The following is a 54497-nucleotide window of genomic DNA, read 5'->3' on the forward strand; positions in this document are numbered from 1 at the left end:
CACCGCCAAGGTCGGCGCCGAGTCGAAGGACCTCGTGGTCCGCGTCGGCGGTCGGGACGTCCCGGAGAAGGGCAGCACGCTGCACGTCGTCCCGCGCGCGGGCGAGACCCACGTGTTCTCGACGTCGACGGGCGCGCGTCTGTCGGACTGACGCACAGGATTGAACCCGGGGGTTTCACCCGGATTGATGAAGAGGGCCCCGCAGCCTGCTGCGGGGCCCTCTTCCGCGTCCGCGGAATCCCCGGCACGGCGGACATTTCGACGGGCCCTCGTCAACCCAATACCCAATGCGGGGCACGACATCATCCCCCGTCCGGGTGACTAAATGTCGCCGAATCATTACTGCACGCTACCCTCTCACGCGTGAAGCACTCCGCGAACCACTCCACCACCCAGCGCACGCGCCGCGGCCGGGGCGGCCCAGCCCGCCGGATCGGCCGCTCGCTCGCCCTCGTCCTGCCCGTCGTCATGGTGCTCTCCGGGACCCTCGCGGTCACCCGGGTCAACTGGTCGGGGAACCCCTCGGATTCGGTGCTCACCGCCTCCGACGTCTCCGCCGCGCACCAGTCCTCGCGTCAGGCCGCCAAGGCCCCGCAGGACGTCCTGCGCGACCAGCTGCTGGCCGAGCTCCAGGAGAAGGATCCGGGCGCCGCCCTGACCCATCTCCAGGCCGCCGTGAACGGCAGGCCGTCGCTGGCCAGGCACTGCTCCTCCATCGCCCGCGCCCTCGGTCGCGCCGCGGTCCGCATGTACGGCCCCTCGCGCGCCCAGTCGTACGCCCGCCCGGTGTGCGACACGGCCTTCGCCTCGGGCGTGCTGGCGGCGCGGGGCTGAGACACGGCGCTGTGACACGGCGCCGAGGCACTCGGCCGGAGCCCGGCGGGCGGTCCGGGCGCGGGGCGGCAGCACCGGCCCGGACAGTGAGCCCAGGCAGTGATCAAGGCAGTGATCCAGGCAGCGGGCCCGGTCGCCGGGCCCGCGCATCCGTACCGGGGCGTGGGGGGGGGGCCGGGCCCGGGGGGGGGGGGGGGGGCGGCCCCCGCCCCCCCCCCCCCCCCCCACGCCCCGCTTCATGCGGCACGTACAGTGCGGGCATGACCGATCCGCATGCCGCGTCCCGCCCCACGCAAGCCGTCATCCTGGCCGGTGGCCAGGGGTCCCGGCTGCGTCCGTACACCGACGACCGGCCGAAGCCGATGGTCGAGATCCCCGGGACGGGGACGCCGATCATCGGTCATCAGCTGAGCTGGCTCGCCGAGGAGGGCGTGACCGACGTCGTCGTGTCCTGCGGCCATCTCGCCGAGGTCCTTCAGGACTGGCTGAGGTCCGCCGACCTGCCGGTGGCGGTGACGACCGTCGTGGAGACGGAGCCGCTGGGCCGCGGCGGCGGTCTGAAGTACGCGGCCGCGCGCCTCCCGCACCCGGACCGGTCCTGGTACGCCACCAACGGCGACATCTGGACGCGTTTCTCGCTGCGCGAGATGGCCGACTTCCACACCGAGCGGGACGCCATAGCGACGCTGGCGCTCGCCCGTCCGCGGATTCCGTGGGGCGCGGTGCAGACCGACGGGTTCGGTCACATCACCGACTTCATCGAGGCGCCGCCCACGACGAACGAGATCAACGCGGGCGTGTACGTCTTCTCGCCGGAGTTCGCGGGGCTGCTGCCCGAGCGCGGCGATCACGAGCGGACGACGTTCCCGCATCTGGCCCGGGAGCGGCGGCTGGCCGGGTTCCCCATCCCGCAGGGGGCGTACTGGCGGGCCATCGACACGGCCAAGGACCTCACCGAAGCGGCCAAGGAACTGGCCGCGGCCCGCCGCTGAGCACGGCCGGACATCCCCCCGCGGAGCGCCCGCCGGGCGTCTCCGGAGACAGGTGCCACGGAAACGAAACGACCTGGGTGCCGTGCGCTGTGAAGCGCACGGCACCCAGGTCGTTTCCGTCGGGGGCCGTTCCGGCCGGGCCGGCCGTCCTATCCGAGCAGGCCGCCCACGAGTCCGGGCTGGCCCGAGGACGACGAGCCGCCGTCGGAGCCGCTGCCGTTGCCGCCGCCGCTCGTGGAGCCGCCGGAGGAGGCCGAGCCGCCGGAGGAGGGGCCCGAGCTGGTGGCGGGGGTGTGCTCTCGGGGGGTGGAGCGCTGCGGCGGGGCCTGTCCCGCGGTGCCCTGGGTCTGGCTGGGGGCGCCCGCGCCGGAGCCGCCGGTGGCGCCGGGGTCGTGGGCCTTGGAGGGCTCGCTGTCGGTGCCGGCGGTGGGGGACGCCGAGGCGGCGCCGTGGGGGGGCGAGGCGGGCGCGGAGGGCTTCCGGGTGGCCTTGTGGGAGCCGGACCGCTCGGGGAGCGGCGAGCCGGGCAGCTCGTTGCGCGGGGGTTCGCCGGGACCGGGTACGACCACGCGGTCGGCGTCGCGGACGGCGCCGCCCAGGAGGGAGCCGACGAGCAGGGTGAGGCCGACGGCGATGGCGGTGACGAGGGCGCCGCGGCGCAGGACGTAGCGGCGCAGGTCCCACAGATCGGCGCGCGGACCGAGACGGCGCCAGGCGCCGGCGGCGAGGCGGCCGTCGACGGAGTAGACGGGGGCGCCGGCGATGATCAGCGGCGACCAGGCGGCGAGAAGGATGATGTCGGGGGTGTCGTAGACCGGGGTGGTCTTCCAGCTGACGGTGACGATGAGCGCGGCGGAGAGCCCGGCGCCGACCGCGGCGGCGACGCGCTGCCAGCAGCCCAGGACGGTGAGGACGCCCACGACGACCTGGAGGAAGGCGATGACGAGGCCGGAGCCGACGGGGTGGTGGAGGGCGAACTGGCGCAGGGGCTCGGCGACTTCCCACGGGTGCAGGGTGTTGAGCCACTTCACCATCGAGCCGCGTTTGCCGCCGTCGAAGTAGACGGGGTCGCACAGTTTGCCCATGCCGCCGTAGATGGCGATGAAGCCGAGCAGGACGCGCAGGGGGAGCAGGACCACGCCGAGGTTCATCCGGCGGCCCGGGTAGTAGGCGTGGCGGGCGGGATCGTCGCCCTGGCGGCGGCCGCGGCGGGCCGGTTCGGCGTCGGCGTCGGCGTCGGCGTCGCCGAAGTCGTCGAACTGGGCGTCGTCGTAGGCGGGTTCGTCGTAGGCGCTGCCGACGGTGCGCATGTGCGGCAGGAGGCGGTGTTCGCCCGCGGCGGGCGTGCGCTGGGCGCCGACGAGCGGGGTCTCCAGGGTCTGGGCGGCGAGTGCGCCGTCGTAGCCGCGGTCGTCGACGCCGACGCGGGGGATGACCTGGGTGGCTCCGGCGTCGGCCGTCGGTGCCTCACGGTGGCCGACGCTGCCCGCCCGCACGGCTTGCAGCAGTCGGTGGGCGCCGGTGTCGTCGGGGGCGGACCTGCCGCTCCAGACGACGGCCCGCCGGCGGCCCCCGGCAGCGGCGCCCGCTCTGCCCGTCGCGCCGACGGCGGCGATGCGCGCGGTGTCATCGATGGCGCTCACGTGCCGGGCGATCCGCGGGGATTGGTTTCGCCGCGCCGACGCGCCGAGCTGCACGCGGAAGCTCGCGTGGCTGACGATGATCTGCGCCGGGTCGCTCGGCACCTTCACCATGCTCAGCGCGGGAGCGTCGTCGAATCCCGACGAGCGGTCCCCCGTGGGTGTGCGGGGTGTTCTGGTGTCCACACTCATCTAACCGAGTGACGTGTCGTTAGGACACTGCTTTGACCCGGCGGATCTGTCCGGACTCCGTCAAGGTTGCACTACGCGCCGCGGTTGACCTGTTCGGGTGAGCTTACGGATGTCTGTGCGACCTGTTTCCGCAAGCCTCCCGAACGTCCGTCAGCTCCTGCGGCGGGACGCCTCGTAGAGCACGATGCCCGCCGCCACACCGGCGTTGAGGGATTCGGCGCCGCCCGGCATCGGGATGCGGACCCGGAAGTCGCAGGTCTCGCCGACGAGCCGGGACAGGCCCTTGCCCTCGCTGCCCACGACGATGACGACCGGGCCGTCGAGGGCGGCCAGGTCGCCGACCTGGTGCTCTCCGTCGGCGGCCAGGCCGACGACCGCGATGCCGGCCTTCTTGTAGGCCTCCAGGGCGCGGGTGAGGTTGGTGGCGCGGGCGACGGGGGTGCGGGCGGCGGTGCCGGCCGACGTCTTCCACGCGCCGGCCGTCATGCCGGCGGCGCGGCGCTCGGGCACGACGACGCCGTGGCCGCCGAAGGCGGAGACGGAGCGGACGACGGCTCCGAGGTTGCGCGGGTCGGTGACGCCGTCGAGGGCGACGATGAGGGGGTCCTCGCCGCCGTCGTAGGCCGCGGCGGCCAGGTCCTCGGGGTGCGCGTACTCGTACGGGGGGACCTGGAGCACGAGGCCCTGGTGGTTGAGGCCGTTGGTCATGCGGTCGAGTTCGGGGCGGGGGGCTTCCATGAGGTGGATGCCGCCGCGCTCGCCGGCGAGCTGGAGGGCCTCGCGCACGCGCTCGTCGTTGTCGATGAACTGCTGGACGTACAGGGTCGTCGCGGGGACGCCCTCGCGCAGCGCCTCGACGACGGGGTTGCGGCCGACGACCATCTCGGACGTGCCCTTGCCGCCGCGGCCGCGGGGTGCGGGCCGGCGTGCGGCCTGCTTGGCCTTGGCGTTGGCGATGCGGTTCGCCTTGTGCTTCTTGCGCATCTCGGCGGGCGGGGTGGGGCCCCTGCCTTCGAGGCCCTTGCGTCGCTGGCCGCCACTGCCGACCTGCGCGCCCTTCTTGCCGGACATGCGGCGGTTGTTGGCTGCCATGGGTCTCTCGTCTCCGTGAGCTTCGTACGAACGTCTTATGCAGTGTGCCGCCCGGGGGGCCGGGCGGCACAGTCGATCAAGGACGGGCCGGTGGCCGCCCTAGCGCGGACCCAGGGTCCAGCGCGGGCCCTGCGGGCCGTCCTCGATGGTGAGGCCGGACTGGGTGAGCTGGTCGCGGATGGCGTCCGCGGTCGCCCAGTCCTTGCGGCCGCGGGCGGATTCGCGCTGGTCGAGGACGAGGCGTACGAGGCTGTCGACCACGCCGTGCAGGTCCTCGCCCCGGGTCTCCTCGCCCGCCCAGTGGGCGTCGAGCGGGTCCAGGCCGAGGACGCCCAGCATGGCGCGGACCTCGGCGAGGCGGGCCACGGCGGCTTCCTTGTCGTCGGCCGCCAGGGCCGAGTTGCCCTGCCGGACCGTCGTGTGCACGATGGCCAGCGCCTGGGGGACGCCCAGGTCGTCGTCCATCGCCTCGGCGAACGCGGGCGGCACCTCGGCCGCGGGTTCGACGACTCCCCCGGCCTTCTCGACGACGCGCTGCACGAAGCCCTCGATCCGCGCGAACGCCGATTCGGCCTCGCGCAGCGACTCCTCGCTGTACTCGATCATCGAGCGGTAGTGCGGGGTGCCGAGGTAGTAGCGCAGGACGATCGGGCGCCACTGCTTGACCATCTCGGAGACGAGGACGCTGTTGCCCAGCGACTTCGACATCTTCTCGCCGCTCATGGTGACCCAGGCGTTGTGCACCCAGTACCGGGCGAACTCGTCGCCGTAGGCCTTGGCCTGGGCGATCTCGTTCTCGTGGTGCGGGAAGATCAGGTCGAGGCCGCCGCCGTGGATGTCGAAGGCGGAGCCGAGGTATTTGTGCGCCATGGCCGAGCACTCCAGGTGCCAGCCGGGGCGGCCGCGGCCCCAGGGGGTCTCCCAGTCGGGCTCGCCCGGCTTGCTCGCCTTCCACATCGCGAAGTCGCGCGGGTCGCGCTTGCCGGTGATGCCTTCCTCGGCGGGCTGGCGCAGGTCGTCGAGGTCCTGGTTGGACAGCTCCAGGTAACCGGGGAAGGAGCGCACGTCGAAGTAGACGCTGCCGTCGGCCTCGTAGGCGTGGCCGCGCTCGATGAGCGCGCGCATCATCTCGATCATCTCGGGGACGTGCCCGGTGGCGCGCGGCTCGTAGGTCGGCGGGAGGCAGCCGAGGGCCTGGTAGCCGTCGTTGAAGGCCCGCTCGTTCTCGTAGCCGATGGCCCACCAGGGGCGGCCCTGGTCGTGCGACTTGGCGATGATCTTGTCGTCGATGTCGGTGACGTTGCGGACGAAGGTGACGTCGAGGCCGCGGTGGGTGAACCAGCGGCGCATGATGTCGAAGTTCAGGTAGGAGCGGACGTGCCCGATGTGCGGGGCGGCCTGCACGGTGGCACCGCAGAGGTAGATCGAGACGCAACCCGGTGTGAGCGGGACGAAGTCACGGATCTGCCGGGCGCTGGTGTCGTACAGGCGAATGGTCACCCCACCAGGGTAGTGGGCGCGGGGCAGTGCCCCGAGCCCCTTGCGGTCAAGGGCCACATATTCGTGACAAGAGGGGGCGGTGGCCGCCCCGGGGCACGGGGGCGGGGTCAGCCGGCGCGTGCGACCAGTGCCGTGGCGATCGCCATCAGGCCTTCGCCGCGCCCGGGGAAACCGAGTCCGTCGGTGGTCGCGCCGGACACCGAGACGGGGGCGCCGGCCGCTTCCGAGAGGATCTTCTGGGCTTCCTCGCGCCGCTTGCCGATCCTGGGGCGGGGGCCGACGACCTGGACGGCCACGTTGCCGATGACGAAGCCGGCGGCGCGGACGATCCGGGCGGCCTCGGTGAGCAGGGTGACGCCCGAAGCGCCGGACCACTCGGGGCGGCCGGTGCCGAAGTGCTGTCCGAGGTCGCCGAGGCCGGCGGCGGAGAACAGGGCGTTGCAGGCGGCGTGCGCGACGACGTCGGCGTCGGAGTGCCCGGCGAGGCCGGGGCCCTCCCCTTCCCATTTCAGGCCGGCGCACCACAGTTCGCGGCCGTCCTCGAAGGCGTGGATGTCGGTGCCGATGCCGACCCGGGGCAGCGGGACGGCGGCGGAGGGCGTCTCAGAAGCCATCGTTGAGCCTCCTGCGGGCCAGGACCGCCTCGGCGAGGACGAGGTCGAGGGGGCGGGTGACCTTGAAGGCCTCCTCGTGTCCGGGGACGGCCACGACGGTCAGGCCGAGCCGTTCGACCATGCCGGCGTCGTCGGTGACGTCGTCGGTGACGGTCTCGTGGGCGCGGACCAGGGTGGCGCGGTCGAAGCCCTGCGGGGTCTGGACGGCGCGCAGCCGGGCGCGCTCGGGGGTGGCGACGACGGGCTCGGGGTCGCCGGGGGCGGTGGCCGGTTCGACCTCCTTCACCGTGTCGGCGAGCGGCAGGGCGGGCACGACGGCCGGGGCGCCCTCGCGGACCGCCTCGATGACGGCGTCGACCGTGTCGACGGGCACGAGGGGGCGGGCGGCGTCGTGGACCAGCACGATGTCGTACTCGGGCGGCAGGGCGTCCAGGCCGAGTCTCACCGATTCCTGGCGGGTGTCGCCGCCGGGGACGACCAGGAAGTCGGTGCGGTCGGGCAGCGCGTGCGCGTCGAGGAGCGACTTGACCTCGGCCGCGCCGTCGGACGGGGCCACGACGACGACCAGGGAGACGGCGCGGGAGGCGGCCAGGGCGCGGACGGCGTGGACGAGCATGGGCGTGCCGCTGAGCGCGCGCAGCGCCTTGGGCGCACCCGGACCGAGGCGGACGCCCCGGCCGGCGGCCGGAATCACCGCGGCCGTGCGGGCGGACGCGGGGGTGGGACGCGAATCGTCAGACATCGGTTCCTGTCAGGTTTGTGTTCCGGCCTGCGGTGGGTATGGCCTGGGAAGTGCCGGGCGCGACGCCTTGACCGACCCTTCCGTGACGCACCGGTCGAGGCTTCAGCCCGGGCCCGGCACACCAGTATCGGGGGAACACCCCCGTGGGGCGGGACGGCCCGGAGTTGTCCGGGCATGAACATGCCGCAGCGCCCGGCGACGGAGTACGTCATCGGGCACCGCGGCAGTTCAGTGTTCTTCGGCGTGCTGAGGCCGGCGCTGGGCCGGAGTCAGGACGCGAGAACCTCGTCGAGCAGCGCTTCGGCCTTGTCCTCGTTGGTGTTCTCCGCGAGAGCGAGCTCGCTCACCAGGATCTGGCGGGCCTTGGCGAGCATGCGCTTCTCACCGGCGGAGAGTCCGCGCTCGCGCTCACGACGCCACAGGTCACGCACGACTTCCGCGACCTTGATGACATCGCCGGAGGCGAGCTTCTCCAGATTTGCCTTGTAACGACGCGACCAGTTCGTGGGCTCCTCGGCGTACGGCGCGCGCAGCACCTCGAAGACCCGGTCCAGCCCGTCCTGACCGACCACATCACGCACGCCGACGAACTCCGCATTGTCCGCTGGCACACGTACCGTCAGGTCGCCCTGGGCGACCTTCAGCACCAAGTAGGTCTTGTCCACGCCTTTGATCTGGCGAGTTTCGATAGCCTCGATCAGCGCGGCCCCGTGATGGGGATAGACCACGGTGTCGCCAACCTTGAACGTCATGTGACAGGTACCCCTTCCGTGGCTATCCAGGGTAACACGGAAACTCCGGGTTCTGAATGGCGTTTTCGCAGGTCAGGGCATATCTCGGGGCTTGACAAGTCCGACACGGACGTGCTGCGGAGGGCTCGCGGAGGCAGGTATTCGCAGGTCGGAGCCGCTCTCCGAGGGCAGAGAAACGCGTACGTTACACGCATCCGGAGCACCGCCCGAACGGCCGAACGTCCCCAAATGTCCGCTTCCACGTGTGCGACTTCCGTTACTCCGTTCGGTGCCCCCGGCCGGATACACGCCGTTTCCGGAATTGATCATCGGCCGTTCGGCCGGAGTGGTGATCAATTCCGGAACGGGCCCGCATTCCTTCACGGAAAATCCGCGAGCGGACACGGACCGCGCTTTTGGGAATGCCCCCTGAGCAGGTGGACGACGGATGAAGCCAATGCGACTCGCGGGGTGCGAGGGGCCGTCGGGACGGATGCGGGGGCGGGCACGGGGCGGTACGAGGCGGGTCCGGACCGGCTGCCGGGCGGAGGTCCGCACGAGAGTCGGCGCGCGCGGCGGCCCGAGGCGGCCGGAAGGGGCCGGAGCGGGCCGTCGGAGCCGAGATCGCTCCAGAGGCGGGTCGGGTGCGGCCGCGCGGGACGGGCTCGGTAACCTGAGGCTGCTGACAGACCCTTAGGACGGCTTTGTTCAAAGGAAGCCGCCCCCGCGTATTAAAGGAGTTGCCGCCGCCGTGAGCAGCAGCCTTCGACGCGGCGCCCTCGCCGCCTCCGCCATCGCGTTCTCGATCGCCTCGCTCGCCGCCTGCGGCGCCGGCAACGACTCCCAGACCCTGGAGATCAAGCCGGACAACGCCGCCGCCCACGTCGGACAGATCAAGCTGCAGAACGTCGTCGTCATCACCCAGCCGGACCCGCAGTCGACCGGTCCCGCGGTGATCTCGGCGACGGTCTTCAACGGCAGCGACAGTCCCCAGACCCTGGAGTCCGTCACCGTCGACGGCAGCGGCAAGTCGGCCGAGCTGAAGCCCGCCAAGGGCAACGGCAAGCTCATCGTCCCGGCCCACGGCTCCGTCGTCATCGGCGGACCGAACAACGCCTCCGCCGTCCTGCCGAGCAGCCGCGAGGCCGTTCAGGACGGCAACGCCCAGAAGGTGACCTTCACCTTCAGCGAGACCGGCGCGGTCAGCCTGCGCGCCTTCGTCGTCCCCGCCGAGAGCTACTTCTCCTCGTGGGGTCCGAGCGCCGTCCCGAGCGCCCCGGCCAAGCCGTCGCAGTCGCCGTCCGCCGGCGCGTCCCCGTCCGGCGGCGCCTCGCCCTCCGGGAGCGCCTCGCCGTCCGGTTCGCCGTCCGGGTCGGGCTCGCCGTCCGGCAGCGCCTCCCCGAACGCGTAACGACGACCGGGCGCCAGCGCCCCGCGGCATGAGCGAAGGGCGGCACCCCGTGCGGGGTGCCGCCCTTCGCTCATGCCGGCCGGCCCTCGGCTGCTCCGAGCCGACCGGCCCACGCCTGCGGCCCGGTGGCCTACGGCTCGAACTTGTAGCCGAGGCCGCGGACCGTCACCAGGTAGCGCGGCGCGCCCGGGTCCGGCTCGATCTTGGCGCGCAGGCGCTTGACGTGGACGTCCAGGGTCTTGGTGTCGCCCACGTAGTCGGCGCCCCACACCCGGTCGATGAGCTGCATGCGGGTCAGGACGCGGCCCGCGTTGCGCAGCAGCATCTCCAGCAGGTCGAACTCCTTCAGCGGCAGATCGACCTTGGAGCCGGACACCGTCACCACGTGGCGGTCCACGTCCATGCGGACCGGGCCCGCCTCCAGGGCCGCCGGCGTCACCTCCTCCGGCTCGCCGCGGCGGCGCAGCACGGCCCGGATGCGGGCGACCAGCTCGCGTGAGGAGAACGGCTTGGTGACGTAGTCGTCGGCCCCTATCTCCAGGCCGACGACCTTGTCGATCTCACTGTCCTTGGCGGTCACCATGATCACGGGGACGTTGGAGCGGCCGCGCAGCTGACGGCACACCTCCGTGCCGGGCAGTCCCGGCAGCATCAGGTCGAGGAGCACGAGGTCGGCGCCGTTGCGCTCGAACTCGTCGAGTCCGTCGGGGCCCGTGGTCGCGACCGCGACCTCGAAGCCCTCCTTGCGGAGCATGTACGACAGGGCGTCGGAGAAGGACTCCTCGTCCTCGACGACGAGCACTCGGGTCACGGATGGACCTCCGGGGCGGAAAGCGTCTGGTACGCGGTCGAATTCGGGGATGCGGCGCGGGGCCGCGCCGGGGATGAGGGGCGGGAGGCGGAAGGGACGTCCTCGTCGAGGCCGTCGGCGTCGTCGGCCTCGTCCGGGTCCGGGCGCAGGTGCGCGCGGTCGCGGGCCACGCCCGCCTCCGGCAGTCGCAGGGTGAACGTGGAGCCCTGGTTCTCGGCGCTCCACACCGTGACCTCCCCGCCGTGCGAGGCGGCCACGTGCTTGACGATCGCCAGCCCGAGGCCCGTGCCGCCGGTGGCACGGGAGCGGGCGGGATCGACGCGGTAGAAGCGCTCGAAGATGCGTTCCTTGTCCTTGTCGGAGATGCCGATGCCCTGATCGGTCACGGCGATCTCGATCAGGTCGCCGCCCGGCACGTTCACCCGGCGGGCGGCTATGCCCACGCGCGTGTGTGCGGGCGAGTAGTTGACGGCGTTCTCGACCAGGTTGCCCAGGGCCGCGGCCAGCTGGCCCCGGTTGCCCCAGACGCGCAGGCCGGCGGGGCCTCCCGCCGCCATGGTGATCTGCTTGGCGCCGGCCTGGTGCCGGCAGCGGTCGACGGCCTCGGCGACCAGTTCGTCGACGCCGACCGGTTCGGCGTCCTCCAGCGGATCGTCGTTCTGTACCCGGGACAGGTCGATCAGCTCCTGGACCAGGCTGGTGAGCCGGGTGGCCTCGATCTGCATACGGCCGGCGAACCGTTCCACCGCCTCGGGGTCGTCCGAGGCGTCCATGACGGCCTCGGAGAGCAGGGAGAGCGCGCCCACCGGCGTCTTCAGCTCATGGCTGACGTTCGCCACGAAGTCCCGCCGGACCGCCTCGATCCTGCGGGCCTCGGTGAGGTCCTCCACCAGCAGCAGCACCAGCCGGGAGCCCAGCGGGGCCACTCGCGCGGACACCGCGAGGGCCTCGCCGCGTCCCGTGCCGCGCCGCGGAAGGTCCAGCTCCACCTGGCGTATCTCCCCGTCGCGCCGGGTGTCCCGGGCCATCTTCAGCATGGGCTCCACACTGAGCCTGCCCCCGCGGACCAGCCCGAGGGCGTAGGCGGCGGAGCTGGCCTTGACGACGGCGTCGGCCTCGTCGAGCACGACGGCGGAGGAGCGCAGCACCGACAGGACCGTGTCCACGCCCGGCGGAAGCATCGGGTCCGTGTGCAGCGAGGTGCGCATGGGGCGCTTCTGCTCCCGCTCGCTCCAGCGGAACGCCAGCATGGCGATGACACCGGTGAGCACCCCGGCGATCGCTGCCGCTGCGGCGACCGCCGCGTTCACGTCCATGCCCCCAGGTTAGGCACGGGTTCGGTCCTGGCCACAGCCATCGAGGTGCGAGCTCGAACACTCGTCGCCCAGAGTTCACCTCGGAGCCAGTGGCGGTTCATGTGAGGTGACGGAAACCGACGCGTACGGGGCGGAGCGTGGCACCGTGGGGTTCGCAGCTCCGGTCACAGGGCCGGCCGGCGCCGGTCCGAGGACCGGTTCCGGTCTGGTGTCACGGCCGGTTCTGGCCCCCGGAACCGAAGCCGAACCCCTGGAACGACGTACGAGAGGGAACCCTGATGCGGGACGCGTACCACGAGGAACTGGACTCGATCGGCGACAGCCTGGTGGAGATGGCCCGGCTGGTCGGGTCGGCGATCGGACGCGCCACGACGGCCATTCTCGACGCCGACCTGAAGCTCGCCGAGAGCGTCATCGAGGCCGACAAGAGGGTCGACGAGCTGCAGCACGACCTGGAGGCGCGGGCGATAGCGCTGCTGGCGCGGCAGCAGCCGGTGGCGACGGACCTGCGGATCGTCGTCACGTCGTTGCGGATGTCGGCGGACCTGGAGCGCTCCGGCGACCTCGCCCAGCACGTGGCGAAGCTGGCGCGGCTGCGCTTTCCCAACCGTGCGGTGCCGCACGACCTGCACGCCACGATCCTCGAGATGGGCCAGCTCGCGCAGCGCCTGATGGCGAAGTCGGCCGAGGTCATCATCACCAAGGACGTCGACCTGGCGCTCCAGCTGGAGCAGGACGACGACGAGATGGACCTGCTGCACCGCACGCTCTTCCAGCACCTGCTGGACGACAAGTGGAAGCACGGCATCGAGACGGCGGTCGACGTGACCCTGCTCGGCCGCTACTACGAGCGGTTCGCCGACCACGCGGTGGCCGTCGCCAAGCGCGTGGTGTTCCTGGTGACCGGCGAGCACGCGGACGAACTCCAGCAGGACCTGCCGCCGGAGATCCAGCCGGCGACCGGAACGGGCGCGGGTGCGGGCACGGGTGCCGGTGCGGGCGGGGCGGAGGGCGGGGGCGGCGCGGACGAGATCGTCTGAGGTCGGGCCGGGTCGGCTCGGGCGGGGTGGGCGGAGCGCCGAGGCCGGGTGCGGCCGCCGGGCGAGGACGTCGCACGGACGAGGGCCGCCGGGGGCGTGCCGGATACGTCCCTGGCGTGCGCGAGACGGTGCGCAAGACCCCGTGCGCCGTTGATGCGCCCAGGGAAACGGGCATGCAATGGGCACAGGTCCGCACAGGTCCTACGCCTCCGGGAGGAACCCATGGCCGAGTCCCCCAGCACCCCCACGCCCGACCCGACGCAACCGCTCCCGACCGAACAGCCCGCCGAGATCAGGAACCTGATGCTGATCGGCGCGTGCGGCTGCGGCTCCGGGTGCGGCTGCGGGTGCCAGTCCGGCAGCGCCTGCCAGTGCGGCTGAGGACGCACCCGAGGAACGCCCGCGCATGAGGGGCCCCGGCGTCGACACGGCGCCGGGGCCCTTCGCCGCGTCCGGGACGTGTCGGCCGACGCGTCGGAACGGGCCTGTGGGTCTGGACTATCGGTCTGGACCGAGCGTCAGGACGTCGCCGCCGCAACGGCGGTGACGGTCACCGTGTCGTCGCACTCGGCGAACCGGCCGTCGTCCAGGGCGACCTGGTGCGCCCCGGAGCCCGGCAGGCCGACGACGACCGTGGGGTACACGGAGGGGTCCGCACCGGACGCGCAGTAGCCGTCGGCCTCGCCCTGCACCTGCACGAAGGTCAGCTTCACCGACGCCCTGCCGCCGGGGGTCACCGTGACCGGCGCGGCCGGTCCGACGGGCGTGACCTTGAGCGGGGAGTTGTGCTCCGGGGAGCCGTTGCCGGCCCCGGCGACGGTCGGGTGCCCCTTGAGGACGCACGCCCGGCCGGAGACGTTGGTGAACGTGACGATCGCCGCGCCGGTCCCGGTGCCGGCCGGCCGCTGGGCGGCCTGCCGGGCGGTGACCTTGAGACTCTTCGCCGCGCAGGCCGGCACGATGCCGCCCGTCGAGCCGCCGGGAGCCGGGGCCGACGCCGAGGCGGGCGCGGAGGCCGAGGGGGTGCCGTGCGCCGGGGCCGGGGCGGTGGCGGGGGCCGAGGACGCGGAGCCGCCGGAGCCGGGCGAGGCGGAGCTCTTGGCGGAGGGACCGTCCGTGGCGGAACCCCCGGCCGGACTCGTGGCGGGACGCGTGACGGGGGCCGCGGTTCCGTCGGGAGAGGGCGAGGAGTCCATCGGCTGACACGCCGTCATCGCCAGGGCCGCCGAGGCGACCGCGGCCGCCGCCACCGCGCCCCGGCGCGCCGGTCCGAGCACGCCCCGAAAGGCGCCGCCCCTTCCGGCCGCGCCCCCGGACCCGCCCCGCCGGCCTCCGGCGCCGCCACCGTCCACACCTGCGTCCATGTCACGCATGCCGTTCCCCCGATTCCCGGATCGGCGCGGGCGTCCGCCGTCGCGCCTGCTGCTCACCCGGTCAGACGGAGCGGACGGGCGCGGAGGTTCTGCCGGTGGCCTGCCGGTGGCCTGCCTGTGACCCACCGGTGACGACACGCGACCCACGACCGTGCGGGCTAGGATCCATGGCATGGCCCTGACCGTGAGCGATGTGGACCGTTTCGAGGCGGCGAGGCCCCGTCTGGAGGCGATCGCCTACCGCCTGCTGGGCTCCGCGAGCGAGGCGGAGGACGCAGTCCAGGAGACGTTCCTGCGCTGGCAGGCGGCCGACGTCGAGCGCGTCGCGGTCCCCGAGGCCTGGCTGACGAAGGTGCTCACCAACCTGTGCCTCAACCAGCTCACGTCGGCCCGCGCCCGCCGCGAGACCTATGTGGGCGAGTGGCTGCCCGAACCGCTGCTCGCCGGGGACGCGATGCTCGGCCCCGCCGACACCGCCGAGCAGCGCGAGTCCGTCTCGTACGCGGTGCTCACCCTGCTGGAGCGCCTCTCCCCCAACGAGCGCGCGGTGTACGTGCTGCGGGAGGCCTTCGACTACCCGCACCGGGAGATCGCCGAGATCCTCGACCTCACCGAGGCCGCCAGCCAGCAGATCTTCCACCGCGCCAAGAAGCACGTCGCGCAGGGCAGGGCCCGCACGGAGATCGACGAGGCCGCGGCCCGGCGCATCGTCGAGGAGTTCCTCGCGGCCGCCACCAGCGGCCGGACCGAGCCGCTCGTGCGGCTGCTCACCCAGGACGCGGTCGCGATCGGCGACGGCGGCGGGAAGGTCCCGGCCCGCGCCAAGGCGTTCGAGGGCGCTCTCGCGGTCGCCACGTTCATGCGCGGCCTGTTCAAGCCGAGCAAGGCCAAGCGCGCCATCGTCGGCGGCTCCCCCGACGTCTACGCCACGACCGCCAACGGCGCCCCGGCGCTCGTGGCGGTGCTCGACGGCCGGGTCATCGGCGTCATGTGCCTGGAGATCGGCGCGGACGGCATCGCCGCGTTCCGCAACCAGGTCAACCCCGACAAGCTCGAACGCGCGACGCGCCTCTGGGCGGCCTCCGACCACGGGGAACCCCTGCTCCGCGCCTTCTGACCACCCCCGAAGGGGATGTGATCTGCTTCACACGTCATTCCTGTCAGGAAACGGCGGGCCGCCCGGTTCAAGAGGCGAATCCGCTCAAGACAGGAGCAGCGACATGCAGCACCGCATCATCGTCCTCGGGGCCGGATACGCCGGAGCCGTCGCCGCCGGGCGCCTCGCCAAGCGGCTGCACCGCGACGACGTCGCCATCACCCTCGTCAACGCCGAGCCCGATTTCGTCGAGCGCGTCCGGATGCACCAGCTGGCGGTCGGCCAGGAGCTCACGCCCCGGCCGCTCGACGAGATGTTCGCGGGCACCGGCGTCCGGCTGAGGATCGCGAGGGTGACGCACGTCGACGTCGACCGCAGGACCGTCACCGTCCGGGCCGCCGCCGGAACCGAAGCGGCCGGACGACCCGAAGAGACCGAGGAGCTGGCGTACGACACCCTCGTGTACGCCCTCGGCAGCGGCTGGAACGACCAGGGCGTTCCCGGCACCGCCGAGCACGCGCACGAGATCGCGAGCCGACCGGGCGCGCTGCGGCTGCGGGAGCGCCTGTCCTCGCTGACCGCCGGACAGCCCGTGGTCGTGGTGGGCGCCGGCCTCACCGGCGTGGAGGCCGCGACCGAGATCGCCGAGGCCCGCCCGGACCTCGACGTCGTCCTCGCCGCCGGCGCCGGCCTGGGCGACTGGCTCTCGCCCAAGGGCCGACGCCACCTGCGCAAGGTCGTCGACGGTCTCGGCATCACCGTGCACGAGCACACGACCGTCACCGCCGTCGAGGCCGACCACGTCATCACGGCCGACGGCAGGTCCGTCCCCTCGGCGGTGACGCTCTGGACGACCGGCTTCGCCGTCCACCCCGTCGCCCGGGCCACCGCGCTGGAGGTCGCCGCCGACGGCCGGATCGTGGTCGACCGGACCCTGCGCTCGGTCTCGCACCCCGACGTGTACGCCGTCGGCGACGCGGCCCTGATGACCGGCCCCGGCGACAAGCCGCTGCGGATGTCGTGCGCCTCCGGCGTCCCCATGGCATGGCAGGCGGCCGACGCCATCGCGGCCCGCCTGACCGGTGGAAAGATCCCGACCGTGCCGGTGCGCTACTTCAACCAGTGCATCTCGCTGGGCCGCAGGCAGGGCCTCATCCAGTACGTCACCGCCGACGACCGCGCCGTCGACACGGCCCTCACGGGACGCCTCGCCGCGCTCTACAAGGAACTGGTCTGCAAGGGAGCGGCCTGGGGCGTCGGCCACCCCGTCCTCGGACCGTCCCGCCGCCGCCGCACCACCCCCGCCCACCCCGAACCCACCCCGGCCCCGGCGACCGCCCCGACGCCCTGACCCGTGGACCCGTCGCCCGGCGCACCGCCCTTCGGCTTCGATTCCGGCCATGCCCGGAGCCGAAGGACGGGGAGGACAGGGACATGGCGGACGAGTACCGGGGCCCGACCTACCGGAGCACCGAGCACGGCCCGATCGACGGGCTGAGGGCCCGGAGACGGCCCGGGCTCGCCAAAAAAAGCCCCCTACCGGCGGAGAACCCGCAGGTAGGGGGCTTGTTCGGCTCTGCTTACTTCTTCTTGCCCTGGTTCTTGACGGCCTCGATGGCCGCCGCCGCCGCCTCCGGGTCGAGGTAGGTGCCGCCCGGGGTGAGGGGCTTGAAGTCCGCGTCGAGTTCGTAGGCGAGGGGGATGCCCGTCGGGATGTTCAGGCCCGCGATGTCGGCGTCGGAGATGCCGTCGAGGTGCTTGACGAGGGCGCGCAGGCTGTTGCCGTGGGCGGCGACGAGGACCGTGCGGCCGGCGAGGAGGTCGGGGACGATGCCGTCGTACCAGTACGGAAGCATCCGGATGACGACGTCCTTGAGGCACTCCGTGCGGGGGCGCAGCTCCGGCGGGATGGTCGCGTAGCGCGGGTCCGCGGACTGGGAGAACTCCGTGCCGTCCTCGAGGGGCGGGGGCGGAGTGTCGTAGGAGCGGCGCCAGAGCATGAACTGCTCCTCGCCGAACTCCGCGAGGGTCTGCGCCTTGTCCTTGCCCTGGAGCGCACCGTAGTGGCGCTCGTTGAGGCGCCAGGAGCGGTGGACCGGGATCCAGTGGCGGTCGGCGGATTCGAGGGCCAGCTGGGCCGTGCGGATCGCCCGCTTCTGGAGGGACGTGTGGACCACGTCGGGCAGGAGGTCGGCGTCCTTCAGGAGTTCGCCACCGCGGACCGCCTCCTTCTCGCCCTTCTCGTTGAGGTTGACGTCCACCCAGCCGGTGAACAGGTTCTTCGCGTTCCACTCGCTCTCGCCGTGGCGGAGGAGGATCAGCTTGTACGGTGCGTCGGCCATGCGTATGAGCGTAATCGACCGCCCTGACGCGTCGCGCGGCCGCTCGCAGAGCGGACAGGAGGGGGTGGAGCGGCGGCCGGGAGCGGGACCGGAGGCGGGGGCGGGCCGTGTCGATTGACGTGATCTGTTAAATGAGTAGCCCTCGATTCCGCTTCCCTCGTAAGTTCTGTGAGCCGCCTGCGCCGCTTACATCCCGGGGGATCCGTCATGCCTGTCGCCGTGTTGAGACGTGCCGCCCGCGAGACGCTGTCCGGGCTGCCCAGAGAGTTCTGGTGGCTGTGGACCAGCACACTCGTCAACCGGCTCGGCGCGTTCGTCGCCACCTTCATGGCGCTGTACCTGACCCTGGACCGCGGCTACTCCGCCTCCTACGCGGGGCTCGTCGCCTCGCTGCACGGGCTCGGCGGGGTCGTGTCGTCGCTGGGCGGCGGCGTCATGGCGGACCGGCTCGGACGGCGGCCCACCCTGCTCGTCGCGCAGACCTGCACCGCCGCCTCCGTCGCGCTGCTCGGCTTCATGGAGCACCCCGTCGCCATCGCCGGGGTCGCCTTCCTCGTCGGCATGGCGTCCAACGCGTCCAGGCCGGCCGTGCAGGCGATGATGGCCGACATCGTGCGGCCCGAGGACCGGGTCCGCGCCTTCTCGCTCAACTACTGGGCCATCAACCTGGGCTTCGCCGTCTCGTCCACGGCCGCCGGGTTCATCGCCGAGGTCAGCTACCGCGCCGGCTTCCTGCTGGAGGCCTCGATGACGCTCGTGTGCGCGATCGTCGTCTTCCTCAAGCTGCCCGAGTCGCGGCCCGAGCGGGCGGACAAGGGCGAGGGCGCCCGCGACGACGAACGGGTCGGGCTGGGGACGGTCCTGCGCGACGGGCGCTTCATGAGCGTCGTCGGACTGTCCTTCCTCGTCGCGCTCGTCTTCCAGCAGGGGGCCGTCGGTCTGCCGGTCGCCATGGGCGCGGCCGGGTTCACGTCGGCCGACTACGGCATGGCCATCGCCGTCAACGGCGTCCTCATCGTCGCGCTCCAGATCCCCGTCACACGGTTCATCGAGCACCGGGACGCCCGGCGGCTGCTGGTGGTCTCCTCGGTGCTCGCGGGGTACGGGTTCGGGCTGACCGCCTTCGCCGGTTCGGTCGGCGTGTTCGCGCTCACCGTCTGCGTGTGGACCCTCGCCGAGATCGTCAACGCGCCCACCCAGACCGGACTCGTCGTCCGCCTCTCCCCCACCCACGGCCGCGGTCGCTACCAGGGGATGTACACGCTCTCCTGGGCCGTCGCCTCGCTGATCGCCCCGCTGATGTCGGGCCTGGTCATCGACCGGTTCGGCGCGGAGTGGCTCTGGGGGATGTGTGCGGTCGTCGGGACGGCGGCGGGGGTCGGCTACGGGGTGCTGATGCGCCGGCTGCCGGACGAGACCCCCCGCCCGCCCACCACCGAGGTCCCGACCTCGGCTCCGGCTCCGGCTTCAGGTCCCGTCCCGGCTCCGGCGGCTCCCGAGGTCGGCGCCTGCTGAGTCCTCGCCGTCGACGCCGGTGTCACGGGTGCATCCTCGCCCCCTTGAGCACCTTGTCCACCGCGTTCCTCGGGCCGTACACCGCCAGTCCGACGAGATCCAGATCGGCCGTCGGCACGGCGCGCACGGCGGCGCGGTTGTCCCGGTCGTTGCCGGTGGCGAAGAGGTCGCTCGTGAACACCGCGCGCGGGAGCGAGCGGGACAGCACGCGCGCGTGGGCGGCCTTCAACGTCTCCTTCGTGCCCTCGAAGACCAGCACCGGCTGGCGGAACATCGGCAGACAGGGGACGCCGTCCGCGTCCTCGTACGGCTGCCCGATCACCTCGGGCAGTTCCGTGCCGAGCCCGCTGACCAGGAACGCGGTGACGTTCAGGCGCTGCCAGGTCTCCAGGTCCTCGCGCAGCAGCACGGCGATCTTCGTGTCGAAGCGGACGGGTTCGGGGGTCGCGCCCACCGGCGCCGCCTCCGCCACCGCCATCGCGGTCGTGTCCGTGTCGTTCCCGGGGGCCGTGGCCGCCGTACCGGCCGTCGTGTTCGTGGTGGCCGTGGCCTGCACGGGCCTCGTCGTGTTCGCGCTGTCCATACGACGAGACTGCCGGTCGTCGCCGGCCGTGGTCTTGTACGTTCTTTGCATGGCCGCCCAGGACCCGGCCGCGTCCACCGCGGCCGCACAGCCCACGGCCGACGTCCGCGCCTGGCGTCCCCGCGTGCCGGGCGTCGTGGAGGTCTTCCACGCCCGTTTCACCGGCTACGCCTACCCGATGCACGTCCACGAGGCGTGGACGCTGCTCATCGTCGACGACGGCGCGGTGCGCTACGACCTGGACCGGCACGAGCACGGGACGCCGCACGACACCGTCTCGCTGTTGCCGCCGCACGTGCCGCACAACGGCTCGCCCGCGACCCCGGAGGGGTTCCGCAAGCGGGTCCTCTACCTCGACGCCGGGGTGCTCGGCGAGGACCTGGTCGGGGCGGCCGTCGACGCGCCCGACCTGCGTGATCCCGTGCTGCGGCAGCGAGTGGGCCAGCTGCACTCCGCGCTCGCCCGCTCCGGCGACGAACTGGAGGCCGACAGCAGGCTGACGCTGATCGGCGAGCGGCTGCGCGACCATCTCCGGCCCCGCCGGGCGTCCGCCGGCGTCCCGCGTCCCGACCCCGTCCTCGCCCGGCGACTGCGCGACCTCCTCGACGAACGCGTCGTCGCGGGCCTCCCGCTGGACGAGGCGGCCGGGCTGGTGCAGGCCCATCCGGCCCATCTGGTGCGGGCGTTCGGTTCGGCGTACGGCATCGCACCGCACCAGTACCTGACCGCCCGCCGGGTCGACCTCGCCCGCCGGCTCCTGCTCGACGGGCTGCCGCCGGGCGAGGTCGCGGCCGCGTCCGGCTTCTACGACCAGGCTCATCTGACCCGGCACTTCCGCAAGCTGGTGGGGGTGACGCCGGGACGGTACGGGCGGCGGGGCGGTCCGGCGGGCGGGTGAACGCCGACGCCGGCGGTCAGCCCGCCGGTCCGACGAGCCGGTGGGGGCGGTCGGGTCGGTCGGGTCGGTCGGGTCGGTCGGGTCGGTCAGCCTGCCGGGTCCGTCCGGTGCGTCGGGTCCGTCGGACCGGACGACGGCGGCGACGACGGGCGTTGCGTCAGGTGGGCGAAGGCGTCCAGGTTGCGCGTGGGTTCACCGCGGGAGACGCGCCACTCGTACTCGCGGCGGATGGCGCTCGCGAAGCCCAGCTCCAGCAGCGTGTTGAAGGCGCCGTCGGCGGCCTCCAGGACCTGGCCCATGAGACGGTCCACCTCGTCGGCCGTGACCGCGGGGAGCGGGAGGCGGGCGGTGACGTAGACGTCGCCGAGCTGGTCGACGGCGTAGCCGACGCCGTACAGCTTCAGGTTGCGCTCCAGGAGCCAGCGGTGGACGCCGGGCTCGTTCTCGTCGGGGTGGCGGATGACGAAGGCGTTGAGGGAGAGGGAGTGGCGGCCGACGATCAGGGAGACGGTCGTCTTGAGTTTGCGGGTGCCGGGCAGCTGGGCCACGTAGGCGCCGGGACCGGTGCTCTCCCACTCCAGCTCGGCCTCCCGCAGGAAGGCCTCGATGGCCCGTGCGGCGCTCTTCTCCGCGTCGCCGGCGTCCGCGCCGCCCATGCCCTCGCCGTCCTTGCCGGCTCCACCCATGTCCACGTCACCCATGTCCACGTCACCCATGTTCGGAGCGTACGCGACGGCGGTGGGACTGGGTCGCGGCCGCGTAGACGTCGGCCGTCGCGGCGGCCGCGGTGTCCCAGCCGAAGGACTGGGCGTGTGCGGCGGCCGCCGCGCCCATCCGGGCGGGCAGCTCGGGGCCGTCGGCGAAACGCTCGAGCACGCGCGCGTAGCCGGCCGGGTCGTGGCCCTGCACCAGGAAGCCCGTCTCGCCGTGCCGGACGGCCACCGGGAGACCGCCGACCGAGGCGGCGAGCACCGGGGTGCCGGCCGCCTGCGCCTCTATGGCGACCAGCCCGAAGGACTCGCTGTAGGAGGGGACGACCAGGAGCGACGCGGCCCGGAACCAGTCGGCGAGCTGGTCCTGCCCGACAGGCGGCCGGAACCGTACGACGTCCGCGATGCCGAGCCGGGCGGCGAGCTTCTGGAGCCCTTCCGGCTTGCTGAGGCCGCTGCCGCTGGGGCCGCCGACGATCGGGACGACGATGCGGGAGCGCAGCTCGGGGCGCTCGTCGAGCAGTACGGCCACCGCGCGCAGCAGGATGTCGGGCGCCTTCAGGGGCTGGATGCGGCCGGCGAAGAGGGGGACCAGGGCGTCCTGGGGCAGGTCGAGGCGGGCGCGGGCGGCCGCGCGGCCGTCCGCGGGCCGGAAGCGGTCGAGGTTGACGCCGGGGTGCACGACGGCGACCTTGCCCGGGTCCGCGTGGTAGTGCCGTACGAGTTCGTCGGCCTCCTCGGCCGTGTTCGCGATGAGGCGGTCCGCGGCCGCGACGATCTGGGTCTCGCCGATGACGCGGGCGGCGGGTTCGGGGGTGTCGCCGTCGGCCAGGTTGGCGTTCTTGACCTTGGCCATGGTGTGCATGGCGTGCACGAGGGGGGCGCCCCAGCGCTGGGCGGCCAGCCAGCCGACGTGGCCGGACAGCCAGTAGTGCGAGTGCACGAGGTCGTAGTAGCCGGGACGGTGACCGGCCCAGGCCTGCATCACGCCGTGCGTGAAGGCGCACAGCTGGGCCGGGAGGTCCTCCTTGGCGAGCCCTTCGTAGGGGCCGGCGTCGATGTGCCGGACGAGGACCCCGGGGGACAGCTCGACCGTCGGGGGGAGACCGCCGGTCGTCGCGCGCGTGAAGATCTCGACCTCGATGTTGATCGCGGCGAGGCGCTGCGCGAGTTCGACGATGTAGACGTTCATGCCGCCGGCGTCACCGGTGCCGGGCTGGTGGAGCGGAGAGGTGTGCACGGAGAGCATCGCGACGCGGCGGGGGCGGCGGTGGAGCCTGAGCCGCGAGGGAGCCGCCGTGGAGCGACGCCCGAGCCTGTTGGCGTACTGGCTCACGGGGCGTTCCTCCTTGCTGCGGGCATGCCGGAAGGAGGGTGTGGCCGGCCCTCCAGGGGGGTGCAACGCCGCAGCGAGCGGTCCCATTCCGGCCGGCCGGGGAAACGGGCGGTTTTTGCCCAGCCGTTACCCTCTGTCGCTCAACCGTTCGAGGCCGGTGTGCGTGGGGCCGTCCGGCCGCGCCGGGCCGGCGGGACGGCGGCGCCCTCCCGCGGCCGCACTACCCTCTTGGGTATGACATCCCGCGCCTCCGTCCGCCCCGTGGGCACGGTCACGCGCGGGACGACGAACCCCAATCGGCTGCGCCGCATGGACCGCTGGATCGCCGCGACGCACGGCGCCGAGCTGCGGCGCGCCGTCGAGCCCGTCGCCGTGGACCTCGGTTACGGAGCCGCACCCTGGACGGCCGTCGAACTGCTGCACCGGCTGCGGTCGGTCGCGCCCCGCGCGCGGGTCGTCGGCGTGGAGATCGAGCCCGCCCGGGTCGCGGCCGCCGCGCCCTACGAGCGCGAAGGGCTGGTCTTCCGGCACGGCGGCTTCGAGATCCCGGTCGCCCGGCGACCGCACCTCGTGCGCGCCGCCAACGTGCTGCGCCAGTACGACGAGGGCGAGGTCGCCGCCGTCTGGGAGCGGCTGTGCGCACGCCTCGCACCGGCCGATCCGGCCACCGGGTCGGCCGGAGGGCTGCTGGTCGAGGGGACCTGCGACGAGATCGGACGCCGGCACGTGTGGGTGGCGCTCGGGCCCGAGGGTCCGCGCACGGTCACCTTCGCGACGCGGCTCGGCTCCCTGGACCGGCCCTCGGGCCTGGCCGAACGGCTGCCCAAGGCGCTCATTCACCGCAACGTCCCGGGCGAGCCGGTGCACGCGTTCCTGCGCGACTTCGACCGCGCCTGGGCCGCGGCCGCGCCGTACGCGTCGTACGGCGCCCGTCAGCGGTGGATCCGTGCGGTACGGGACCTGGCGGCCGACTGGCCGGTGACGGACGGCCCGGCACGATGGCGGCAGGGCGAAGTGACGGTGCGGTGGGGCGCGCTGGCGCCCGGGAACTGAGCGAAGGCCTGGCCCCCTGGCCTGCGACACGCCCCGCGGGCCTCGCCGGGCCACCGGTGCACCGGGTTCGCCGAGGTCGCCGGGACCACCGGGCACGCCAGGCGACCGGGTGCGCCGGGCCCATCGGATGCGCCAGGCGACCGGGTGCGCCGGGGCCATCGGATGCACCGAGTCCGCCGGGCCCGCCCGGTCCTCCGGGTTCGCCAGGCGACCGGACGGGAACCCCGCCGCGCACCCGGCCTCGCGGTGTGCGTGAGCCGGGTGAGTCCGGCGGGAACGATCTCCGTGAGCCGTACGTCACACAGGCGGGGGATCGTCAGACCTGGGCGGCGAAGTGGGGAGGGACCGTTTCGGTCGTCCTGGCGGGTCCGTCGTTGCGTCGTCGCCGCCTCTGTCGTTTTCGGCGCTGACGTGGCACGATCCCCCGAGCACCGTAAGTTACTGACGGTTAATCAGTGGTTGGGGGACGGGGTATGGGAACGGGGAAGCGCGGCCTGCTCACGGTGGCTGTGGCCGTGGTCTGCGCGGTCACCGTGCTGGGAGCGCCCGGTACGGCGTTCGCGAGCCCGGAGCCCACGCCGAACGCGGCGTCACCGTCGACGCCGGCGGCAGGCGCCGGGGCCCTCGCGCTCCCGTCGACCGCGACCGCCGACAAGGACCTGGAAGCCGTCCGCGCCCAGCTCGAAACGCTCTACCACGACGCCGCCGTCGCCACCGACGCCTACAACGCGGCGGAGGAAGCGGCCCGGAAGCAGTCGGCGGAGATCGTCGAGCTGGCCAAGAAGATCGTCGCGGGCCAGGAGAAGCTGGCGAAGCTGAAGGACCGTGCGGGCGCCGCGGCGCGGGCCCAGTACCGCACCGGCGGCCTGCCGGACGAGGCGCAGTTGATGCTGAGCGACAATCCCTCGGAGTTCCTGGACGGCGCGGGCCGGGTTCGCCAGGGGCAGCGCGCGACCAAGGGTCTGATCGGTCAACTCGCCCGCACGCAGCAGGACTTGGAGCAATATTCCAAGGACGCCTCCGCGCAGTGGGCGAAGCTGGAGTCGGGCCGCAAGGTGAAGGCGGCGGCCCAGAAGAAGATCGAGAAGCAGATCGCGCAGGCGGAGAAGCTAGAAGCGCGGCTGGAGAAGAAGGAGAAGGCCCGCCTCGAAGAGCTGGAGCGGCAGGCCGCACAGAAGGCGCAGACCGCCTGGCTGGACACCGGGATCCTCCGCGACATCGACAGCGCGGCCTCCCCGCAGGGCAAGAAGGCCGTGCAGTTCGCCACCGCGCAGATCAGCAAGCCGTACGTGTGGGGCGCCGAGGGCCCGGACAGCTTCGACTGCTCCGGCCTGACCTCCGAGGCGTGGAAGAGCGCGGGCCGGCCGATGCCGCGCACCTCGCAGGAGCAGTGGAAGCAGCTGCCGCACGTTCCCGTCGAGGACATGCGCCCCGGCGACCTGATCATCTACTTCAGCGACGCCAGCCATGTGGCGATGTACGTGGGCGACGGCTCGATCGTGCACGCCCCGCGCCCGGGCCGTACCGTCACGCTCGCCGGGGCGGGTTCGATGCCGATACTCGGGGTCGTCCGTCCGGACGCGTGAGCGGCGCGCGCCCGGAACGCCCGCTTTTCGCCCTCCCTCCGCCCCGCCGTCCCCGCCCCCCGCTTCCCCGCACGACTTGGGCCACGTGACCCACGACACCCCTCTCCGTGGCCCAAACGCGGGGCAGACGTGACGTTCGTCATCCCTGTCCGATTCCCGCCCTGCCCAACTGCGGTACGGAACGCGGCATATGACAGTGGCCAGAGCTCAAGCTGGGTGTCCCACACCATTCCGTTGCGACGCCTTCTGCCGCTATGGTCCCGGTCGGTGGGTCGAGGTCCCTCGCCCCCGCCAGCCCTCGGGGGGAGGGAAGGAACCCAAGACGATGCCCGTACCCGTACCGCGGCAGAGAGCGATTCCGGCCGTGGAGAGTGGTCAGGCGCACTCCGCGCCCGCAGTCGGCGGTCCCTCCAAGGAAGAAACCGTCCGCACCGAAGACACCGGCCGCAACGAGGCGACGCCGGCCGGGAACGACCCGACGCGCAACGCCACGCCCGCCGACGGCGTCCACCATGGCGTGAGCACCACAGGCGTGAGCGCCCCCGCCCCGAGCCCGGCGGGCGGGAACGCGGCCGGCGCCGACGCGGGCGCCGCCGCCATGGGCGCGACCGCCCACACGACCCTCACCCTGCTCCTCATCGAGGACGACCCGACGGCCGCCCCGTTCGTCCGCGATCTGCGCGACTCGGACGACCGGCCGATCCGCGTGCGCGCCGCCCGCAACCTCACCGAGGCCGAGCGGCTGCTGACCGACGACGTCCACTGCATCCTGCTGGACCTCGCGCTGCCCGCCCCGGGACGCGCCTCCGCGGCGGCCGGGGACGACGAACTCGCCGTGCTGCGCCATGTGCTGCGGCTCGCGCCCCGGCACGCCGTGCTCGCGCTCACCGCGTCCGGCGACGCCGAGCGCGGCGCGGAGGCGGTGCGCGTGGGGGCCCAGGACTACCTCTTCAAGGACGAGCTGGACGGCCGGCTGCTGAGCCGCGCGATCCGCTACGCCGTGGAGCGCAAACGTTCCGACACCGCCGAACGGCGGCTCGCCGAAGGCAAGCTGCGTGCGCAGGAGAACGCCCGGCTGGAACGCGGCCTGCTGCCCACACCGCTCCTCGAGGGCTCCCTGCTGCGCTTCGCCGCCCGCTACCGCCCCGGCCGCTCGCGCGCGCTGCTCGGCGGAGACTTCTACGACACCGTCCGCACACCGGACGGCACCGTGCACGCCATGATCGGCGATGTGTGCGGGCACGGCCCGGACGAGGCGGCGCTCGGCGTGGAGCTGCGCATCGCCTGGCGGGCGCTGACCCTGGCCGGGCTGTGCGGCGACCAACTGCTGAACACCTTGCAGCAGGTGCTGGAGCACGAACGCGACGACGACGAGATCTTCGCGACGCTGTGCACGGTGGACATCGCGCCGGACGGCCGCCGGGCGGGCCTGTGCCTGGCCGGCCACCCCGCGCCGCTGATCGCCCGGCCGGACCGGCCCGCGCGGCTGCTCCCCCATGACAACAACGGTCCGGCCCTCGGGCTGCTGCCGGGTGCGCGCTGGCCCCGGACGCAGGTCGAGCTGGGGGCCGAGTGGAGCCTGATGATGTACACCGACGGCCTGATCGAGGGCCGGATCGGCGAGGGCCGGGAGCGGCTGGGCCAGGACGGCATGGTGGAGATGATCCGCCGGCAGCTGTCGGAGGGACTGACCGGCGAGGCGCTGCTGCGGGCCGCGGTGAACGAGGTGCGTGAACTCAACGGGGGCGAGCTGACGGACGACGTGGCGGTCGTCCTGCTGGACCGGGCGCCCTGAGCGACGCCGATAGCGGGCCCGCCCCCGGCGGACCCGACGGCAGGCAGTCCCGTCCACGGCGCTCTCGGCTCACCCGACAGCGGTGCTCTCCGCAGATCCGCCCCGCCGGGCCCGGTCTCGGCGGAGGGCCCGGTCTCCTGACTGACGGAGGGAGGGCTCCGGCCGGGTCAGCGTCCGCCGTTGTACGGGCCGTAGGGGCCGTCGCTGCTGCTTCCGCCGCGCCTGCGGCCCCAGCCGCCGCCGCCCGAGACCTGCCTGAGGGCGGGGCGGACGTCCACGAAGAAGACGATCGTGGCGACGAGGCCCGCGAGTTGCAGGAAGAGCATCGGCACCAGCAGGTTCACCGCGACGGCGATGCCCAGGATGATCAGCCAGAAGCCCTTGTTCTGCTTGTCGGCGGCGCGGTAGGCGTCGTCGCGGAAGACAGCCGCCATCACCAGGGCCACCACGGCGAGGATCAGCATGGCGAGGTACAGCAGCCACATCAGCCCCGCGAAGCCTGCCATCAGCACAACGCCCACCACCTGATTCGACGTGTCGACTCGACTCGACTCGATCTGCTCGTCCTACGCGGTCACGGTACCCGCAACCGCCCTGCCGCTACCCGTACAACGGGCCGGGCACCGTGTGAGTGCCCGGCCCGTGACCGTATGTCGCTGTTCGCCGTGTCCGTCGCGGCCGCCGGTCTCACTTGGCGGGCGGCGGGGTCTTCTTCGCGACGGGCTTGCGCATCGGAGCCTTCTTGGCGGCCGGCTTCTTCGCCTCGGCGGCGGGCACGGTGACGGCGGCGACCGGAGCGGGCTTCGGCGCGGCGGTCTCCTTCGCCTGGGCGGGCTCGGTCTTCGGCTGGGGCTTCGGCGCGGCGTCGGGCTCGACCGCGATCGCCAGCTCCTCGATCTCCTCGGCCGCCTCGCCGCGCCAGGTCCGCACGGCCTGCTCGCCGTGCTCGGCGACCTTCTCGTAGGTCTCACGGGCCTTGACGGCGTACTCGGCGGCGACGCCGACACCGCGCAGCGCGAGGTCCTGGGCGGACTCGCCGAGCTTCTTCAGGTCGGCATCGAGGGTGCTGCCGAGCTTCTTGATGTCGCCGTCGAGGCTGCTGATGAAGTCGGTGACCTTGGACTGGAGGGACTCCTGCGCCTCCTTGGCGCGGGCGGTCGCCTCCTTGGCGCGGGCGTTGGCCTTCTCCTGCACCGACTTCGGGTCGGTGTTGCGGACGGCCTCGAAACGGGCCGGGGCCTCGGAGCGCAGCTGCTCGACCAGGCCGGGCACCTTCTTCGCCTGCTGGAGGGCCAGGTCGGCGGTGCCCGCGGCGAAGTAGAGCGGAGTCGGGTCGCTGAGGGTCTTGCGCAGGTCGTCGGTGATGGCCATGGTGAGGGTCCTCCCGGAATGACGTTCGTCGTACAGGTCGTGTGCGTCGTGTGCGTCGTGCGGGCCGAGTACGGCGGACGCCTCGATCGCGTCGAGTGCGTCCACGTCGCCCTCGGCCGAGGGTGGTGCGGTTCCGCAGCGGTGCGGCCGGTCCCCTGGTCCGGTCAACCGGCCGTCTGCTGCGGGCCGGCGTCGCTCTCCCCTGCCCGGGCCTCCGCGCCGCCGTGGCCGCGGTCGTCGCTCCCGAACCCGTTCTCCTTGCGGAAGGACTCGTAGATCTGGAGCAGCGCCAGCTTCTGCGCCTCGGTGAGGGCGGGGTCGGCGAGGATGACCGCCCGGGTCGACTCCTCCCGTCGGCGCTCCTCTCCGTCCCGCTCCGCGTCGAGGATGCCGGCGCGCACGTACAGCGTCTCGGCGGAGATCCGCAGCGCCTTGGCGACCTGCTGCAACACCTCCGCGCTCGGCTTGCGCAGCCCGCGCTCGATCTGGCTCAGATACGGATTGGACACCCCGGCGGCGTCGGCGAGCTGCCGCAGCGACAGTTGCGCGGTGCGCCGCTGCTCGCGCAGGTACTCGCCGAGATTGCCGACGTTGAGCGATGCCATGCCTCCACCTTGCAACACCTTCGCTAACTATTGCAAGCACCCGCTTGCAAAAGTGCGCCACACCACTCGGGGGGAGCACGGCGAACCCCGTTGGACCGGGACGACGACCCTGCGGCCGTGGGATCGTCCGCGAGCGTCCCTGGTTCGGCGGTGGGCTTGAGCCGGGGCGGGCGAGCGTAGGCTCCCTGGATGCGGATAGGCGAGTTGTCCAGGCGCACCGGCGTGAGCCCGCGCTCATTGCGGTACTACGAAGAGCAGGGCCTGCTGACCAGCTCACGCTCCGGCGCGGGGCAGCGTCACTATTCCGATGCCGCCGTCCAGCGCGTGTCCCTCATCCGGCAGCTGTTCGACGCGGGTATGTCCAGCAGGGTGATCGTGACCGTGCTGCCCTGTGTGGACGTCCCGGGCGATCTGGACGTCGCCGAGGAGACGTTCACGGCGATGACGCGCGAGCGCGACCGGATCGACGCCGACATCGCGCACCTGACCGAGACCCGTCAGGCGCTCGACGTGCTGATCAGGGCCAACAGCCGACACCGGGCGGAGCTGGCCGCGGCCCCGGAAGCGGCGGCGCGGCCGGCCTGATGCTGTGATCCGCCTCTCAGCCGCTTGCCCCTCACATCGATGTCAGAAGTGAGCATGGCGGCAGCGCCCGGAAGCACCGGGCCGGTCGTACGAGAGGGGCGGAAAATGGGGCAGGCGTGGGGTTTCGGCAGGTACGGCGGGCCCGAGGTGCAGGAGTTCTTCGAGCGTCCCGATCCCGTCCCCGGTCGCGGCGAGGTGCTGATCCGGGTCGACGTCGCCGGCGTGAACCCCCTCGACCACCTTCTGCGCTCGGGGCGGGTCGACGGGCTCGACGGCGGGCGTCCGTTTCCCCGCGTGCTGGGCATGGAGGCGGCCGGAACCGTTCTCGCGCTGGGCGAGGACGTCGACGGCCTCGCGGTGGGTGACGCGGTTTTCGGCTTCGCGCTCACCGGCGGCGGCGCCTACGCCGAGACGACGGTGCTGTCCGCGCCGAACACCGCGCGCATCCCGGAGGGTCTGTCCGCCACCGTGGCGGCGACGCTGCCGGTGGCCGGGACGACCGCGGTGGACGTGCTCGACCAGCTCGGCCTCCCGGCCGGCGCGACGGTCCTGGTCAACGGAGTCGGAGGCGGGGTCGGCCTCGCCGTCGCCCGGCTGGCCGTCGGGCGCGAGCTGCGTGTGATCGGCACCGGGAGCACCGCCAAACGCGAGTACGCCGAGGCCGTCGGGGTGCGGTTCGTCGACTACACCGCCGAGGACGTCGCCGCCGCGGCACGCGAGCTGGTTCCGGACGGCTTCGACGGGATCGTCGACCTGGCCGGAGGCGCCTCGCTGCGGACGGTCGCTCCGCTGGCCCGGCATCCCCGCGACGTCATCGCCGTCGGTGACATGTCGGTGCCCGGTCTCGGTGGGCGCTTCGTCGAGCGTCGCGTCGACCGCGAGAACCTGGAACGGTCGGCCCGGCTGGCGCTCGACGGACTCCTCGCACCCGTGATCACCGCGGTCCATCCGCTCTCCGACGCCCCGGCCGCCCTCGCCACGGTCGAGAACGGCCACTCGGCGGGCAAGGTGGTCATCAAGGTGGCGTGAGGAGCGATCAGGACGGTTGGACCTCTTCGAACTGGGCCAGGGCTTCGGCGGGGTCGGGACTCACCAGGCGTTCCAGGCCGGCCGTCGTGATACGGGCCCACTTGGCTGCTCGTGCGCACATCCGCTCCTCGAAGGCGCGGACGGCGCGGTCGAGGTCCGCGGGACTCGCGGCGGCGGCGAGCGCCTCGGCGAGTTCGGCGCCGTCCAGCATCGCGAGGTTCGCGCCCACGCCCAGCGGGGGCATCAGATGGGCGGCGTCGCCCAGGAGCGTCACTCCGGGGACGTGGGTCCAGGAGTGGCCCACGGGCAGCACGTGGAGGGGGCGGTGGGCGAAGGCGGCGCCGTGGCGCAGGAGGTCGAGGACGGGATCGGCCCAGCCGTCGAACAGGGCCAGCAGACTCGACCGCACGGCCTCGGAGTCGGCCGGGTCCAGGTGCGCGTGCCGGTCCAGCGGCGCGCGGAACCGGGCGTACACCTTGACGTGGCCGCCGCTGTTGCGCTGGGCGACCAGACTCCGGTTCGCGCCGTACGCGGCCACGGAGCCGTCGCCGATCAGCCGGGCGAGGCCGGGGTGGCGGGTGTCGACGTCGTCGAGGGAGGTCTCGACGACGGTGATGCCGGTGTAGTGGGGCGTCACCGCGGAGACCGCCGGGCGGGTCCGGGACCAGGCGCCGTCCGCGCCGACGACGAGGTCGAACGTCTCCTGGCGTCCGTCCGCGAAGTGGACCCGCGCGCCGCTCCCGGCCCCCGGCTCCGGCGTCACGTGCGTCACGCCCCGCCCCCACCGGACGTCGAGAGGGCCGAGCAGCAGGTCGCGCAGTTGCCCGCGGTCGATCTCGGGGTTGGCCCGCTCGTCCGGGCCGGGCCGCCAGTCGCGCAGCACGTTCCCGGCGGCGTCCAGGATGCGCATGGCCTGCCCCTCGGGGCGGCACAGTTCCTCGAACCGCGCCAGCACTCCCGCCTTTTCCAGTGCGAGCCGGCCCAGCCCTTCGTGCAGGTCGAGCGAGCCGCCCGGAGGGCGGGCGTCGGGTGCGGGGTCGCGTTCGAGGACGGTGGCCGGGTGGCCGAGGCGGTGCAGGACACGGGCGAGGGTGAGGCCGCCCGGTCCGCCGCCGACCACGGCGATGCGATGTCTCATGTCGATACACTGTATTGACGTAAGACGACGTATCACAAGAGTACGGTGTGGCCATGACTGTCTGGGACCGGCCGGAGCCGCCGACCCGCCCCGTGCCGCTCGACCGGGAGCGGATCGTCGCGGCCGCCGTCGCGCTGGCCGACGCGGGCGGGCTGGAGGCGGTGTCGCTGCGCAAGGTGGCCGCCCGGCTGAACGCGGGGCCGATGCGGCTGTACGGATACATCTCCACCAAGGAGGAGCTGTTCGACCTCATGGTGGACGCGGTGCAGGCCGAGATCCTCCCCGAGGAGCAGCCCGGCGACTGGCGTGAGGCGCTGAGCGGCCTCGCCCACCGCACCCGGCAGGCCGCCCTCCGCCACGAATGGCTGGCCGACCTGCTCGGCGGCCGCCCGAGCCTCGGCCCGAACGGCCTCGCCGTCACCGAGGCCACGCTGGCCGCCCTCGACGGTCTCGCCGACGTCGACACCGTCATGCGCGCCGTGGAGACCGTCGGCGCCTATTTCACCGGCGCGATCAGGCGCGAGATCGCGAACCTGCGGGCCGAGCGTGCCACGGGCCTGTCCAAGCGCGACTGGCAGCGCGCCCGCGGCCCCCATGTGACGAGGATGCTCGCCACGGGCCGCTTCCCGGCGCTGGCCAGGGCCGTGCACGAGGGCACGGACGTGGACGCGCAGACGTCCTTCGCGACCGGCCTGGACTGGGTCCTCGACGCCGTCGGCGCCAGACTCGCCCGTCCGGCCGCCCCCGGCCCCACCGGCGTGACGCCCGCCTGAGCGGTCCACGAGCGCTCTACGAGCGGACGTCCCACTCGACGCAGGTCCTGCCGGAGGCGTGCTCGAAGGTGACCGGCCAGTAGTAAAGGAACGGGCTGCCCGTCTCCAGAGCGTCCGTCACGGCGCCGACGAATTCCGTCAGGCTCACGCCCCAGAGGGTGCCCTCCAGATCGCCGGAGCCGATCCCCATCTCGTACACGTGCCCGTACGTGGGCCCCGGCCGGTGGTCGACGAACGCGACCCCTCCGTCGTTGGGGAGCGCGAACGGAACGCAGAGCCCCAGATGACCGGCGACGTCCTCCTCGTCCCACAGATCGGCCTCGTCGTTGTCCTCGGCGACGTCCACGAGGATCTCGTGCCTCGACGCGATCTCCGCCGTCGAGGCGAGCCGGTGGCCCAGCGGCAGGATGTTGCCGGCCGGGAAGACGCCCTGCTCGGATCCCCTGTTCCATTCGGGCTCGACCACACCGTTGTGCCGCTCCAGCAGCCGTCTCAGCTCGGGATGCAGGGCGAAGCCCAGCCGCCGCTCCAGCTCGGCGAGTTCGGCGGACGTCGCCGGCGGACGGAGCGCGGCGTGATCCGCAGGCGACCGGGCGGCCAGCCACGACTCGAACCGGTCCCATGCCTGATCGAACGGAGCGAGGTCTATCGATGTCATGGCGAGAAGATAGACGCCGGGTCCGACAGCGGCGTCCGCCCGGCCGGGCCCGCGATCCACTCCGCCACCGCCGCGAGGTCGGCGGCGCGCAGGGCGTGCGCGGGGCGGACGCGGTGCAGGAGCGCCGGAGCGGGGTGACGGGCGGCCACCCAGGCGCGGTCGGCGTCGGTGATCTCGTCGTCGAGCCAGACGAACGGCCTGCCCGCCGCCAGGGACACCAGAGGACGCGTCTTCCAGTGCACGCCGTCGACCGGTGGTTCGGCCGGTGACGTGTCCTCGTCCGGCCAGGCGGCCACCGGCAGCGCCGGGAGCCCGAGCCGGGGCGACAGGAGCGTGTTCGCCTCGTCCCCCCAGGTCGTGGCCCAGGTCAGCTCGCAGCCCAGCGCGAGCAGCCGGGGTCCGAGGGACGGGTCGAGGCGGGGCAGCAGGGGGTGTGCGGGCGAGGGCGGCCCGTACTCGGGGTGCGGGGCCGTGCCCCCGAACGGGATCAGCGTCCCGTCGACGTCGAGGAAGAGAAGCATCACCGCCCAGCATGCGCCGCGCCCCGCCACCCGTCCGGCGTAACCCCGAAGAGCCACGCGGAGCGCACCACAAGGGCTCACCGCTCCCAGGGCAGGGGACGGTCGTGGACGATCTCCAGGCGGGTCACCGCGCGGGTGAGCACCACGTAGAGGCGGTTCAGGCCGCGCTGCTCGGCCTCCGCGACCGCCGCGGGTTCCACGGCGACGACATGGTCGTACTCCAGGCCCTTGGCGAGGGTCGCCGGGACGACCGTCACGCGGGCGGCGGGGTCGTCCGGGCCGCAGGACGGCAGGCCGGCCGCCGTGAGCGCCTCGCGGACCGCGGCCGCCTGCGGGTCCGCCGCGATGACGCCGACCGAGCCCTCGTGGGCGAGCGCGTCGCGCACGGCGGCGACGACCGCGCCGGACAGGTCGCCGTGCGCCCGCCGGACGCGCAGTTCGCCGTCCCGGCGCAGCGAGCCGGCCCGCGGCACGTCGACGTCGAGGCGGTCCAGCACCCGTCCCGCGAGGGCGAGCACGGCGGCCGGAACACGGAACCCCATGGTCAGCGGGACGATCGTGGCGTCCGGCTTGCCCAGGTGGGACATCTGCACCCGCCACGAGGACGCCGCCCACGCGGTGGTGCCCTGTGCCAGGTCGCCGAGGACGGTGAGCGAGCCGAAGCGCACCCGGCGGGCGACGGCACGGCACTCCATCGGCGAGAGGTCCTGGGCCTCGTCGACGACGACATGCCCGTATCCGCGGGGGTGCGCCAGGAGGCCGGCCACCTCGTCGAGCAGGACGAGGTCGGCCGCCGACCAGCGCGCCGACTTCGGCGAGCGGGGCGGGCGCGGCCAGAGCAGGGCGCGCTGCTCGTCCGGGTCCAGCAGTCCCTCCGCGGCCCGGGCCAGCGCCTCGGCGTCCGTGAGGAGGCCGGCGACGACCTCCTCGGGGCGCAGCTTCGGCCACACCGCTTCCACGCACGCGCTCACCGGCCGCGCCCGCTCGACCCGGCGGGTCCAGGCGGCCGGGCGCGGCCCGCTCCGGCGTTCGGCCAGCTCCTGGACCCGGCGGACGATCCGGCTGCGCACCCGTTCGCGCCCGGTCTCGTACGGGGGCGCCTCGGCGAGCACGTCCGTGACGATCTCCGCCAGCGCGCGGCTCCCGACGCGCCAGCGGTAGGAGCCCTCCGGGACGAAGAGGTCCTCGGCCCGCCCGGCCGCCACCCGCCCGTACACCGCGCGACGCAGCACCTCGGCCATGCGCGGGTCGTGCTTGACGGCGGCGGTGTGGTCGGGGTCGGTTCCGGTCGCCCCGTGGCGGCCGATCTCGTCGTGGAGGGTGGACTGCCGTACGCCGGTCTCGCCGAGGGCGGGCAGCACCTCCGCGATGTAGGAGAGGAAGGCGCGGTTGGGGCCGAGGATCAGCAGTCCGCCGCGCTGGACGCGCCGCGGGTGGGTGTAGAGCAGGTAGGCGGCCCGGTGCAGGCCGACCGCGGTCTTGCCGGTGCCGGGGGCGCCCTGCACGCACACCGACTCGGCGAGGCCGCCGCGTACGAGGTCGTCCTGCTCGGGCTGGATGGTCGCGGCGATGTCCCGCATGGGGCCGACGCGCGGCCGTTCGATCTCGCGGGCGAGGATGCCGCCGTCCCCCGCCGGCAGCCCGTCCCCGGGCGCGACGGCCCCTGCCCCGCGCTCTCCTCCGCCTCCGTCCTGGCCCACGGACGCCTCGGCCCCGAGGTGCTCGTCCTCCAGGCCGGTCAGGTCGGCGGAGTCGCCCCGGCTGCCGGGGGCCCAGCCGAACCGGCGGCGCACGGCGACGCCCTGCGGGTCGCGGGCGCTCGCCTGGTAGAAGGCCCGCGAGACGGGCGCACGCCAGTCGACGACGAGGGGCGGGGCGGCCGGGTGCTCGCTGATGCGCAGCCGGCCGATGTGCTGGGCCAGTCCCTCGTGTTCGCCGCCGGTGCCGTGCGCGAAGTCCAGCCGGCCGAAGAACAGGGGGCCCTCGGGCAGCTCGTGCAGGGCCTTGGCGTTGCTGCGCAGCCGGTAGCCGAGGACTTCGGCGTCGGCCCCGGAGGCCGACACGTCCTCGCCGGTGACGACCTGGAGGTCGGCGCCCTCCACCATGGCGGTGAACGCGGCCCGGCAGGCGTCGTGATGGGCGCGTTCGAGCAGCAGGGCCGCGCCGAGATCCTGCGGGGCGGGGGCCTGACGCGGGTCGGGGCAGGTGGCGTGCTGAGGGGCTGGCTCGGGTGCCGTCATACCGACCAGGATACTGAATAACGTTACCGAGTTACATTTTTTACCGAGGTGGTCGGTCTCCCGCGTCGGACCCGGCGGGCCCGGCCGCGGCGCACGGCGTCAGGCGAGCCCCGGCAGTCCCGCGCCCAGCACGTCGAAGGCCCGCTCCGCCGCGGCCACCGCGTCCGCCCGCACGTCCGCGGGGCGCTCCCCGGCCGCCACCCGCCGCCAGTTCTCCTCGGCGAGGATGCGCCGTACGGCGACGATCTGGCCGGACGCCAGCCGGGCTTCGAGGGCGGTGGGCAGGTCGTCCGCGAGGGCCTCGGCGAGGGCGGCCTCCGAACGCGCCAGGTAGCCGTACAGCCGGGCGACCAGCGAAGGGGTGCCGTAGAGGAGGTCGTAGAAGGCCCGCACCTGAGGGTGGTCGTTGAGGCCCGTGACGGGGTCCTCGGCCGCCAGTCCGTCCACGAAGTGCCGGCGCAGGGCGGCCAGCGGCGCGACGCCCTCGGCCCGCCCGGCGACGACGACGCGGGCCGACTCCTGCTCGTGGTCGGCGATCTGGTGCAGCACCAGGTCCTCCTTCGCCGGGAAGTAGCGGAAGAGGGTCGGCTTGGAGATGTCCGCCGCCGCGGCGATCTCGGCGACGGAGACCGCGTCGAAGCCGCGCTCCAGGAACAGCCGGACGGCGACCTCCGACACGGCCCTGCACATCCGCTGCCTCTTGCGCTCACGCAGCCCGGTCTCACTCATGGGCCGAGCCTACGGCGACGGCCACCCACGAAGTCGGCGCGACCGACGCGCCCGCGTGCGCAGGGCAGCGCGGACGGGGGGCGTGGGCGCGGGCGGGGGTCGTGCGCGCGGGCGGCGTGCCCTGCGCAGGACGGCGCGGACGCAGCCGCACGCGCCGACGGGGGCCCGTCTGCCCTGCGCGGGCGGGGGCCGGACCCCGCCGGCAACGCAACCTGGCGGCGGCCTGGACGGGCGACGGCCACCGGATCGGCGTGACCAGAGCCGTGCGTGAGGACGGCCCCGTCTGCCCTGCGCGCGGGACCGACACACGTGACGCTGTCGACGGCGCGCGGCGGCGCGCGGCGGCCGCCTTGAGGGGCGGGCCAGCCGGAGCCCTACGGGCCCGGGGCCGGGCGCCGCTCCGAGCCACCACCCGGCCCGGACCGAGCCCACACACCCGGCCGGACTGATCCACGCCCACGCCACGCCCGGCCCGGCCCGCTCCGGTCCGGTCCGGCTCAGGTCGTCATGACATCCGGATCTAGGCCAGCGCTCGGGCGAGGTACGGGTTCGCCGTCGCGGGGACGGTGAGGCCGAGGGAGGCGGTGGCCGCCGCGAGGGTGTCGGCGTAGGAGTTGACGGCCCGGCGGACGTTGGGGGCGTCCAGGCTCGACCTGGTCGCCAGGCGGTCGAGGTCGATGTACGCGGAGCGGACGATCTCGAGCCGCCGGTAGACGACCCAGTCCTTCCCCCAGTCCCGGGTGTACCGGGGGTCCAGCCCGCGCTGCCACCGCAGGAACATCCGCTCCCTGATCTCCGGTCTCGTCGGCGTCAGATGCATGTGCCGGACCAGGTCGTAGAGCGGGTCGCCGACCAGGGCCATCTCCCAGTCGATGATCGTCAGGGCGAGGGCGTCGTCGCGGCGCACCAGGTTCCACGGGTTGAGGTCGCCGTGCAGGAGGGCCGGAGCCCGGCGGCTCACCCGGTGCCCCGACAAAATCTCGCGCAGGCGCCGTTCGTCGGGAAGGCCCAGGGTCCGCGCCAGTTGGAGCGACCTCTTGGGCAGGTCCCGGACCAGACCGACCAGCTGTTCCTTCAGCCACTCGGAGAAGTCGACGTGTCCGGCCTGGGGATCGATCGACGCGTGGTCCACCCGGGCCAGTTCGCACAGCTGGTCGACGAGCGCGTCCGCCTCGTGCGGCAGCAGACCGTTCACCGGATGGACCGGCGGCCGGTCGATGTCGGTGCCCTCGTAGGTGTGGACGCTGAGCTGGTCGTTCGGGTAGCTCACGCCGAGCGCGAGGACCTCGGGAGCCGCCACCCGGACGCGTGACTCCTGGATCGCCTGGAGGACGGCGTGCTCGCTCAGGTACCTCGGCTCCCGGCGGGACACGTCGGGCAGTCTGCGCCGCACGACCACCGCGGTGCGCGTGCCCTGCACCCAGACCACGGAGTTCAGGTGGGCGGTGCCCTTGAAGACCCGGTGCGCGGGAGCGGCGCCTTCCGCGAGGAGGGCCTCCCGCACGGCGGAGGACGGGAAGCGGGGATTCTCGGGCAGCCGCGGATCGGGCTCCCAGCGGAAGGCCTTGGTGATCCAGCCGCGGCCCTTCACCACGCGGTCGCCGCGGGACGCCAGCCACCGGAACAGGGCCCGCCCGATCTCGTCGTCCGCCGGGACGTTCCTCAGCCGCAGGGGCTCCGCCGCCTGGCGCAGCGCGCGGCCCACCTCCATCGTCGCCTCGTCGAGACACTTCTGCGTGAACGACTCCTGAAGGGACCGCGCGGCCCGCATCACGTCGGCGTAGAGGGACTGCGCCCGCTCGAAGCCGAGGTAGTGCGGGAGGTCTTTGGCGAGGCCCTTCGTCGCGCTGGGCCGGCAGTCGCGCATGGCCTCGGCCCACGCGTCGATCACCTCGTCCCACTGGCTGTCCGGGTAGCGCATGCGCACCAGGTGGGTGGCGAGGTCGTGCAGGGGGTCGCCGTAGGTCGCCAGTTCCCAGTCGACGCAGACGAGCGGCGGGTCGCCGTCGTAGGAGACGATCAGGTTGTCCCGGTGCAGGTCCGCGTGGAGCAGGCTGAACGGCCGCCGGGTCATCGCCGGCACCCGCTCGGCCAGTTCGAGCAGAGCGTCGCCGGAGACGCCGAGGGCCTTGAACAGGCCGCCGTATTCGGGCCAGTTGGGCTTGCGGATCTGTTCGTCGGCGCAGTGGGCCAGGGCCTTCAGGAAGCCCTGACTGTCGCTGTGGTCGGCGGGCCAGGACGCCGGCAGGGGCGGCAGCGCCGCCCGGCGCACCCGCGTCATCTGCGCCAGCAGTCCCGCGAGCGTTTTCATGACCAGCGTGTCGACAGGCTTACCGTTTCCGCAGATCGTGGAGAGCGGCACGCCTTCCACATAGCTGTGGACGGAGTAGTCCGGCGTCCTGACCAGGCACGCGGGCGCGTGCGGCAGCACGCCCTGGAGGGCGTCGAGGATCGCCGCCTCGTTCTGCCACGTCCTGATCACCACGGGCAGCGCGTCCCGGCGGCGCACCCGCACGGTGACGGGCGTGCCGGGCTCGCGGCGCAGCCGCCGCGCCACCTCGCCCGTCAGCGGCAGAACGAAGTTGCGGTTGTGGTGGCCGCTGTACGCCTGCGTGGACTCCGCCGCCCGTACGAAGGCCCGCAGGACGTCCGACGTGTCCTGGGCGGCTCGTTCCCCGAGGTGACGTGGGGGAACAAGGTGGTCGACCACTGGCCGCTCCGGATACTCGCACTGGGCATGTTGGGGCAAACGGTAAAGGGACCGCGCGACCGGAGCGATGCAAGTGAGCCAATGGGTGGTGTGCCACTCATCCGCGTCAGGCCGTCCGAGACCGGCTGGTTCGCTGTCTCATACGTATGGACGGGAGCGATTGCTCGCGCGATTCGACGCATGCTAGCGCAGCCGGAACGGCTGAAAGGGCGAGATGGGTGGAGACGGGGTCGAGCCGCGCCTGCCGGGCCTGCGCGAACCCGCCCCGGGGGCGACGGGGTCGCCACCGTCGACCTGGTGGGCGGGCGCGGCGCCGCGCCCGACGCCGACGGCGGCGGTCTCCTCGTCCGGGAAAGCGTTCGACCGGCCCGGCCCGGACGCGCCGGGTCTGCTCGCCCTTCGGCCCCAGACGTGCGACCCCGTCAGACGGCCGGCTGCGTGGCGCGTGCGGGCCCGCCGCGCCACGGCGCACACGCCCTCGACGCTCACGTCCCGCCGCACAAGGCCCCGGCGATCGAGCTCCGGCGCTCACACCCCCGTGTTCAGTCGCCTGAACGCTTGCAGGACCGGTTCCAAGGACGACACCACCCGGGTCGCGCCCGCTCCGCGGAGCAGTTTCTCCTTGCGCTCGTTGCGCGCGTAGCCGAGGAAGGGGACGCCCGCCTCCTGTGCGGCCAGGAAGTCCGAGGGGGTGTCGCCGATCATCAGGGCGGTTCCGGGGGCCGAACCCGTGGCGCGCAGGGCGAGGTTGAGGCAGTGCGGATGCGGTTTGAGGTGGCGCAGTTCCTGGGTGCGGCCGTAGACGTGGGGGGCGAAGCAGGAGGTGAGACCGCGGGTCGCCAGGTAGGTGGTGACGACGTGCGGGGAGTTGTTCGTGGTGATCGCCAGCCGCAGGTCCAGGGCGGTGAGGGTGCGTATCAGCGGGTCGGCGTACGGGGTGGGCATCGCCGTGGCGGTGGCTCTCAGCTCCTCTTGAGTGAGACGTTCCTCCAGCTCGGCGACCAGGTCGCTGCCGGGACGCAGACGGTCCACGGCGCGCAGGACGACGTGCGGGTCCAGCGACTCCCGCTCGCTCTCCGTCAGCAGGTGGTGCAGGCCCCGGCCTTCGAGCCACTCCACCAGTCCGTCGGCCACGCTCTCCGCCGAATGCCCGGCGAACAGACGGCAGATCGGTCCGTCGAAGTCCCACAGGACGACGCGCGCGCCCCTGATCGCTTCCCGCAAGTCCGCCGCCTCGGTCTCGGTGTCGGGGGTCGAGTGCTGGGTCTGCTGCGTTTCAGAAGTCACTAGGAGAGTGTCAGGTCCGTGGTGATGGTTTCCCAGAGGGCGTCGAACCACTTCTGGGATTCCTCCACGAACGCGGCGTCGCGCTGACCGGCCGCCTTCTCGAAGGAGAAGAGCAGCGACTCGGTGCCGAGGACGTCGTACATGTCGAGGGTGCCGGTGTCGGTGGACTCCTCGCGCCGGGTGACCATGTAGTACGCCATCAGCGCCTCCCGGCCGTTGAGGAGGTACAGCTTCACCGGCGGTGTGAACGGCAGCGCCCGGAACGTGATGCTGACGTCGATGCCGTGCGAGCGCAGCGTCTGGAGGTTGTGGCGCAGGACGTGTCCCTGGGCGTTGCGCATCGCCAGCCAGCGCTGGTGGACGGGGTCGTCGTCGCCGCGGCCGTCGACCGGGACCGGGAAGGCGAGGCTGATGTCCCGGGACGGCAGGAGGATGCGGACGTCGATGCTGGCGGGCTTCAACTGGCCCCCGTGGATCAGCCGGAGGGGCTCGCCCAGGGCCGGGATGAGACTCTCGGCCGTGAGGCAGGCGGCGTCGATGCGCACGTGCGGGACGGAGAAGGCCGCGGTCAGGCGGGGGGCGAGACCGACCATGGTGGGCTGGGGCTCCTCGGGGCCCGTGGCCGGCGGCTCCGCGATGCGGGGCGGGCTGCCCTTGCTGACGCCGGCGAGCAGCCCGTCGTCCTGGAGCGCCCGCAGCGCCTGGCGCACCGCGCCACGCTCCACGCCGAACTCGTCCGCCAGCTCGGCCTGGGTGGGCAGCCGGTCGCCGGCCTTGAGATCCCCGACGCGGATGCGCTCGCGCAGGACGTCGGCGATCTCCTGCGGAGAGAGCCTGCTGCTGCCGTTCACTGCCACGTTCTCCTGGGTCACGACCAAACGCTACAACTCCGATCCATCTGACGGGAGTTGTTTGAAAGTTGTTTAGCAGTTGCTGCCAAGTGGGGACAACATAGTCATAGTTGGTTACCAACTTGAGCGAGTTGGCGGAAGGTTTGCCTCCCGCTCCCACTCTGGAAGGGGGGAACCACCATGCCCGTCCTCGCCCTCCTCGGCGCCGTCTTCGTCGTCGGCGTCGAGCAGACCATCCAGTGGAAGTACGGCACCACCGGCGCCGTCGGCCTGCTCCTGCTCAGCGTGGGCGTCAAGGCCAAGAGCCCCGCCCTCAGCACGGTCGGCGCGGTGATCCTCGCCCTCCTGGCCACCGGGCCAGCCGTCAGCTCGTGAGGACCAGATCCGAGCTGATCGTGTCCCACAGCGCGTCGAACCAGCGGCGCGACTGGTCGACGAACGTCGTGTCACGCGGTCCGGCGCCCCGCTCGAAGGCGAACAGCACCGACCGCGTGCCTTCGGCGTCGTACATGTCCATGTTCTCCTGCCCCACCGTCTGCTCCCCCCGCCGGACCGTGTAGTAGGCGAACAGCGCCTCCGTCCGGTTGAGCAGGTACAGCTTGACGGGCGGGGTGAAGGGCAGCGCGCGGAAGGTGACGTGCACGTCGATGCCGTGCGTGGAGCGCAGCGTGAGCAGGTTGTGCCGCAGCACCTGGCCCTGGGCGTTGCGGTGGGCCAGCCAGCGGCGTTGCAGCCGGGCGGTGGCCGAGGCGTCCACCGGCGACGGGAAGGCGAGGTCGATGTCCCGGGAGGGCAACAGGACGCGGACGTCGATCTTGGCCGGTTTCAGCTGCCCCGCGTGGATCTGCCGCACCGGTTCGCCGATCGCGGCGGTCAGCGAGACCGCGGTCAGACAGAGGGCGTCGACCTGCACGTGCTCGGCCGCGAAGGCCGCGGTCACGCGGGGCGGCAGGCCCGCCATGGAGGGCTGGGGCGGCGCCCCGGGGCCGGCCGGGGGTCCGGGCGGGCCCGGCTGCCCCGCGACCGTCGCCGGGCTCCCCTTGGAGACGTTGGTCAGCAGCCGCTCCGACTGCAGAATGCGCAGGGCCCGGCGCACGGCGCCGCGGTCGACGCCGAACTCGTCCGCGAGCCGGGCCTGCGTGGGCATGCGCTGCCCCGGCCGCAGCACGCCGGAGGCGATACGGGCGCGCAGCTCGTCGGCCACCTCGCGAGGGGAGCGCCGCGACGGCTCCGCTCCCCTCCGCCCCTTGACGGAGGCATTTTCCGTCTCCACGTCCGCACACTACAACTTCCCGCCATCTTTGGGCAGTTCAAAGAGAGATGGTTATAGGACGCTTCCAAGCGGACATAACTACAGAGAAGTTGGCTGCCAACTTCAACAACGTGGTCAAACTTCCAGACGGTTGGCCGGTCGGGCTTCCTTCCGGAGGGGAGCCGGGAGCCCGAGCACACGGCGCCGACGCACAGCCACAACTGAACACCGCCCGCACAGCCACAACTGAACAGCATGCGCACAGCCACAACTTCACAGCGAACGCACCACCACAACCGAACAGCTTCAGCTACGGACGGACCACCTGCCCACCCCGCCGAGAGGAGCCGTCGTCAGCACAGGTCCGGGCACCCGGGACATCCCGGCCCCGGCGTTCGCGGCAGGGCGTCGACCCCCCGGGCGGCGCCCTCTCGTCCGTCCGCCCCCACCCTCACACCAGCAGGTCCTCGACCTGCGCCTCCCCCTCCCGGTACCGCCGCGTGATCTCCGCGCCCGACTCGTCGGCCGTACGCTGCAACCGCTGACGCCGGCTGGAGACCTGCTGCTCGTAACGCACCAGCCGCCCCATCGCCTCGTGCAGCTCGGGATCGGTGCGCGCGTCGAGATCCGACAGCTCGACGTCGGCCAGCATGTCCGCCGCCAGCCGCCGGTACTCCTCGCTGTGCGGCGTGCCCAGCGTGACGTGCCGCGCCGAGGAGCGGTGCCGGGCCGGGGCGTCGGTCAGGATCTCCGACAGCCGCTCCACCACGGACGCCGCGCCCGACGGCGAACGCCGCGCCAGCTCCGCGCGCAGGATGTCGATCCGGCCCTGCAACAGCCGCCGCACATAACTGAGATCGGCCTCGTCGCGCTGGGCGTCCCGGCGCAGGGTGCGCAGCTCGGGCAGGCTCAGCCGGGCCAGTTCGTGCTCCGGAGGCTCGACGGGCAGCATGGTGCCGTCGGTGCGCTGTGCGGGCGGCCGGTGTGTGACGGGCCGCCCGGTACTCGGTGTGCTCATATGCCTCAACCGTCCCCTCGACCGGCGTGTGGAAAGCATCGTGCCACCCCAAGTGGCCGCTTTGTGACCGAGTCCCCCCGAACGGCCCCAGACAGGGGCTTAAGGATCGAAAATGGGCCCCGCGCGAGGACCGGACGCCCACCCGGCATCATGGTCCGCATGCGAGCGGTGGTGCAGAGGGTGGACGGCGCGAGCGTCGTCGTGGACGGCGAGACGGTCGGCGGGATCAGCGGCGAGGGCCTGTGCGTCCTGGTCGGCGTGACCCACGAGGACACGAAGGAGACGGCGGACCGGCTCGCCCGCAAGCTGTGGTCGCTGCGCGTGCTGCACGACGAGAGATCGTGCAGCGACATCGACGCCCCGTTGCTGGTCGTCAGCCAGTTCACGCTGTACGGGGACGCCCGCAAGGGCCGCCGCCCCACGTGGAACGCGGCCGCGCCCGGCCCCGTGGCCGAGCCCCTCGTCGACGAGGTCGTCGCCCGGCTGCGCGCCCTGGGCGCGACGGTCGCCACGGGCAGGTTCGGCGCGCAGATGCGCGTCTCCCTGACCAACGACGGCCCCTTCACCGTCCTGATCGAGATCTAGGGCCGGTCCTACGGCTCGACCACGACCTCCTGCGCGGCCGCCGTCGTGTCCGCCATCAGGGGGGCGTCGACCGGCACGTTGCGCTTCACCAGGGCCAGGGCCACCGGGCCCAGCTCGTGGTGGCGGACGGACGTGGTGATGAAGCCGATCTTGCGGCCGTCGGGATCCTCGTCGCGGACGCGGAGCTGAGTGCCGGCGGGCGGCAGATGCACCTCGCTGCCGTCCAGGTGCAGGAAGACCAGACGGCGGGGCGGCTTGCCCAGGTTCTGCACCCGCGCGACCGTCTCCTGCCCGCGGTAGCAGCCCTTCTGAAGGTGCACGGCCGTGGCGATCCAGCCCAGCTCGTGCGGGATCGTGCGGTGGTCCGTCTCGAAGCCGAGGCGCGGGCGGTGCTGCTCGACGCGCAGGGCCTCGTGGGCGAGGATCCCGGCCGGCGGACCGGCCTGCGCCGCGAACGGCTCCAGATCGGCGCGCGGCAGGAACAGGTCGCGGCCGTACGCCGTCTCACGGACGACGACGCCGTCCGGCACGGGCGTGATCGACCCGGCCGGGAGATGCACGACCGCGGTGTCCGCCGTCCGGTCGGCGACCTCGACCCGGTAGAAGAACTTCATCGACTCCAGGTAGGCGAGCAGCGCCTCCCGGGTGCCGGGCTCGACGTGGGCCCAGACCGTCGCGCCGTCGTCCACCAGGTACAGCGCGTGCTCGATGTGACCGTGCGCGGACAGGATCAGCGCCTCGGTGGCCTGGCCGGCCGCGAGGTCGGTGACGTGCTGGGTGAGCAGAAGGTGCAGCCAGCTCAGCCGGTCCTCGCCGGAGACGGTGACGACCCCGCGGTGCGAGAGGTCGACGAAACCGGCGCCGTCGGCCAGCGCGCGCTGCTCACGGAACAGGTCGCCGTAGTGACCGGCTACGTCTTCGTCCACGCCCTCGGCGGGAACGGCGCCGGGCAGGGACAGCAGAGGGCTCTTCATGGGCCCAAGCCTACGACTCGGTGATCGAACCCCTGGCAGCCGAACCCCCGACCGAACCGGCCCCCGGTCCGGCGGAACCCCGGGCGCAGTCCCGGCAGCGGCCGAAGATCGCGAAGTGCTTCATGTCCGTCTCGAAGCCGAACGTCTCACGCAGCTTGGCCGTGAACTCGGCGGCCACCTTGACGTCCGCCTCGATGACGTCGTCGCAGTCCCGGCAGACCAGGTGGATGTGGTGATGGCGATCGGCCAGATGGTAGGTGGGCGCGCCGTGCCCCAGATGCGCGTGGCTGACCAGCCCCAGCTCCTCGAGCAGCTCCAGCGTGCGGTACACGGTCGAAATGTTGACCCCCGACGCCGTCTTCCTCACTTCCACGAGGATGGCGTCGGGGGTCGCGTGCTCCAGGGTGTCCACGGCTTCCAGGACAAGCTGGCGCTGCGGCGTCAGCCGGTAGCCGCGCTGCCGCAGGTCGCTCTTCCAGTCAGTGCTTTCAGTGCTCACCACACCCAAGAGTCTAGGACTACTTGAAGAAGGCGATCCCGTCGTCCGGCATGTCGTCGGGGAGGGCCTTCGCCCAGCGTTCGACGTCCTCGGGGGTGACGACCTTCTTCAGGTGGGCCGACATGTAGGGGCGCAGCTCGACCTCGGGGGTCTGCTTCTCGCCGACCCACATGAGGTCGCTCTTGACGTAGCCGTACAGACGCTTGCCGCCGGTGTACGGGCCGGAGGCGGCCGTGCGGGCCACCGCGTCCGTGACCAGGTCGATCTGCGGCTTCTTGTCGGCCAGCTCGCCGTACCAGATCTCGACGACGCCGTCGTCGCGGACCATCGTCACCTCGACCTTGCGGCCGGCGTCGATGCGCCAGAAGCCGGACTCCGACTCCAGGGGGCGGACCTTCTCGCCGTCCTTGTCCAGGACCCAGGTGCGGGAGTGGTACTCCAGGAAGTCGCGGCCGTCGTGGCCGAAGGTGACCTCCTGCCCGAAGTTGCACTTCTCCGACCCGGGGAAGTCGTGCACGCCGGCGCCCGCCCAGCTGCCGAGCAGGAAGGCGAGGGGGACGAGGTCCTTGTGGAGGTCGGACGGAATCTCGATCATGAGTGGCAGTTCCTGGACTGGTAGGTCAGCGCTGGCCCTGGTACAGCTTCTTCACGGTCAGACCGGCGAAGGCGAGGACGCCGACGCAGACCAGGACCAGCAGGGATTCGAAGAAGATCTCCACGGGGGCTCCTCGGATGAGCGTGCTTCGGGGTGCGTACGACTCGGGACACGTACGACAGGGCCGGGCCCCAGCTTACGCGGCCGGGCCCCGGCCCTCCCTGCGAGGTACGCCTGGCGGCCCTCAGTTCAGCAGCCGGCTCTGCAGGGCCACGGTCTGCTGGAACGGCACGGCCGCCGCGACGCCCCTGCGGGACTGCACGACGAGGGCGACGACGTCGCCTGCGTGCAGATAGGCCTGCCGCACGTGCTGCGCGCCGTACGGCTTCACCTCGTCGTAGGCCTGCCGCGTGACGTTCCGGGAATCGGCGGCGACCGGGAAGTCGTCGTCGAACCTCGTCTCGGCGGCGCCGCGGACCGGGTACACGGGACCGTTGAACTCGGTGAGCTCGGCGTAGACGCGCGCGGCCATCGCGTCCGTGGGGAACCGGAGCAGGTAGACGCCGGTCCGGGTGCCGTCCTCGGTGGTCCAGCCCCGGGCCGCGATGTGCCGCAGTCCGGTGTCGACGAGTTCCTGTCCGACGTGCGCGCGGTCGTCCTTCTTCTCGAACACGGGAAGGAAGTCCTTCGCCGCGAGCCAGCCGTCGTCGCCGAGCAGTGCCGGGTCCTGGGTCGCGCCCTCGGGCGCGGGCACGCGCAGCGCACGCAGGTCCGCGTAGTGCACGAGGCCCGGGTTCTCCGTGGCGAACGGGGACGGGCTGCCGGAGGGCAGCGGCGCTCGCTCGAGCTCGGGGTAGTCCCAGCGACCGTCCGAGGCGGTGGCGAGACCGGGCAGGTCCGTGCGTTCCATGCGGGTGATCCCGTATGCCGTCCCGGCCCCCAGCGCGGCGAACACGGTGACGACGGCGGTCCAGCGCAGGACGGCCCGCAGCGCCCGGCGGTCCTTGGGGGCACGGGCCGGGGCGTCGGGGGCGGGAGTCTCGCCGGGGGCTGCGGCCGCCGGGGGCGGCGGGGTGTCGTTCCCGTCGGCGCCGTCCGTCGGTTCGGGCCGCGGTCGCGGGTCCTCGGACGGCTCCGGCGCCTGCCGGGGCTGCGGTGCGGTGCGCTCGGTGGTCATACGGCCTGTCCCGGGTCGTCGATACGGTCGAGTTGTGCGGCGAAGAACTTGGCGACGAACGCCCCGTCCACCGGGTCGGGGGCTGCCGCCGAAACGCTGACCAGGACGTCTCCCACCGCGGCCGTGCAGAGCGCCGCCGCCACGTGCTTCTTCTTGCCCTTGGGGCTGAGGAAGCACCGTGCGTCCGGGTGGCCCTCGATCTTCGGACCCTTGCGGAAGACGTCCACGGCGGCGACGAAGCCGTTGAAGTTCGTCACCGAGCGGCGCACGGCGGTCCGGCTCTCCAGCCGCGAGAGGGTGACGTCGAAGACGAAGCGGGTCGGCTCGCCCTCGGCCTCGTCCGGCCTGACGGCGGTGTAGCTGCGCATCGCCATGCCCTTGACGTGATCCTTGTCGATCAGCTTTTCCAGCTTCCGCCGGGAGGCGCTGGGCATGTCCTTGACCGCCTCCTTGCGCAGGGCCGTGGCCTGCGCACCGCTCAACTCCGCGTCGGAGCCGAACTCGGCCCGGTCCGGACCGCGCTGGTAGCCGTCGGTGCCGAACGGCAGCATCAGCGCGCTCAGTCCCCGCCGGGCTGCGCCCGCACCCGCCTCGGGACCGCCCTCGGCGGGGGTGGCGGGAGGCTCCCAGGTGGGCCTGCCGGGCGCGCGGTCGGCGTCCTGGACGGTCACGACGGTGTAGCCGGCGGCGCCCAGCACCGCGCAGGCCAGCAGCGCGGATCCGGCCACGGCCACGAGACGGCCGCGCCGACGCGCTCCGGTGACGGGCTCCGCGGCGGCGGGTTCGGGGACATCGGGACCGGCGACGACACGTCCGGGGGCCACTGGGGCGGTGACAGCAGGGCGGGCCACAGCCTCGGGAGTCTCCCGGGTCTCGGAGGCCTCGGAGGCCTCGGAGGTCTCGCCGGTCTCGCTGGTCTCGCCGGTCTCGCCGGTCTCGCTGGTCTCGCTGGTCTCGCTGGTCTCGCTGGTCTCGCTCACAGCATTCCCATCTGCCGCGCGGCCAGGTCCATGATCTTCGCCTTCGGTACGGGCTTGCTGTCGTAGATGCGGACCTCCATGTAGACGTCCCCGCGCCAGGCGTGTGCCTCGGCCGAGTACATCGGGAGGTAACCGGGCTTCCGTTCGGGGGTGTCGTGCACGTACGCCATCCCGTTGTCCTCCCCCGTGCCGGGAAGGGGCCAGCTGCGGGTGTCGTCCTCGTCCTCCGCCCAGTGCCGCCCGTTGTCCGCCCACCCGGACGCCGCCGGACCGTTCTCCTGGCGGAACTGCACGAGGTCGATCACCACCTCGTAGGTCTCGCCCACCGTCCACGAGGTCGTGGCCGCCCGCCGGAACTCGTCCTCGACCAGACCGTTGAAGGCCCCGATCGGCTTCTTGTAGTACTCGGCGTACGTGGTCAGGTCGACCCAGCCGTCGGCGCCCAGCGCGGACCGGCCGGCCTTGGCTCCCTTGGGCCGCTCGACGAGCAGCTTGCGCAGGTCGCCGTCGGTCCTGACCCGGCGGTCCCGCGCCGCCGACAGCGGTTCGACCTCGCCCTCGGCCTGGCCGACGACCGGCTGGGACAGCGACGGCAGCGCGGTGGGCGCGCGGCCGGCCTGGATCACGTATCCGGTGCAGACGCCCGCGACGATCCCGAGCACGGCCGCCCCGGCGATCATCAGCGTCGTACGGCCACGGGGCCGGGGGCCGGGGCGAGCCCTGACCGGCTCGGCCTCGTCGACGCTTTCCGGACCTTCCACGACATCCCCCTCAGAAGTGTGTAGTGCGCATGCGTCGCGCGTCGCACAGGAGACCCGTGGTGATCACCGGCAGTTGTAAGGGAGTTGATTACGATTCAGGCATGGCGAAAAAGCTCGTGATCAAGGTGACGGCGGGGGCGGACGCTCCCGAGCGGTGCTCGCAGGCGTTCACGGTGGCGGCGGTGGCCGTGGCCAGTGGCGTCGAGGTGTCGCTGTGGCTGACCGGGGAGTCCGCGTGGTTCGCGCTGCCGGGGCGGGCCGCGGAGTTCGAGCTGCCGCACGCGGCCCCGCTGCCCGATCTGATCGACTCGGTGCTGGCCGGCGGCCGTCTCACGCTGTGTACCCAGTGCGCGGCCCGCCGGGACATCACGGAGAAGGACGTCATCGAGGGGGTGCGGATCGCCGGCGCCCAGGTGTTCGTGCAGGAGGCGCTGGGGGACGAGACGCAGGCGCTGGTGTACTAGCGGCGCCCGACGCCCGGTGTCAGAGGGCGGCGCGGCCGGGGGGGTCAGGGGCGGTCGCGGGGGCGGCGGTGCTTGCCGTCCAGCTCGTCCCACCACTCGTCGGACTTGGGATCGCCCGAGGGGTCGTCCCACCAGCGGTCGTCGGGGCCGCGCCGGTTGGCGACCATCGCGGCGACCGGCGGGATGAGCATGGCCACGACGCACATGCCGACGGCCGCCGGCACCGACCAGAGGCGTACGACGGCCCAGGCCAGCACGAACAGCGCGATGCAGGTGCCCATCATCGCGAAGTACACGTGCCGTCGGCGGGCCAGCATGCATCCAGGGTAGGCCGGGACACGGCGAAGGGCCGCGTCCCGGGCGTCCAACCCGTGGGACACGGCCCTCGCCGGTCGGTCAGACCGCGATCGCGACCTCCGCGAGGCCGCCCTGCTGGGCGACGACGGTGCGGTCGGCGGTGCCGCCGGGGACGAGGGCGCGCACGGTCCAGGTGCCCTCGGCCGCGTAGAAGCGGAACTGCCCGGTGGCGGAGGTCGGGACCTCCGCGGTGAACTCGCCGGTCGAGTCCAGCAGGCGGACGTAACCGACCACCGGCTCGCCGTCCCGGGTCACCTGACCCTGGATGGTGGTCTCACCGGGCTTGATCGTCGAGGCGTCCGGGCCGCCGGCCTTCGCTCCACACATGTGCTTCTCCAGAGATGTCTGACCGGAAGGCCGGTCGGGTTCGCTTCTTGTCCGTTCGCCCGCTGGGGCGCGGCCTGGTTACTTGTTGGCGCCGAGCTCGATCGGGACGCCGACGAGGGAGCCGTACTCGGTCCAGGAGCCGTCGTAGTTCTTGACGTTCTCCACGCCCAGCAGCTCGTGCAGCACGAACCAGGTCAGGGCCGAGCGCTCGCCGATGCGGCAGTACGCGATGGTGTCCTTGGCCAGGTCGACCTGCTCGTCGGCGTAGAGGGCCTTGAGCTCGTCGTCCGACTTGAAGGTGCCGTCGTCGTTGGCGTTCTTCGACCACGGGATGTTGCGGGCGGACGGGACGTGGCCCGGACGCTGCGACTGCTCCTGCGGCAGGTGCGCGGGGGCGAGCAGCTTGCCGCTGAACTCGTCGGGCGAGCGGACGTCGACCAGGTTCTGCGAACCGATGGCCGCCACGACGTCGTCGCGGAAGGCGCGGATGGCCTTGTTCTGGGGCTTGGCCTGGTAGGAGGTCTCAGGGCGCTCGGGCACCTCTTCGACCAGCTCGCGGGCGTCCAGCTCCCACTTCTTGCGGCCGCCGTCGAGAAGCTTGACGTTCTCGTGGCCGTAGAGCTTGAAGTACCAGTAGGCGTAGGAGGCGAACCAGTTGTTGTTGCCGCCGTAGAGGATCACCAGCGTGTCGTTGGCGATGCCCTTCGCGGACAGGAGCTTCTCGAAGCCCTCCTGGTCGACGAAGTCACGGCGGACCGGGTCCTGGAGGTCCTTGGTCCAGTCGATCCGGATCGCGTTCCTGATGTGGTTCTTCTCGTACGCGGAGGTGTCCTCGTCGACCTCGACGATGGCGATGTCGGCGTTGTCGAGGTTGGCCTCGACCCAGTCGGCGTCGACCAGGACGTCGCTGCGGCTCATGCTTGTTCTCCTCCGGGGCAGTTACGGCGGGGGTGTGCAAGAAAAAGTGAGGGTGCGCGGCCGGGGCTCGCCGGCGGGCGGCGCGCACGGATGCCCTCGGTTCGAGGGCGCCGGGAGGCGCGGAAGGCCGGCGGCGCTTCCGCTCAGAAGGGGCGACAGAGCATGGCGGCGACGCGGCACAGGTCTACTGCCCGCCGCTTCGTGAGATCCGCCTGTCGCTGCATCATGTCGTCGATCGTAGGGACGGACAGGCTGCCATGTCACCAACGCTCCGCATAGTGAGACGCGATCGTCCGCATGTCGGGACACGCAGAGCGCCCGGGCCGTGGGGACACGGGTTCCGGGCGCTTGTAGCGGTCGTCACAGTTGAGGGGCGGACTGCCCCGTCTCGCCTGTCGGACGTTCGCCGTCCAAGGCGGTGCGCGGCCCGTCCGGGGCCGGCCGCGCGGGGCGGCCGTGGGCGGACAGGAGCCGACGTCGGTCGGTTCTACCCGGCCAGCCTGACGTTCGAACCCTTCACCGTGATGTCCACGCCGTTCTGCGCGGCGACCACCTTGTCGAGCTTGATGCCGCCGGGAAGGTCGTCGATCTTCTGCTGGAAGTCGGTGATCGAGCGCACCTCGTTCTCGGCGGCCCTGACCCCGCCGAAGCTGGGCAGCGAGTCGGCGTGCACGCGGACGGTGTCGCCCTCGACGGTGACCGTGCTGAGCACGTAGACGGGCTGCGGCAGCCTGGTGCCGAGCACGGTGGCCTGGACGGCGACCTTGATCTTGCCGTTGCCGCCGTCGGAGAGGCCGATCACGTTGGCGGTGACGCCCCGGACCACCTGCGTCGGCTGGGACTTGGCCGTCTTCAGCAGCTCGGCGTACGTGATGGACGCGGTGCCGGTGGCGCTGGAGGCGGTGGCGGAGCTGTAGTCGCCGGAGAACTCGACGCCCTTCATGTCCGCCTGGAGGTCGTCGATGCGGATGGTCCGGCCGCCGGTGCCGGTGGCCGCCTCGTAGTCGCTGATGCCGATCTCGACGTCGTCCAGCGAGCCGCCCACGACCTGGGTGAGGAACGGGAAGCCCTTGATGGACACGTCCGGCGTGGCGGCCAGGCCCTCGCGGGACTTCACCTTGTCGGCGACCTCGCCCTCCGCGAAGTTCACGGCGAGGCGGTCCGCGAGCACGAACAGGCCGCCCAGGACCACGACGACGACCAGCAGTATTCGAAGCGCACGCATGCGGCAGTTCCCCCACCCGGATGGCCTGAACGGTTCACGGTGAACGGTCCACTGCGGCCGGTCCACCCGGACCGGCCGGTTCTCGTTGACAACGGTTCAAGGTAACCCGGCACGCACCGGAGGCCGTCGGATTGTCGATCACCTGTGACAGACCCCCGACGCCTCCGTCCGCGCGCGGGCGCCTTTACGCCAGCACCCGTCCCAGCACGTACACCGCCGGGGCCGCGGCGGTCAGGGGCAGGGCGACGCCCGCCGTGAAGTGCACGAAACGGGAGGGGTAGTCGTAGCTCGCGACCCGGTGGCCGATGAGCGCGCAGACCGCCGCGCCCGCGCCGAGCAGCGCGCCGCCGGCGCCCAGTCCGGTCATCCGGCCGACGGCGATGCCGGCGCCGGCCGCGGCCAGCAGCGCCACCACGACGGAGGCCGGGGTGGGCAGCGGCAGCGCACGGGCCAGTACGGCGACGGCCACCGCGGCCGCGCCGACCGTCACCGCGTCCGGCTCGGCGCCTAGGTGGCCCGTGGCCAGGACGGCCAGGGCGGAGGACGCGACGGTCGCCATCAGCCCGTACATGCGCTCGTCGGGGTCGGCGTGCGAACGCAGTTGCAGGACCAGGCAGAGCAGCACCCAGACCCCGAGGGTGCCCAGGATCGCGGCGGGCGCGTGCTCGCGACCGGCCGCGAGGAGGACGACGTCCGAGACCAATGCCCCGAGGAAGGCGAGCGCGATGCCCTGCCGGGCCGGCCACATGCCGTTCAGCCGGAACCAGCCCGCAGCAGTGACGGCCTGGAGCGCCACGAGCGGCACGACGAGGGCGTAGGAGCCGATCGCGGCCGTGCCGGACAGGAGCAGGCCGAGGAGCGCGGTGAGCGCGGCGGGCTGCATGCCCGGCTCGATGATCGGCGAGCGTCCCTCCAGGCGGGCCCGCTGGGCGTCGGTGACGCGGGCGTTGCCCGCGAGGGTGGCGGGCCCGTAGGTGGGTCCGGAGGTCGGGGAGTCCGCGGCCGGCGCGGGGGCCTCCTGGCGCGGGGCGGGGGTCTGCCGGGCGGCGCCCGCGGAGCCGTGCTCCGGCGGCAGCGGCGCGGCGGCCGACGGGACGCCGTACGCCGGGGCGTACCCCTGTCCCTGGCCGTGATCCTGACCCTGGCCCCGACCCTGGCCGTGATCCTGGCCCTGACCGTGGTCGTGGGCGGGACCGCGGCCGTGACCGGTGTCGCCGCCGTACGCGAAGGCGCCGTCGTGGGCCGGGGCGACGCCGTACCCGGAGGGGTCCGTGCGGGCCGCGGCGACGCCGTACCCGGGGTCGTTCCCGTACCCGGACTGCGGGTCGTTCCCGTAGGTGGACTGGTCCCCGTAAGAGGGTGACCGGTCGCCGTAGGCGGGCTGCGGGTTCCCGTAGGACGCGTGCGGGTTCCCGTACGCCGGGCCGTCGTCGCCGCGGGCCGGAGCAGGCGTGCGGGACGGGTCGGCCGCGGTGACCGGCTGCTGCACGCTGGTCTCCCAGGTCTGGCCCTGCCACTGCTGGGTGTGATGGAGGTGCGCCTGCGGGTCGTCGTACCCCTGCTGCTGCCCGGGCCATGCCTGCTGGGCCTGCTGCTGCTGGGCCTGCTGCTGGTGGGAGTGCTGGGGCTGCGGCTGCCGGCGGGCGTGCGGGTCGTAGCCCTCGTG

At 72.9% G+C, this 54497-nt stretch carries 57 protein-coding genes (1 of these 57 cut by a window edge); 19 read left to right on the forward strand and 38 right to left on the reverse strand.

Annotation, left to right across the window (positions count from 1 at the left end; translation table 11 throughout):
• The 3 genes from ACGFSH_RS18950 to ACGFSH_RS18960 form a co-directional block, all read left to right on the forward strand.
• A protein-coding gene (locus ACGFSH_RS18950; RefSeq protein ID WP_069770563.1) for an ABC transporter ATP-binding protein crosses the window boundary here: on the forward strand, positions 1–151 show its 3' end. Its footprint begins 938 nt before the window's first position; the window shows 151 of its 1089 coding nt (coding positions 939–1089); the start codon falls outside the window, past its left edge; the stop codon is at positions 149–151.
• A 212-nt stretch (positions 152–363) separates the two neighbouring features.
• Positions 364–834 (forward strand): hypothetical protein, encoded by a 471-nt coding sequence (locus ACGFSH_RS18955; protein WP_393349841.1) that lies wholly within the window; start codon positions 364–366, stop codon positions 832–834.
• A gap of 260 nt (positions 835–1094) precedes the next feature.
• Complete coding sequence (locus ACGFSH_RS18960) at positions 1095–1826, forward strand: NDP-sugar synthase (protein ID WP_393349843.1); 732 nt, start codon at positions 1095–1097, stop codon at positions 1824–1826.
• A 149-nt stretch (positions 1827–1975) separates the two neighbouring features.
• On the opposite strand, the gene ACGFSH_RS18965 is transcribed toward ACGFSH_RS18960, so the two are convergent.
• The 6 genes from ACGFSH_RS18965 to ACGFSH_RS18990 form a co-directional block, all read right to left on the reverse strand.
• Complete coding sequence (locus tag ACGFSH_RS18965) at positions 1976–3658, reverse strand: DoxX family membrane protein (protein ID WP_393349845.1); 1683 nt, start codon at positions 3656–3658, stop codon at positions 1976–1978.
• 150 nt (positions 3659–3808) lie between these two features.
• Complete coding sequence (gene rlmB, locus ACGFSH_RS18970) at positions 3809–4750, reverse strand: 23S rRNA (guanosine(2251)-2'-O)-methyltransferase RlmB (RefSeq protein ID WP_393349847.1); 942 nt, start codon at positions 4748–4750, stop codon at positions 3809–3811.
• A gap of 99 nt (positions 4751–4849) precedes the next feature.
• Positions 4850–6250, reverse strand: a complete 1401-nt coding sequence (gene cysS, locus ACGFSH_RS18975; protein WP_393349849.1) for a cysteine--tRNA ligase — start codon at positions 6248–6250, stop codon at positions 4850–4852.
• A 107-nt stretch (positions 6251–6357) separates the two neighbouring features.
• Positions 6358–6864 carry a 2-C-methyl-D-erythritol 2,4-cyclodiphosphate synthase gene (ispF, locus tag ACGFSH_RS18980; RefSeq protein WP_393349852.1) on the reverse strand — a complete coding sequence of 169 codons (507 nt, stop codon included), beginning with the start codon at positions 6862–6864 and terminating at the stop codon, positions 6358–6360.
• On the reverse strand, positions 6854–7606 hold the full coding sequence (gene ispD / locus ACGFSH_RS18985) for a 2-C-methyl-D-erythritol 4-phosphate cytidylyltransferase (RefSeq protein ID WP_393349854.1): 753 nt from the start codon (positions 7604–7606) through the stop codon (positions 6854–6856). Before ispD ends, ispF begins: the two co-directional genes overlap by 11 nt.
• A 269-nt stretch (positions 7607–7875) precedes the next feature.
• Positions 7876–8358, reverse strand: a complete 483-nt coding sequence (locus ACGFSH_RS18990) for a CarD family transcriptional regulator (protein WP_003953493.1) — start codon at positions 8356–8358, stop codon at positions 7876–7878.
• A gap of 730 nt (positions 8359–9088) precedes the next feature.
• Between ACGFSH_RS18990 and ACGFSH_RS18995 the strand changes: the two genes are divergently transcribed.
• Positions 9089–9748, forward strand: a complete 660-nt coding sequence (locus ACGFSH_RS18995; protein ID WP_393349856.1) for a DUF461 domain-containing protein — start codon at positions 9089–9091, stop codon at positions 9746–9748.
• 130 nt (positions 9749–9878) lie between these two features.
• Here the strand turns inward: ACGFSH_RS18995 and ACGFSH_RS19000 are convergent, their stop codons facing one another.
• The gene (locus tag ACGFSH_RS19000; protein WP_015659563.1) at positions 9879–10559 is read right to left on the reverse strand and encodes a response regulator transcription factor; all 681 of its coding nucleotides are present in this window, start codon (positions 10557–10559) and stop codon (positions 9879–9881) included.
• Positions 10556–11875 carry a sensor histidine kinase gene (locus ACGFSH_RS19005; RefSeq protein ID WP_393349857.1) on the reverse strand — a complete coding sequence of 440 codons (1320 nt, stop codon included), beginning with the start codon at positions 11873–11875 and terminating at the stop codon, positions 10556–10558. Before ACGFSH_RS19005 ends, ACGFSH_RS19000 begins: the two co-directional genes overlap by 4 nt.
• 278 nt (positions 11876–12153) lie before the next feature.
• Between ACGFSH_RS19005 and phoU the strand changes: the two genes are divergently transcribed.
• Both phoU and ACGFSH_RS19015 read left to right on the forward strand, forming a co-directional pair.
• On the forward strand, positions 12154–12915 hold the full coding sequence (gene phoU, locus ACGFSH_RS19010; RefSeq protein WP_393349859.1) for a phosphate signaling complex protein PhoU: 762 nt from the start codon (positions 12154–12156) through the stop codon (positions 12913–12915).
• A 222-nt stretch (positions 12916–13137) separates the two neighbouring features.
• A complete protein-coding gene (locus ACGFSH_RS19015) occupies positions 13138–13296 on the forward strand; it encodes a hypothetical protein (RefSeq protein ID WP_329411277.1) in 159 nt (52 codons plus the stop codon).
• 137 nt (positions 13297–13433) lie between these two features.
• On the opposite strand, the gene ACGFSH_RS19020 is transcribed toward ACGFSH_RS19015, so the two are convergent.
• Positions 13434–14192 (reverse strand): DUF4232 domain-containing protein, encoded by a 759-nt coding sequence (locus ACGFSH_RS19020; RefSeq protein ID WP_393349861.1) that lies wholly within the window; start codon positions 14190–14192, stop codon positions 13434–13436.
• Between the two features lie 268 nt (positions 14193–14460).
• On the opposite strand from ACGFSH_RS19020, the gene ACGFSH_RS19025 reads away from it, so the two are divergent.
• Both ACGFSH_RS19025 and ACGFSH_RS19030 read left to right on the forward strand, forming a co-directional pair.
• Positions 14461–15405 carry an RNA polymerase sigma-70 factor gene (locus ACGFSH_RS19025; protein WP_393349863.1) on the forward strand — a complete coding sequence of 315 codons (945 nt, stop codon included), beginning with the start codon at positions 14461–14463 and terminating at the stop codon, positions 15403–15405.
• A gap of 103 nt (positions 15406–15508) precedes the next feature.
• Positions 15509–16735, forward strand: coding sequence for an NAD(P)/FAD-dependent oxidoreductase (locus tag ACGFSH_RS19030; protein ID WP_393349865.1), 1227 nt, complete (start codon positions 15509–15511; stop codon positions 16733–16735).
• Between the two features lie 229 nt (positions 16736–16964).
• Here ACGFSH_RS19030 and ACGFSH_RS19035 read toward each other — a convergent pair whose 3' ends face one another.
• Positions 16965–17726 (reverse strand): phosphoglyceromutase, encoded by a 762-nt coding sequence (locus ACGFSH_RS19035; RefSeq protein WP_351360482.1) that lies wholly within the window; start codon positions 17724–17726, stop codon positions 16965–16967.
• A gap of 207 nt (positions 17727–17933) precedes the next feature.
• Between ACGFSH_RS19035 and ACGFSH_RS19040 the strand changes: the two genes are divergently transcribed.
• Positions 17934–19241, forward strand: a complete 1308-nt coding sequence (locus ACGFSH_RS19040; RefSeq protein WP_393349868.1) for an MFS transporter — start codon at positions 17934–17936, stop codon at positions 19239–19241.
• A 22-nt stretch (positions 19242–19263) separates the two neighbouring features.
• Here ACGFSH_RS19040 and ACGFSH_RS19045 read toward each other — a convergent pair whose 3' ends face one another.
• Positions 19264–19719 carry a DUF2000 family protein gene (locus ACGFSH_RS19045; protein WP_393350066.1) on the reverse strand — a complete coding sequence of 152 codons (456 nt, stop codon included), beginning with the start codon at positions 19717–19719 and terminating at the stop codon, positions 19264–19266.
• A gap of 154 nt (positions 19720–19873) precedes the next feature.
• Between ACGFSH_RS19045 and ACGFSH_RS19050 the strand changes: the two genes are divergently transcribed.
• Positions 19874–20722 carry an AraC family transcriptional regulator gene (locus tag ACGFSH_RS19050; RefSeq protein WP_393349870.1) on the forward strand — a complete coding sequence of 283 codons (849 nt, stop codon included), beginning with the start codon at positions 19874–19876 and terminating at the stop codon, positions 20720–20722.
• Between the two features lie 86 nt (positions 20723–20808).
• Here the strand turns inward: ACGFSH_RS19050 and ACGFSH_RS19055 are convergent, their stop codons facing one another.
• Positions 20809–21378 carry a YbjN domain-containing protein gene (locus ACGFSH_RS19055; protein WP_393350068.1) on the reverse strand — a complete coding sequence of 190 codons (570 nt, stop codon included), beginning with the start codon at positions 21376–21378 and terminating at the stop codon, positions 20809–20811.
• A gap of 52 nt (positions 21379–21430) precedes the next feature.
• Positions 21431–22768 (reverse strand): D-inositol-3-phosphate glycosyltransferase, encoded by a 1338-nt coding sequence (gene mshA / locus ACGFSH_RS19060; protein ID WP_393349872.1) that lies wholly within the window; start codon positions 22766–22768, stop codon positions 21431–21433.
• A gap of 234 nt (positions 22769–23002) precedes the next feature.
• Here mshA and ACGFSH_RS19065 point away from each other — a divergent pair, with 234 nt between their 5' ends.
• The 3 genes from ACGFSH_RS19065 (at position 23003) to ACGFSH_RS19075 (ending at position 27202) form a co-directional block, all read left to right on the forward strand.
• On the forward strand, positions 23003–23821 hold the full coding sequence (locus tag ACGFSH_RS19065) for a class I SAM-dependent methyltransferase (RefSeq protein ID WP_393349875.1): 819 nt from the start codon (positions 23003–23005) through the stop codon (positions 23819–23821).
• 473 nt (positions 23822–24294) lie between these two features.
• Complete coding sequence (locus ACGFSH_RS19070; RefSeq protein ID WP_393349878.1) at positions 24295–25407, forward strand: NlpC/P60 family protein; 1113 nt, start codon at positions 24295–24297, stop codon at positions 25405–25407.
• A 325-nt stretch (positions 25408–25732) separates the two neighbouring features.
• Positions 25733–27202, forward strand: coding sequence for a PP2C family protein-serine/threonine phosphatase (locus ACGFSH_RS19075; RefSeq protein WP_393349881.1), 1470 nt, complete (start codon positions 25733–25735; stop codon positions 27200–27202).
• A 167-nt stretch (positions 27203–27369) separates the two neighbouring features.
• Here the strand turns inward: ACGFSH_RS19075 and ACGFSH_RS19080 are convergent, their stop codons facing one another.
• The 3 genes from ACGFSH_RS19080 to ACGFSH_RS19090 all read right to left on the reverse strand — a co-directional run bounded on the left by ACGFSH_RS19080 (position 27370) and on the right by ACGFSH_RS19090 (position 29178).
• On the reverse strand, positions 27370–27708 hold the full coding sequence (locus tag ACGFSH_RS19080) for a DUF2516 family protein (RefSeq protein WP_285894327.1): 339 nt from the start codon (positions 27706–27708) through the stop codon (positions 27370–27372).
• A gap of 181 nt (positions 27709–27889) precedes the next feature.
• Positions 27890–28573, reverse strand: a complete 684-nt coding sequence (locus tag ACGFSH_RS19085) for a hypothetical protein (RefSeq protein WP_393350070.1) — start codon at positions 28571–28573, stop codon at positions 27890–27892.
• A 164-nt stretch (positions 28574–28737) separates the two neighbouring features.
• On the reverse strand, positions 28738–29178 hold the full coding sequence (locus ACGFSH_RS19090; RefSeq protein ID WP_393349883.1) for a helix-turn-helix domain-containing protein: 441 nt from the start codon (positions 29176–29178) through the stop codon (positions 28738–28740).
• A 189-nt stretch (positions 29179–29367) separates the two neighbouring features.
• On the opposite strand from ACGFSH_RS19090, the gene ACGFSH_RS19095 reads away from it, so the two are divergent.
• Entirely contained in the window at positions 29368–29763 is a 396-nt protein-coding gene (locus tag ACGFSH_RS19095; protein WP_393349885.1) for a MerR family transcriptional regulator, read from the forward strand.
• 105 nt (positions 29764–29868) lie between these two features.
• Complete coding sequence (locus tag ACGFSH_RS19100; RefSeq protein WP_393349888.1) at positions 29869–30792, forward strand: NADP-dependent oxidoreductase; 924 nt, start codon at positions 29869–29871, stop codon at positions 30790–30792.
• 7 nt (positions 30793–30799) lie between these two features.
• On the opposite strand, the gene ACGFSH_RS19105 is transcribed toward ACGFSH_RS19100, so the two are convergent.
• On the reverse strand, positions 30800–31930 hold the full coding sequence (locus ACGFSH_RS19105; protein ID WP_393349890.1) for an FAD-dependent oxidoreductase: 1131 nt from the start codon (positions 31928–31930) through the stop codon (positions 30800–30802).
• A 53-nt stretch (positions 31931–31983) separates the two neighbouring features.
• Between ACGFSH_RS19105 and ACGFSH_RS19110 the strand changes: the two genes are divergently transcribed.
• Positions 31984–32703, forward strand: a complete 720-nt coding sequence (locus tag ACGFSH_RS19110; protein WP_393349892.1) for a TetR/AcrR family transcriptional regulator — start codon at positions 31984–31986, stop codon at positions 32701–32703.
• A gap of 16 nt (positions 32704–32719) precedes the next feature.
• Here the strand turns inward: ACGFSH_RS19110 and ACGFSH_RS19115 are convergent, their stop codons facing one another.
• The 7 genes from ACGFSH_RS19115 to ACGFSH_RS19145 form a co-directional block, all read right to left on the reverse strand.
• Positions 32720–33361 (reverse strand): SMI1/KNR4 family protein, encoded by a 642-nt coding sequence (locus ACGFSH_RS19115; RefSeq protein ID WP_393349894.1) that lies wholly within the window; start codon positions 33359–33361, stop codon positions 32720–32722.
• Positions 33358–33882 (reverse strand): hypothetical protein, encoded by a 525-nt coding sequence (locus ACGFSH_RS19120; protein WP_393349897.1) that lies wholly within the window; start codon positions 33880–33882, stop codon positions 33358–33360. Before ACGFSH_RS19120 ends, ACGFSH_RS19115 begins: the two co-directional genes overlap by 4 nt.
• Positions 33883–33959: 77 nt before the next feature.
• On the reverse strand, positions 33960–36122 hold the full coding sequence (locus ACGFSH_RS19125) for a HelD family protein (RefSeq protein ID WP_393349900.1): 2163 nt from the start codon (positions 36120–36122) through the stop codon (positions 33960–33962).
• A 99-nt stretch (positions 36123–36221) separates the two neighbouring features.
• Complete coding sequence (locus ACGFSH_RS19130; protein ID WP_393349902.1) at positions 36222–36851, reverse strand: TetR family transcriptional regulator; 630 nt, start codon at positions 36849–36851, stop codon at positions 36222–36224.
• Between the two features lie 520 nt (positions 36852–37371).
• Positions 37372–39495, reverse strand: coding sequence for a phosphotransferase family protein (locus tag ACGFSH_RS19135; protein ID WP_393350072.1), 2124 nt, complete (start codon positions 39493–39495; stop codon positions 37372–37374).
• A 594-nt stretch (positions 39496–40089) separates the two neighbouring features.
• Positions 40090–40848, reverse strand: a complete 759-nt coding sequence (locus ACGFSH_RS19140) for an HAD family hydrolase (protein WP_393349904.1) — start codon at positions 40846–40848, stop codon at positions 40090–40092.
• Positions 40848–41726, reverse strand: a complete 879-nt coding sequence (locus ACGFSH_RS19145) for a winged helix-turn-helix domain-containing protein (RefSeq protein ID WP_393349906.1) — start codon at positions 41724–41726, stop codon at positions 40848–40850. Before ACGFSH_RS19145 ends, ACGFSH_RS19140 begins: the two co-directional genes overlap by 1 nt.
• Before the next feature lie 153 nt (positions 41727–41879).
• Here ACGFSH_RS19145 and ACGFSH_RS19150 point away from each other — a divergent pair, with 153 nt between their 5' ends.
• Positions 41880–42074, forward strand: a complete 195-nt coding sequence (locus ACGFSH_RS19150) for a hypothetical protein (protein ID WP_393349908.1) — start codon at positions 41880–41882, stop codon at positions 42072–42074.
• On the opposite strand, the gene ACGFSH_RS19155 is transcribed toward ACGFSH_RS19150, so the two are convergent.
• The gene (locus ACGFSH_RS19155) at positions 42064–42972 is read right to left on the reverse strand and encodes a winged helix-turn-helix domain-containing protein (protein WP_393349910.1); all 909 of its coding nucleotides are present in this window, start codon (positions 42970–42972) and stop codon (positions 42064–42066) included. The two genes, ACGFSH_RS19150 and ACGFSH_RS19155, sit on opposite strands and share 11 nt — an antisense overlap.
• 430 nt (positions 42973–43402) lie before the next feature.
• On the reverse strand, positions 43403–43969 hold the full coding sequence (locus ACGFSH_RS19160; RefSeq protein ID WP_393349912.1) for an aerial mycelium formation protein: 567 nt from the start codon (positions 43967–43969) through the stop codon (positions 43403–43405).
• 159 nt (positions 43970–44128) lie between these two features.
• Here ACGFSH_RS19160 and dtd point away from each other — a divergent pair, with 159 nt between their 5' ends.
• Positions 44129–44554 carry a D-aminoacyl-tRNA deacylase gene (dtd, locus tag ACGFSH_RS19165; RefSeq protein WP_393349914.1) on the forward strand — a complete coding sequence of 142 codons (426 nt, stop codon included), beginning with the start codon at positions 44129–44131 and terminating at the stop codon, positions 44552–44554.
• 8 nt (positions 44555–44562) lie between these two features.
• Here the strand turns inward: dtd and ACGFSH_RS19170 are convergent, their stop codons facing one another.
• From ACGFSH_RS19170 to ACGFSH_RS19195, 6 genes are all read right to left on the reverse strand, one after another.
• Positions 44563–45528, reverse strand: a complete 966-nt coding sequence (locus ACGFSH_RS19170; protein WP_393349916.1) for a YgfZ/GcvT domain-containing protein — start codon at positions 45526–45528, stop codon at positions 44563–44565.
• A 10-nt stretch (positions 45529–45538) separates the two neighbouring features.
• Entirely contained in the window at positions 45539–46030 is a 492-nt protein-coding gene (locus tag ACGFSH_RS19175) for a Fur family transcriptional regulator (protein WP_393349917.1), read from the reverse strand.
• A gap of 16 nt (positions 46031–46046) precedes the next feature.
• The gene (locus tag ACGFSH_RS19180; protein WP_393349919.1) at positions 46047–46622 is read right to left on the reverse strand and encodes an FABP family protein; all 576 of its coding nucleotides are present in this window, start codon (positions 46620–46622) and stop codon (positions 46047–46049) included.
• Positions 46623–46866: 244 nt separating this feature from the next.
• On the reverse strand, positions 46867–47799 hold the full coding sequence (locus ACGFSH_RS19185) for a hypothetical protein (protein ID WP_393349921.1): 933 nt from the start codon (positions 47797–47799) through the stop codon (positions 46867–46869).
• On the reverse strand, positions 47796–48779 hold the full coding sequence (locus tag ACGFSH_RS19190; protein WP_393349923.1) for a hypothetical protein: 984 nt from the start codon (positions 48777–48779) through the stop codon (positions 47796–47798). Before ACGFSH_RS19190 ends, ACGFSH_RS19185 begins: the two co-directional genes overlap by 4 nt.
• Positions 48776–49540, reverse strand: coding sequence for a hypothetical protein (locus ACGFSH_RS19195; protein WP_393349925.1), 765 nt, complete (start codon positions 49538–49540; stop codon positions 48776–48778). Before ACGFSH_RS19195 ends, ACGFSH_RS19190 begins: the two co-directional genes overlap by 4 nt.
• A gap of 101 nt (positions 49541–49641) precedes the next feature.
• On the opposite strand from ACGFSH_RS19195, the gene ACGFSH_RS19200 reads away from it, so the two are divergent.
• Entirely contained in the window at positions 49642–50004 is a 363-nt protein-coding gene (locus ACGFSH_RS19200) for a DsrE family protein (RefSeq protein ID WP_351360564.1), read from the forward strand.
• A 44-nt stretch (positions 50005–50048) separates the two neighbouring features.
• Here the strand turns inward: ACGFSH_RS19200 and ACGFSH_RS19205 are convergent, their stop codons facing one another.
• From ACGFSH_RS19205 to ACGFSH_RS19230, 6 genes are all read right to left on the reverse strand, one after another.
• On the reverse strand, positions 50049–50321 hold the full coding sequence (locus ACGFSH_RS19205; RefSeq protein ID WP_393349927.1) for a DUF3099 domain-containing protein: 273 nt from the start codon (positions 50319–50321) through the stop codon (positions 50049–50051).
• Positions 50322–50400: 79 nt separating this feature from the next.
• Positions 50401–50688: a DUF1416 domain-containing protein gene (locus ACGFSH_RS19210; RefSeq protein ID WP_007382995.1), complete on the reverse strand. Its 288-nt coding sequence runs from the start codon at positions 50686–50688 to the stop codon at positions 50401–50403.
• Between the two features lie 78 nt (positions 50689–50766).
• Positions 50767–51606, reverse strand: coding sequence for a sulfurtransferase (locus tag ACGFSH_RS19215; RefSeq protein WP_393349929.1), 840 nt, complete (start codon positions 51604–51606; stop codon positions 50767–50769).
• 143 nt (positions 51607–51749) lie between these two features.
• Complete coding sequence (locus ACGFSH_RS19220) at positions 51750–51833, reverse strand: Ms5788A family Cys-rich leader peptide (protein ID WP_350818853.1); 84 nt, start codon at positions 51831–51833, stop codon at positions 51750–51752.
• Positions 51834–52093: 260 nt separating this feature from the next.
• Entirely contained in the window at positions 52094–52831 is a 738-nt protein-coding gene (locus ACGFSH_RS19225; protein WP_393349931.1) for a DUF2993 domain-containing protein, read from the reverse strand.
• A 184-nt stretch (positions 52832–53015) separates the two neighbouring features.
• A complete protein-coding gene (locus ACGFSH_RS19230) occupies positions 53016–54320 on the reverse strand; it encodes a hypothetical protein (RefSeq protein ID WP_393350074.1) in 1305 nt (434 codons plus the stop codon).
• Positions 54321–54497: the final 177 nt, after the last annotated feature.

Source organism: Streptomyces sp. NPDC048481 (assembly GCF_043200075.1).
Lineage (GTDB): Bacteria > Actinomycetota > Actinomycetes > Streptomycetales > Streptomycetaceae > Streptomyces.

Bases quoted from the DNA above. Each gene is read 5' to 3' on its own strand.
- ACGFSH_RS18960 (WP_393349843.1), top strand. From the start codon at position 1,095: ATGACCGATCCGCATGCCGCGTCCCGCCCCACGCAAGCCGTCATCCTG.
- ACGFSH_RS18965 (WP_393349845.1), bottom strand. From the start codon at position 3,658: ATGAGTGTGGACACCAGAACACCCCGCACACCCACGGGGGACCGCTCG.
- rlmB (WP_393349847.1), bottom strand. From the start codon at position 4,750: ATGGCAGCCAACAACCGCCGCATGTCCGGCAAGAAGGGCGCGCAGGTC.
- ispF (WP_393349852.1), bottom strand. From the start codon at position 6,864: ATGGCTTCTGAGACGCCCTCCGCCGCCGTCCCGCTGCCCCGGGTCGGC.
- ispD (WP_393349854.1), bottom strand. From the start codon at position 7,606: ATGTCTGACGATTCGCGTCCCACCCCCGCGTCCGCCCGCACGGCCGCG.
- ACGFSH_RS18990 (WP_003953493.1), bottom strand. From the start codon at position 8,358: ATGACGTTCAAGGTTGGCGACACCGTGGTCTATCCCCATCACGGGGCC.
- ACGFSH_RS19005 (WP_393349857.1), bottom strand. From the start codon at position 11,875: ATGGACGTGAACGCGGCGGTCGCCGCAGCGGCAGCGATCGCCGGGGTG.
- phoU (WP_393349859.1), top strand. From the start codon at position 12,154: ATGCGGGACGCGTACCACGAGGAACTGGACTCGATCGGCGACAGCCTG.
- ACGFSH_RS19015 (WP_329411277.1), top strand. From the start codon at position 13,138: ATGGCCGAGTCCCCCAGCACCCCCACGCCCGACCCGACGCAACCGCTC.
- ACGFSH_RS19025 (WP_393349863.1), top strand. From the start codon at position 14,461: ATGGCCCTGACCGTGAGCGATGTGGACCGTTTCGAGGCGGCGAGGCCC.
- ACGFSH_RS19030 (WP_393349865.1), top strand. From the start codon at position 15,509: ATGCAGCACCGCATCATCGTCCTCGGGGCCGGATACGCCGGAGCCGTC.
- ACGFSH_RS19035 (WP_351360482.1), bottom strand. From the start codon at position 17,726: ATGGCCGACGCACCGTACAAGCTGATCCTCCTCCGCCACGGCGAGAGC.
- ACGFSH_RS19040 (WP_393349868.1), top strand. From the start codon at position 17,934: ATGCCTGTCGCCGTGTTGAGACGTGCCGCCCGCGAGACGCTGTCCGGG.
- ACGFSH_RS19045 (WP_393350066.1), bottom strand. From the start codon at position 19,719: ATGGCGGTGGCGGAGGCGGCGCCGGTGGGCGCGACCCCCGAACCCGTC.
- ACGFSH_RS19050 (WP_393349870.1), top strand. From the start codon at position 19,874: ATGGCCGCCCAGGACCCGGCCGCGTCCACCGCGGCCGCACAGCCCACG.
- ACGFSH_RS19055 (WP_393350068.1), bottom strand. From the start codon at position 21,378: ATGGGCGGCGCGGACGCCGGCGACGCGGAGAAGAGCGCCGCACGGGCC.
- ACGFSH_RS19065 (WP_393349875.1), top strand. From the start codon at position 23,003: ATGACATCCCGCGCCTCCGTCCGCCCCGTGGGCACGGTCACGCGCGGG.
- ACGFSH_RS19070 (WP_393349878.1), top strand. From the start codon at position 24,295: ATGGGAACGGGGAAGCGCGGCCTGCTCACGGTGGCTGTGGCCGTGGTC.
- ACGFSH_RS19075 (WP_393349881.1), top strand. From the start codon at position 25,733: ATGCCCGTACCCGTACCGCGGCAGAGAGCGATTCCGGCCGTGGAGAGT.
- ACGFSH_RS19080 (WP_285894327.1), bottom strand. From the start codon at position 27,708: ATGGCAGGCTTCGCGGGGCTGATGTGGCTGCTGTACCTCGCCATGCTG.
- ACGFSH_RS19085 (WP_393350070.1), bottom strand. From the start codon at position 28,573: ATGGCCATCACCGACGACCTGCGCAAGACCCTCAGCGACCCGACTCCG.
- ACGFSH_RS19090 (WP_393349883.1), bottom strand. From the start codon at position 29,178: ATGGCATCGCTCAACGTCGGCAATCTCGGCGAGTACCTGCGCGAGCAG.
- ACGFSH_RS19095 (WP_393349885.1), top strand. From the start codon at position 29,368: ATGCGGATAGGCGAGTTGTCCAGGCGCACCGGCGTGAGCCCGCGCTCA.
- ACGFSH_RS19100 (WP_393349888.1), top strand. From the start codon at position 29,869: ATGGGGCAGGCGTGGGGTTTCGGCAGGTACGGCGGGCCCGAGGTGCAG.
- ACGFSH_RS19105 (WP_393349890.1), bottom strand. From the start codon at position 31,930: ATGAGACATCGCATCGCCGTGGTCGGCGGCGGACCGGGCGGCCTCACC.
- ACGFSH_RS19110 (WP_393349892.1), top strand. From the start codon at position 31,984: ATGACTGTCTGGGACCGGCCGGAGCCGCCGACCCGCCCCGTGCCGCTC.
- ACGFSH_RS19115 (WP_393349894.1), bottom strand. From the start codon at position 33,361: ATGACATCGATAGACCTCGCTCCGTTCGATCAGGCATGGGACCGGTTC.
- ACGFSH_RS19120 (WP_393349897.1), bottom strand. From the start codon at position 33,882: ATGCTTCTCTTCCTCGACGTCGACGGGACGCTGATCCCGTTCGGGGGC.
- ACGFSH_RS19125 (WP_393349900.1), bottom strand. From the start codon at position 36,122: ATGACGGCACCCGAGCCAGCCCCTCAGCACGCCACCTGCCCCGACCCG.
- ACGFSH_RS19130 (WP_393349902.1), bottom strand. From the start codon at position 36,851: ATGAGTGAGACCGGGCTGCGTGAGCGCAAGAGGCAGCGGATGTGCAGG.
- ACGFSH_RS19150 (WP_393349908.1), top strand. From the start codon at position 41,880: ATGCCCGTCCTCGCCCTCCTCGGCGCCGTCTTCGTCGTCGGCGTCGAG.
- ACGFSH_RS19160 (WP_393349912.1), bottom strand. From the start codon at position 43,969: ATGAGCACACCGAGTACCGGGCGGCCCGTCACACACCGGCCGCCCGCA.
- dtd (WP_393349914.1), top strand. From the start codon at position 44,129: ATGCGAGCGGTGGTGCAGAGGGTGGACGGCGCGAGCGTCGTCGTGGAC.
- ACGFSH_RS19170 (WP_393349916.1), bottom strand. From the start codon at position 45,528: ATGAAGAGCCCTCTGCTGTCCCTGCCCGGCGCCGTTCCCGCCGAGGGC.
- ACGFSH_RS19180 (WP_393349919.1), bottom strand. From the start codon at position 46,622: ATGATCGAGATTCCGTCCGACCTCCACAAGGACCTCGTCCCCCTCGCC.
- ACGFSH_RS19185 (WP_393349921.1), bottom strand. From the start codon at position 47,799: ATGACCACCGAGCGCACCGCACCGCAGCCCCGGCAGGCGCCGGAGCCG.
- ACGFSH_RS19200 (WP_351360564.1), top strand. From the start codon at position 49,642: ATGGCGAAAAAGCTCGTGATCAAGGTGACGGCGGGGGCGGACGCTCCC.
- ACGFSH_RS19205 (WP_393349927.1), bottom strand. From the start codon at position 50,321: ATGCTGGCCCGCCGACGGCACGTGTACTTCGCGATGATGGGCACCTGC.
- ACGFSH_RS19210 (WP_007382995.1), bottom strand. From the start codon at position 50,688: ATGTGTGGAGCGAAGGCCGGCGGCCCGGACGCCTCGACGATCAAGCCC.
- ACGFSH_RS19215 (WP_393349929.1), bottom strand. From the start codon at position 51,606: ATGAGCCGCAGCGACGTCCTGGTCGACGCCGACTGGGTCGAGGCCAAC.
- ACGFSH_RS19220 (WP_350818853.1), bottom strand. From the start codon at position 51,833: ATGATGCAGCGACAGGCGGATCTCACGAAGCGGCGGGCAGTAGACCTG.
- ACGFSH_RS19225 (WP_393349931.1), bottom strand. From the start codon at position 52,831: ATGCGTGCGCTTCGAATACTGCTGGTCGTCGTCGTGGTCCTGGGCGGC.